This window comes from Solidesulfovibrio alcoholivorans DSM 5433 (assembly GCF_000702665.1).
GTDB lineage: Bacteria > Desulfobacterota > Desulfovibrionia > Desulfovibrionales > Desulfovibrionaceae > Solidesulfovibrio > Solidesulfovibrio alcoholivorans.
Genome location: NZ_JNJA01000007.1, coordinates 115,343 through 173,013 on the forward strand (window position 1 = coordinate 115,343; position 57,671 = coordinate 173,013).

A 57,671-nucleotide genomic window follows, 5' to 3' on the forward strand; every position below is an offset into this window, starting at 1 on the left:
GGATTCGAGCTTCTGTGCGATCGCCAACTGGCGCTCCAGGGCCTTGCGGTCGCTTATGTCGAAGACGATCTCGAACAGGAGCAGTTCGCCGCGCCGTTTGGCCGAGATCACGGTCTTGATGATGGGCACGATGCGCCCGTCCGAACGCATCAGGCGCATCTCCTCGTTGACCATGTTGCGCTCGGCCAGGATACAGTTCGAAAACTCCCGGCCGTCGGGATAACGCCAGCCGATCTCCTTGCAGGTGCGGCCGATGAGATCGTCCCGCGAGCGGCCGCACAACTCCTCGGCCACGGGGTTGACGTCCTTGATGCGCATGGTCCTCGGCTCGATGACGAAGATGCCGGCCCGGATGCCCGCGAGAATGCGCCGCAGCACGTCCTGTTCGTCGCGCAGGGCCTTTTCCACGAGCTTGCTGTCGGTCATATCCGTGGCCACGCCCACGATGCCCTGCGGCCTGCCGTCGGCGTCGTCGAAACGGGCGCGGTGGAAAACCAGGTGGCGCTCCCGGCCCGACGCGTCCTCCAGGGCCACTTCGAAGCGCTGCACCCCGCCCGACTCCAGGATCTCCCGGTCCTTGTCGGCCAGCAGCTCCCCGGTCTCCTCGGAAAAGATCTCCCGCGCCGTGAGCCCCAGGGCACCCTGGACGGACACGCCGAGAAAGGTCTCGAACGCCCGGTTGAGGCTCACGTAATGGCCCTGCGGGTCCTGGACGTAGATCGGGTTGACGGCGGCGTCCATGAGACTGCGCTGGAAGGAAAGCTGGTTGACGAGCTCCACTTCGGCCCGGCGGCGGTCGGTGATGTCCTCGGCGATGGCCAGCAGGCACTCGACCTTGCCCGAGGCGTCGCGCACGGCCGTGAGGTTGAGGCGGCACCAGACCACCGTAGCGTCCGGGCGCACGTAACGCTTCTCCCGGGCCACGGAGTCCTGGTTGCCGGCGAGCAGTTCTCCGAGCGCCCCGTCCTGGTCCTCGCGGTCGTCGGGATGGGTGATCTCTGAAAACGAGCGGCCCACGAGTTCCATGGGCTTGCGCCCCACCATGCGGGCGAAGCGCTCGTTGACCTCGAGGAACCGGCCTTCGGGCGTCTGCCTGGTGACTCCGACCCCGGCCTGTTCGAACACGGCCCGGAAACGCCGTTCGCTTTCGGTCAGTTCCTGGTAGCGCCGGGTGAGCGTCTCCTCGACCTGCAGCCGCTGGGCCGTTTCCAGGGCCACGGCCAGCAGATGCTGCTCCACGGGTTTGAGCAGCAACCCGCAGGGCTTGGCCTGGGCCGCCCGGAACATGACGCCGAGTTCCCGCTTGGAGGTGGTGAAGATGACGGGGATACTTCGGGCGGCCACGGCGCGCCCCAGGTCCAGGCCGGTGACGGCGTCGGGCGGCGACAGGTCGATGATGGCGATGTCCGGGGCGAGCCTGGCGACCATGTCCATGGCCGTCAGCGCATCCGCGGCCGGTCCCAGCGGCTGGTAGCCCTGGTTCGTGAGCAGCGCGCGCAACTGGTCGGCCGCAGCCAGGTCGGCCTCGGCGATCAGAACGCGTTTGCGTTCCCTTGTGCTCTCCGTGTCCGCCATGCCCCGCCCTTACGCATGCGTTTATACCAAACCTTGCGTACAGTAGGGCAAAACGCGGGCGGCGTTCAAGCACAATTCACGAACATCCGCCATTGCCCTTGCGGGGGGGCGTGCCGGCCCGGGCCACGAGGTCGGCCAGGGAGATGGCGTCCAGGGCCTTGTGCATGGCCCGGGAGGCCTCGGCCCAGACCTCGCGCGTGAGGCAGTCGGCCAGGCGCGGGCAGGTGCGGCCAGAATCGGCATCGCACTCGACCAGCGACAGCTCGCCCTCGAGCGTGCGCACGATGTCCCCCACCGTGACCGCCTCCAGGGGCATGGCCAGCTCGTGGCCGCCGCGCGGCCCGCGGCGGCTGCGCACGAACCCGGCCTGCTTGAGCTCGCGCACGAGTTTTTCCAAGTATTTGACGGACACGCCCTGGCGTTCGGCGATATCCTTGATGCGCACGGGGCCGTCCTGCCCGTGCAGGGCCATGTCGAGGATCATCCGGGTTCCGTAGCGGCTTCGCGTGGTGAGCTTCATGACCGCGGCCTCCTGGCTGGCAGGTGTGCGGCTGACGGCCGCCGCACGGGGATGGCATCCCTACGAAGAAGGTAGAAAAATCGGATGGCGGCGTCAACGCGTCGCTCCTGCCCCGTTTGCGGGGGCGAAACACCGGGCGCGGTCCTGCCGGGGGGGCGCACCGCGCCAGGCCGCCCCCCCCATGGAGGAGATTTTACCCTTGCTTCACGGCATGTTGCGTCATCGTTGTGCCATCCCGTCACAAATCCGCCCCGGCTTCTTGACAGGGACGCGGGCCGGGCCTAAAGAAAAACCGACTGAGTACTCAGTCGATTTGTGCGGGACTTCACATGACGCGAAAAGAAGCCATACGCTACGCCGCCACCGTGCTCTTCGCCCACAAGGGGTTCCAGGAGACCACCATGCAGGACATCTGCAAGGTCACCGGAACGGCCGAAGGCACGATCTTTTATCACTTCAAGAGCAAGGAAGGCCTGCTCATCGCCATCCTCGAGCACGCCAAGACGCAGATCCTCACCGAGTACGACGCAGCCTTCACCGGGCGCACGTTCGCCTCGGGCCTGGAGATGATGGAAGAGGCGGTCGCGCATTATTTTCACCTGGCAGGCGTCATGGAGCACGAGTTCACCCTGCTCCAGCGACAGTTCCCGCACCAGCTGGCCGAGGACAACCCCGAATGCCGGTCCCACCTGGCGGCCATCTACAGCTGCCTGACCGACATCTTCGAGCGGGTGGTCCGGGCCGGCCAGGCGGACGGATCCATGGGCGCGTTTCCGCCCCGGGAGACGGCCATGATCCTGTTCGCCATGGTGGACGGCCTGTTGCGCCTGAAAACCTGCAACCTCTACGACGCCGGGGCGCTCTACGACGAGCTGATCGCATCCTGCCGCAGGATGCTGGCCAAACCATGTGACGGGAGTCGCTGATGCTGCTACGAATCTTCCCCTTCCTCGGCTGGTTTTCGGGCTACGACATGGCCAAGCTGCGCGCCGACGCCATCGCCGGCCTGACCGTGGCCCTCGTGCTCATCCCCCAATCCATGGCCTACGCCCAGTTGGCCGGCATGCCGCCGTACTACGGCCTGTACGCGTCGTTTCTGCCGCCGCTGGTGGCCGCGCTGTTCGGTTCGAGCAGGCAGCTCGCAACCGGCCCCGTGGCCGTGGTGTCGCTCATGACCTCGGCGTCGCTGGCCCCCCTGGCCACGGCCGGGTCGGAGGGCTACATCGCCTACGCCATCCTGCTCGCGCTGCTCGTCGGCGTCTTCCAGTTCCTGCTCGGCGTCCTGCGCCTGGGGCTCGTGGTCAACTTCCTGTCCCACCCCGTGGTCAACGGCTTCACCAACGCCGGCGCGCTGATCATCGCCTCCTCCCAGCTGTCCAAGATGTTCGGCGTGTCCGTGGACGACGCCGAACACTACTACGAAACCATCGCGCGCGTCGTGGCCGCGGCCTGGCATCACACGCACTGGCCGACCTTCATCATGGGCGCGGCGGCCTTCGCCATCATGTTCGGGCTCAAGAAGCTCAACCCCCGCATTCCCAACGTGCTCGTGGCGGTCGTGCTCACCACGCTCGTCTCCTGGGCCATCGGCTTCGAGCACAACGCCACCGTGAACCTTGCCGCCATCCGCTCGCCCCAGGTCGCGGCCGACGTCGAAGCCTTCAACAAGGCGGCGGCGGCCCTGCCGGAAATCGCGTCCAAGCGCGCGGCCCTGACTCCCCGCGAGGACGCGGCCAAGGCTTCGGGCGACCCCTCGGCCATCCTGGCCGTGGAACACGACCTGGCCCTGCTCGACCTGGATAAAAACGCAGCCAAACGGGAAGCCGGCCTCTACCGGGCCAAGCTGCGCGCCTATCTGCTCACGGGCGTGACCGGGGCCGACGGCAGCCTGGCCTTTTATGAAAAAAGCGCGGTGCCGGCCGACGCCAAGACCGACGGCCGCACCTGGATCATGCGCGTGGGCAACAACCCGCTCAAGACCGACAAGCTGCTGCTGATCGGCGGCGGCCAGGTCGTCGGCGTCGTGCCCTCGGGCCTGCCGGCGTTTACCATCCCCACGCTCGACATCAAGGCCATGCTCCGGCTTCTGCCCTTCGCGGCCATCATCTCGCTGCTGGGCTTCATGGAAGCCATCTCCATCGCCAAGGCCATGGCCGCCAAGACCGGCCAGCGCCTGGATCCCAACCAGGAACTCATCGGCCAGGGCCTGGCCAACATCCTGGGCGCGGTGGGCAAGAGCTACCCGGCCTCGGGCTCGTTCTCCCGCTCCGCCGTCAACCTGCAGGCCGGCGCGGTCACCGGTTTTTCCTCGGTGTTCACCAGCGCCACCGTGGTCATCGCCCTGTTCTTCTTCACGCCGCTGCTCTACAACCTGCCGCAAAGCGTGCTCGCCGCGGTCATCATGATGGCGGTCATCGGACTCTTAAACGCCACGGGCTTCATCCACGCCTGGAAGGCGCAGTGGTACGACGGGGCCATCTCCATCATCACCTTCATCGCCACGCTGGCCTTCGCCCCGCACCTGGACAAGGGCATCATGATCGGCGTGACGCTTTCGCTGCTGGTGTTCCTGTACAAGAGCATGCGTCCGCGCGTGGCCTCGCTGTCGCTCACCGAGGACAGCGCCTACCGCGACGCCTCGGTCTTCAAGCTCGCCGAGTGTCCGTTCGTGGCCGTGGTGCGCTTCGACGGCACGCTTTTCTTCGCCAACGCGAGCTTCCTCGAAGACCAGATCACCGAGCGCATGCAGACCGGCAAAAAGCTCAAGCACATCATCCTGGCCGCCGACGGCATCAACGACATGGACGCCTCGGGCGAGGAAGCGCTGTCCCTGCTCGTGGACCGCGTGCGCAGCGCCGGCCTTGACATCTCCCTTTGCGGCGTGAAGGAATCCGTCATGGACGTCATGAAGCGGACCCACCTTCTGGAGCATATCGGCGAGGACCATCTCTATCCGGATCTGGGCCAGGCGCTTTGCGCCGTGCATAAGGACTCCTGGCATAACCCGGGGGAAAGCTGCCCCCTGACCAGCGTCTGTCGCCTGCCCGGCGCGTAAGCACGATCACAAGGAGCGATCCATGTCCGTCATCTCCCTGTTTAGCGGCGCTTTTTGCAAGGAAGCCGCCGTCATCGCGGCCCTGGAAACGACCACGGGACTGCCTGTGGTCCGCGACGCCGACCTTACCGATCTGGCCGGCAAGCTCTCCGGGCTCGGCCCGGACAAAATCGGCAAGGCCTTCTCCGCCAAGACCTCGGTATTTAACAAGTTCACCCACGAGAAGCAGCGCGCCGTGGCCTGGCTGCGCCTGGCCCTGGCGACCCGGCTCGCCGAGGAGGAGCGCATGCTCCTCGCCGGCTATTGCGCCCTGCTCCCCCCGCGCGAAATCGCCCACGTGCTGCGCGTGTGCCTGATCGCCGACGCCGCCTTCCGCCGCGCCGCGGCCACAGAGGAGGCGGGGCTCGCCGACCGCGACGCCCAGCGCGCCCTGGAGCGCGCCGACGAGGACGCCTCCCTGTGGACGGCGCTCGCGGCCGGCTCCAAGGACCCCTGGGCGCCCTCGCTCTACGACATGGTCGTGCCCATGGACAAGACCGGCGTGGACGAGGCGGGCGTGCTCATCGCCAAACACTTGGCCGACCCCGCCGTGCGCGTCACCGACGCCTCGAAAGCCTGCGTCCGCGACTTCCTCCTGGCCGCCCGGGTCGAGACCGTGGTCACGGGCAAGGGCCACGACGTCGGCGTTTCCGCCAAGGACGGCGTGGTCTTCCTGACCATCAACAAAAAGGTGCTGCTCCTCGACCGCCTGGAAAACGAATTGCGCGGCATCGTCGGCAAGATCGAAGGCGTCTCCGACGTGGTCACCAAGGTGGGCAAGGGCTACTACCAGACCGACATCTACCGCCGCGCCGATTTCGAGATGCCGACCAAGGTCCTGCTCGTGGACGACGAGCGCGAATTCGTGCAGACCCTCTCCGAGCGTCTGTCCATGCGCGAGGTCGGCTCCCACGCGGTCTTCGACGGCGAATCCGCCCTGCGCATGATGGCCGACGACGAGCCCGAAGTCATGGTGCTCGACCTCAAGATGCCGGGCATCGACGGCCTGGAGGTGCTCAAGCGCACCAAGGCCGAACGCCCCGACGTCGAGGTCATCATCCTCACCGGCCACGGCTCCGAGGCGGACCAGGAAGAGTGCATGCGCCTGGGCGCGTTCGCCTACCTGCAAAAGCCCGTGGATATCGAAAAGCTGAGCGACACCCTCAAGCGGGCCAACGAGAAGGTCCGCGCCCGCAAGGCCACGGCCTGACGTCCGAGGGGAAGCGAGACGGCACGGCGCGGCGCGCAAGAGGCCGCGCCGCCGCGCGAGAAACGCAACGACGCCCTGGCGGCCGCCGGATGCCCGGTTCCGGCGGCCGCTCTCCGGCCGGCCACAAGGACTGCCGCCATGGGGATTATGGATCGCCTGCGACCGGAATTCTGGAACGGCGCCGCCGACGGCGAACCGTACCGCAGCCTGTTCAACTACAGGCGCGTCTGGCGGCTGTCCGTGCTGCTGCTCGCCGCCGTGACGCTCACGCCCCTTTGCATCATGACGGTCATCGACTTCAATGTCACCAAACAGGCCGTCACCCAGGAGAACCTCCACCGCACCACCATCACCACGTCCAACACGCGGCGCACCCTGTCCTATTTCCTCGACGAGCGCCTGGCCGCGCTCAATTTCGCCGCGCGTGAGGAGTCCGCGCGCCAGCTCGCCATCAAGGGCCGCCTGGGCGCGCTCCTGGCCGACCTCAAGGCCGCCTTCGGCGGCTTCATGGACCTCGGCGTCATCGACGCCACGGGCCGCCAGAGCGCCTACGACGGTCCCTACGACCTGCTCGGCATCGACTATTCCTCCCAGGAATGGTTCAAGAAGACCATGGCCTCGGGCTCCTACATCAGCGACGTGTTCCTGGGCTTTCGCAACGTGCCCCACATGATCATCGCCGTGCGCGGCGAAAACCCGGACGGCGGGGCCTTCGTGCTGCGCGCCTCGGTCGACACCCAGCGCATCAACGACATCCTGGCCGGCCTCGACCTCTCCGGCGGCGGCGACGCCTTCCTCGTCAACCGCGACGGCATCCTCCAGACCGTGTCCCGCTCCCACGGTTCGGTGTTCGAACACCTGGACATCCCCGTGCCGGAAGACGCCGACCGCACCGAAGTCCGCGAGATCCCCGACGACGGAGGGCTCATCGTCGGCTACGCCTCCATCGAACGCACGCCGCTGGTCCTCATGGTGGTCAAGCGGCAAGCCGAGCTCATGCGCCCCTGGTACGCCATGCGCGTCAACCTCCTCGGCTTCCTCGGCGCGAGCATCCTGGTCATCCTCGTGGTCATCCTTGGCGTGGCCACCTACATGGTGGAGAAGATCTTCCACGCCGACCAGACCCGGGCCAAGACCATGCACCAGATGGAGCACACCAACCGCATGGCCTCCATCGGCCGCCTGGCCGCGGGCGTGGCCCACGAGATCAACAACCCCCTGGCCATCATCAACGAGAAGGCCGGGCTCATGCAGGACCTCATCCGCTTCTCCAAGGAGCCGCCCCCCACGGAGCGCATCTCCGGGCTCGTGGACTCCATCCTGGCTTCGGTGGAGCGCGCCGGCACCATCACCAAGCGCCTGCTCTCCTTCGCCCGCCACCTGGAAGTGCACGTCGAGGCCGTCAACCTGTGCAAGATCGCCGAGGAAGTCTTAAGCTTCCTCACCAAGGAGGCGGAATACCGCCGCATCGCCGTGGAGGTCGCGGCCGACCCGGCCGTGCCGGACATCGAGTCCGACCGGGGCAAGCTGCAACAGATCCTGCTCAACCTCGTCAACAACGCCTTCCAGGCCATGGACGACGGCGGCAGCCTGCGCGTGCGCGTGTTCTCGCCGGACGCGCAGCACGTGGCCGTGTCCGTGTCCGACAACGGCTGCGGCATCCCGGCCGCGGATGTCAAACGGATCTTCGAACCGTTTTTTTCCACCAAAAAAAAGAAAGGGGGCACGGGACTGGGCCTGTCCATCACCTACGGGCTGGTCCAGGAACTCGGCGGCACGCTCGGCGTGGAAAGCGAGCTCGGCCACGGTTCCACCTTTACCGTGACCTTCCCCCTGGCCAAAGGAGTCGACGGTGCGCCTGTTGCTCGTGGATGACGAAGCGGAACTGGTTTCAGCCCTGGCCGAACGCCTGTCCCTGCGCGGCATCGAGGCCGACTACGCCACGGACGGCGACGCGGCCGCGGACAAGGTCCGCGCCAGCGCCTACGACCTGGCCGTGCTCGACATGAAGATGCCGGGCTTAAGCGGCCTGGACCTCAAAAAGAAGCTCCAGCGCCTGCGCCCGGGCATGCGCTTCATCTTCATGACCGGCCACGGCTCCGAGGAGGATTTCCGGGCCGGCTCGGCCGAAGCCGCCGGCTACCTGGTCAAACCCGTGCGCATCGAGGCGCTCATCGCCGCGGTGGAAACGGCCCTGGCCGCCGGACGCGGCTAGACGCCTCGCCCACGAAAAAGGAACGCATTGCACCCAAGGGAGGCCGCCATGCCCGGTTCCGATGCCCTGGCCTTTTTCGGCGGCGTCTGCGCCGCCATGTCCCACGAGCTCAAAAACGTCCTGGCCGTCATCAACGAACAGGCCGGGCTGCTCGGCGACCTGTCCTGCATGGCCGCCCGGGGCATGCCGCTCGACCCCGACCGCCTCGCCGCCGTGGCCGCCTGCCTGCAAAAGCAGGTCTGCCGCGGCGACGCCATCCTCACGGACGTGAGCCGCTTCGCCCATACCGCCGATCCCGCCCCCCGCCCCCTGCCCCTGGGCGAGGCCGCCTGCCTGGCCGTTTCCCTCTGCCAGCGCCGCGCCGCCATGCGCCAGGTGGCCCTCAGCGCGACGCCCGGCAGCGACGCCCTGGCCCCGGGCGGCGCCTTCGCTCTCGTCCGCCTCGTCGCACTGTGCCTGGAACGGGCCATGGACACCCCGGACGCGGCCAAGGCCGTCACCGCCGCAGCGTCGGACGCCCCGGACGGCCCGACGCTCACCATCTCCGGCATGGCCGCCGACGCCGCCCTGGGCGACGACGACCCGCTGCGCGAACTCGCCGCCGCCCAGGGCGCGCGTTTGGACGTCGTCCCGGGAGGGCTGACGCTGACGTGGTGACGAGAGGGTGAGGCGAGAGAGGGAGAGGGGAAAGGATAAGAGATGCCTCCGGCGGCCAGGAGGGGGGCACCCCCTCCTGGACCTCCCGAAAAGGGCTGTTCTGTTGCGCGCGGGGATGGACACGCAAGGCAACGACCTGATTAAATTTCCTGACTATAATTATAACTGCAACAGCCTGTCGGCCTCGAAAACCGCCACCGCGCCTTTCGGCGGGGGCGCGACGAGTCCTGGCCGGCGCGCCCCCGGGTCTTGGCCTGCAACCTCGCTTACTTTATTGTAAGGCGATTGCCGCAACGGCCCAAGACCCATCTCGCGCGGCGCGTTTCCGGCGTCGCGCCCAAAGGAGCGCACCCCCATGCCAAGGACCCTGCCCCGGGCGTTTCTCGCCAACCTGCTCGGCGCTTCGCCCGACTGGTACAAACTGACCATCGCCGCCTTTCTCGTCGCCAATCCGCTGCTGCTGACCCTGGCCGGCCCCTTCGTCACGGGCTGGGCGCTCATTGCCGAATTCATCTTCACCCTGGCCATGGCCCTGTCCTGCTATCCCCTGCCGGCCGGCGGCCTGCTCGCCCTGGAGGCGGTGCTGCTCGGCATGACCAGCCCCGAAACCCTCTATGCCGAGGCCGAGCACAACTTTCCGGTCATTTTGCTGCTGATCTTCATGGTCGCCGGCATCTATTTCATGAAGGACATGCTGCAATACACCTTCACGAAGATCCTCATGAAAGTGCGCTCCAAGATCGCGCTGTCCCTGCTCTTTTGCTTCGCCGGGGCGTTTTTGTCCGCCTTCCTCGACGCCCTGACCGTGACTGCGGTCATCATCGCCGTGGCCTACGGCTTTTACGAAGTCTACCACCGCTACGTCTCGTCCGGGAAATGCCGCCTGGGCGACGAAACCGCCCTCACGGACGACTGCCGCAAGGACCTCAAGGAATTCCGCGGATTCTTGCGCAACCTCATGATGCACGGCGCGGTGGGCACGGCCCTTGGCGGCGTGTGCACGCTGGTCGGCGAACCGCAGAACCTGCTCGTGGCCCACGAGATGGGCTGGCATTTCGGGGAATTCTTCCTCAAGGTCGCCCCGGTCTCCATGCCGGTCCTGGTCCTCGGGCTGCTCACGACCGTCGTGGTCGAACGCTTCGGGCTGTACGGCTACGGCCACGCCCTGCCCCCCGCCGTGCGCGAAGTGCTGGCCGCCAACGACGCCAAGCGCCAGGCCGAGATGACCAAGCGGACCAAGGCCGCGCTCATCGTCCAGGCCGTGGCCGCCGTCTACCTCGTCGTGGCCCTGGCCCTGCATCTGGCCGAGGTCGGCATCATCGGCCTCTCCATCATCATTTTGCTCACGGCCCTTTGCGGCAAGACCGAAGAGCACCAGATCGGCAACGCCTTCACCGAGGCCCTGCCCTTCACCGCCCTGCTCGTGGTCTTTTTCGCCATCGTCGCCGTCATCCACGACCAGCACCTGTTCGCCCCCATCACCGGGTTCGTGCTCTCGCTTTCCGGCAAGGACCAGACCGCCGCCTATTACCTGGCCAACGGCCTGCTCTCAATGATCAGCGACAACGTGTTCGTCGCCACGGTCTACATCACCGAAACCAAGGCCCATTTCGTGAAGCTCTTCGCGTCCATGCCGGATCTCGGCATGGACGGGGCCGACCTTCTGGCCAAGCTCACCGACGCCAAGCTCTCCCGGGCCGACGTCCTGGCCGGCCTGCCGGCCGCGGCCCTGCCCAAGGTCACCGAGGCCATGGCGCAGTTCGACCGCCTGGCCGTGGCCATCAACACCGGCACCAACATCCCGAGCGTGGCCACGCCCAACGGCCAGGCCGCCTTCCTGTTCCTGCTGACCTCGGCGCTGGCCCCGCTGATCCGCCTGTCCTACGGCCAGATGGTACGTCTGGCCCTGCCCTACACCATCGTGATGTCCCTCACGGGACTGGCCGCCTGCTGGTTCTTGCTGTAGGAGCCTTGCGCGGGCTTGCGGCCCCGCCGGGAATCGTCCCGGCGGGGCCGCAAGCGAGGCTTTGCAAGGAGGGACTCCATGGCGGCGACTCCCCGGGAGGGAAGCGATTACCGGTTGCGGGCGCGGGAAATTCCCGTGGGCGCCCAAATGCTGTTCGTGGCCTTCGGCGCCCTGGTGCTGGTGCCGCTTTTAACGGGCCTCAACCCCAATGTGGCGCTTTTTTGCGCCGGCTGCGGCACCCTGCTCTACCAGCTGCTGACCAAGGGGCGCATCCCGATCTTCCTGGGCTCGTCCTTCGCCTTCATCGCGCCCATCATGTTCTGCGTCAAAACCTACGGCATCCCGGCCACGACCGGGGCGCTGGCCGCGGTCGGCGTGGTCTACGCCGCAGTGGCGCTCGTCATCCATCTGCGCGGACCGGCGTTTCTGACCAGGCTCCTGCCGACCATCGTCACCGGCCCGGTCATCATGGTCATCGGGCTCATCCTCGCCCCGGTCGGCGTGGCCATGGCCATGGGCAAGACCGGCGACGGCGCGGCCGCGCTCTTCCCCGAGCGGACCGCCATGCTCGTGTCCTTTTTCTCCCTGGCCGTGACCGTCACCGTGGCCATCTACGGCCGGGGCATGCTGCGCCTGGTGCCGATCCTGTGCGGCATCGGCGCGGGCTACCTGCTGAGCCTGTGCCTTGGCATGGTGGATTTCTCCGCCGTGGCCGCCGCGCCCTGGTTCGCCGTGCCCTCCTTCACCGCGCCCTCGTTTTCCTTAGACGCCATGGTCGTCATCGTGCCCGTGGCCATCGCGCCCATCATCGAGCATTTCGGCGGCATCCTGGCCATCGGCCAGGTGACGGGGCGCAACTACCTGGAAAACCCGGGCGTGGACCGCTCGCTCCTGGGCGACGGCGTGGCCACGGCGCTGGCGGGGTTTCTGGGCGGGCCGCCGCTGACCACCTACGCCGAGGTCACCGGGGCCGTGGCCCTGACCAAGATCTACAATCCCGCGCTCATGACCTGGGCGGCGCTCACCGCCCTGTGCCTGGCCTTTGTCGGCAAGCTCGGCGCGCTGCTCCAGAGCATCCCCACGCCGGTCATGGGCGGCATCATGCTGCTGCTCTTCGGCGCGATCATGGTCGTCGGGCTCAATTCCCTGGTGCTTGCGGGCGCGGACCTCATGGAGCCGCGCAACATGGTCATCGTGGCGCTCATCATCGTGTTCGGCATGGGGCGGATGACGTTCTCCCTGGGCGGCCTGCGCCTGGAAGGCATCGGCCTTGCCGGCGTGGCCGGCGTGCTGCTCAACCTGCTGCTGCCGCTGCCGCGCAAAAAGGAATAAACTGGCACGCAGGATGCAAGAACATAGGGCAAGCGGAGGTTATCCCTATGTTCATGCAAAAAATTCTCATTGTTTTCATGGTGGTTGCATCCTGCTACGCCCTCTCCTGCCTGGCCGACATGGTTATCAAAACCAAACGGGCAGACTAACGAAATAAAAAAGTTACCCTCCTCGCCGCGCCCGACCGGAAGGGACCCCGGCCGGGCGCGGGCCTACCCGCCCATCGAACAATCGCCCTTTCCCCTGTCCCCTTGCCTCAACGCAATATCCCGGATACGACTGGCTACAATTATGGTATCCGCCAATGCAGTGCTTCGCCGACGTCGGGAGGGAGTCTTGTTTCGTCTGCCGTTTCTGACCGCACTGGCCATCGTCCTCAATTTCACCACCCCGGCCGCAGCCTCAACCTTTTATGTCGATGCGGCTTCCGCGGGCGGCAATGGCTCTTCCTGGGCGACGGCTTGCAAGACTGTGACCCAGGGGCTCTCCGCAGCCGGCTCCGGCGATACCGTTGAAATCGCGGGCGGCACGTACAGCGGGGAAACCCTCACGGCCAGCGTCGCCGGCGTCACCGTGACCGGCAGCACCGCAAGCGGCAAGAACGGCACGGTCACCATCCGGGGCGTCGAAGGCCAGCCCGTGCTCACCGTCAGCGCGCAGACCACGTGGCGGCGCATTGTGTTCGACGGCACGGGAAACACGGACCAATACACGGTGGTCGTCAGCATCACCGGTGGCGCGCCGACCTTCGAGCAGTGCACCCTCGGCCCAGGCATGCAGCTGCTGTCCGTCGGTGCCGGCGGGGCGACCTTTTCCCGCTGCACCATCACCGGCGTACGCCGTGGTACGGAATACGGCCAAGCCATTTCCATCGCCTCAACCACATCCCCTGTGACATTCAACTACTGCCTGTTCTCGGACATGCAGTTCAACTACATCCAACCCCACACGGCCTCCCGGATCGATTTCAACAACTGCCTGCTGGCCGGCTTTTCCGGATATGTGCTTTACGCGGGATCGAGCGCCTCCGTCACGGACGGCGTGCATTTCAAAAACTGCTTGCTCATGGCCAACGGCTTCAACTCCCCCTCCCTCATCCAAAGCCTGTCGGCCGCCGCTCCCGTGACCCTGACCCACTGCCTGACCCAGCCCCGGTCCCCGGTGAACATCACGCAAAGCACCCAGCTCGGCAGCAACGTGACCGAGGACTCCCCCCTCGTCCCCGGCTCGCCCGGCCTCACCCACGGCCGCCGGCAGGCGCTTGTCAACCTCGGCATCGACGACGCCATACACCTTGACATGTGGAGCCAGATGTCGGCCGTGGCCAACGCCTACGGCATCCGCACCACGCTGGCCCTGAACGCGACGGAGGACATCGGCAGCACGGACTGGGGCATCATGCAGGGGTTGGTCAACGCCGGGAACGAGGTGGCCGCCCACACCGCCCACCATGTCTATCTGCCCGAAAAAAACCTCTTGAACGTGACCGCCGAAAATGCCGACGCCACCCTGACCGTGACAAGCACCGACGCAGCCGCCCAAACCCTGACGCTGGCCGTGGGCGGTTCGACCGTCGCCTCCTTCGACCTCGCCGCCACGGGCTACGACACCATCGGCGGACTGAGCAGCGCCATCAACGCCCTGGACGGCTTTGCCGCCAGCGCGATCGCCATTTCCGGCACGAGCTACACCACCGCCCCGGTTCTTTCCCGGGACCTCAACGCCACAAGCGTGACCCTTACGCCGAACGTACAAGTGTCCCTGGCGCGAAACGACACGCAGTTTTTCGCCGACGAGATCACCGCGCCCAAGGATACCATCCAAAGCCAGCTCACCCAGCCGAACTCGAGCACCCCCTACGTCTGCAACAGCTTCGTCTACCCCTTCCTCGGCGCGGACAATGACACCATCGCCGCAACCGGCGCGGCCGGGTTCACCGCGGCGCGCGGCGGCTATTACGGCTCCTACGCCATGGGCGGCTTCTGGACGTCCAGCACGAGCCCGGGCGGCTACGACACGCTCAACATCTGGTCCATCGAGCCGGGGCAGGCCTTCGGCAAGGGCCTGGACGCCGCCACCCTGGCCCGGCGCGTCTCGGCCTTGCTGGAGTGGGCCAAATTCACCGGTGCGGCCATCTCCCTCTACAGCCATGGCGAAGACGAATACAGCCTGAGCGACTGGACGGCGCTGATCGACGTCCTGCGCGCCGACACCGAAGTGACCTTCGCCACGCTCCAGAACATCCGCGAATACGTGGCCACGAACGGCCAGCTTTCCTCCGGCGCCACCTACGTACGCACGGAGCCCTGGCCCGACGTGGCCGATTACACGCCGACGGCCGACTCGGCCCTGCTGCGGGCCGGTGCCGTCTACACCACGGCCATGACCGACTTCGGCGGCCATACCGTGCCGGCAGGCACCATCCCGGCCGTGGGTCTGTACCAGTGGCCGGGCAATGCCGTCCCGACGCCGACCCCTGGGTTGCTGCTTCTGCTGCTTCATTAAGCGCCTCCCCTCTCTGCCCGGCTTCCTCTTTTTTCCCTGCCTCCTTGCTATTTCGGAGAATCACTCTCCCTGGCATCACCCTTGCTTTCTCTCCCGTGGCCTCTTTTAAAACGATACCCGCTCCTGGACCCCAAGGGCAGGCCTACCATGTGTGCATCGGAAAGAGATAAACGATCTCAGAAAGATGATTCCGGGTTGTTGCAACAGGTCACGACGATTCCCGAAAAGAAGCGCCGCCCCGTCCGCCCGATACGGCAACAAAAGCGGATCAGTTTTTCATAATGTGAAACAAAACGGCCGACACTCGGATGCGGGCGGCAGCCCCACAGGCCAGCCTGCGGCCGCAACCTCCAGGGAGCCACGACGATCATGGAAGTCTTTCCCCGAGAAAAACCCGACCGCCGCTTCCTGCCGGACATCCCTTCCAAGGGAGCCACACGCCGCACCTATGACACCCGCTACTTTTCCGAAGGCAAGGCGGACGTCTATTCCGAAGACGGCAAGTACCGCGACTGCTCGGGCAACGTGGTCAACCTGTCCCAGGGCGGCATGTTGCTTTCGCCGGACAAGAAACTGCGCGTAGGACAAAAGGCCATGCTGCGTTTCTTCCTGAACGCCGGCACCATGCCCGAAGGCTACGAATCCTACCTCAAGCTGCCCGCCACCGTCGTACGCGTGGATTCCGCCACAGGCCACGCGGCCTTCCAATTTGAACGGACCATCACCGAGAGCCTGCGCCGTCGGCGCTGGCGCTATTTCGAGGCGGCGGCCCTGCTCGGCATCATGCTGGCGCTCATCGGCGTCTGGTTCATCAAAAAGGAAAGCATCTTCTACTTCTGGTTCGACGTGCCGGTCTTCCTCTACGGCCTGTGCGCCCTGTTCTACCTGCTGTCGCGGTTCTTCTTCGCCGCCCTGTACCGGCCCTATCCGGCGGACGTGAACTTCACCCCGAGCGTGAGCATCATCGTTCCCTGCTTCAACGAAGAGAAATGGATCGAGCGCACCGTGCGCGGCTGCCTCAACCAGCACTATCCCGAGGAACTCCTGGAAGTGATCGTGGTGGACGACGGCAGCACCGACGGTTCCGTGGCCGCGCTCAAGGCCGTGCGGGACAAAGTCTATGACGAAGTGGGCGAACGGCTCATCATCCACGTCTTCCCCGAGAACCGGGGCAAACGCCACGCCATGGCCGCCGGGGCGCGCCGGGCCAAGGGCGACGTCATCGTGTTCGTGGATTCCGACAGCTTCCTCCAGCCCGATTCCGTGCTCCAGGTGGTGCAGCCGCTCAAGGACCAGCGCGTGGGCGCGGCCACGGGCCGGTGCGAGGTGGAAAACAAGTGGACCAACATGCTCACGCGCATGCAGGCCGTGCGCTACTTCGTGGGCTTTCGCATCTTCAAGGCGGCCGAGAGCATCTTCGACGTGGTGACCTGCCTCTCCGGCCCCCTGGCCTCCTACCGCCGCGACGTGCTCATGCGCTACCTCGACACCTGGGAACACCAGACCTACCTCGGCCAGCCCGCCACCTTCGGCGACGACCGCAGCCTCACCAACTACGTCCTCGGCAGCCATTACGCCGTGTACCAGCACACGGCCGTGACCCACACCATCGTCCCCTCGACCTACAGCAAGTTCTTCAGCCAGCAGATGCGCTGGAAACGGTCCTGGCTGCGGGAGAGCCTGCGGGCCTGCCTTTTCATGTGGAAAAAAGAGCCCTTCATGGCCATCTCCTTCTACCTGGGCTTCCTGCTGCCGGTCCTGGCCCCGGTGGTGGTGCTGCGGGCCTTCGTCTTCATGCCGTGGGCCTATGGCATCTGGCCGGTCACGTACATCGCTGGCGTGTTTTTCATGAGCATGCTCATGTGCACGTCCTACCTCTTCCTCAAACGCTCAAATCTCTGGTTCTACGGCGTGCCCTTCTGCTTCTTCTACCTGTTCGTCCTGTTGTGGCAGATCGTCTGGGCCGTGTTGACATTCTGGAAGTCTTCATGGGGCACCAGGCCCTCGCACTTTGATTCCGAAGCGCATTAGACAGGGCAACCGGCAGACAGGAACGCAGCTAACAAACCCCAAGCCCCAGGGGCGACGCCATGAAAAAAACCATTCGCTACATCTTCCAATACGCCATCCTGGGCCTAGCGGCCTACCTGATCTATCAAACAGCCTTTACGCGCGGCACGCCGCCCGTCTTCGACCGGGCCAATTGGAGCCAGCGCGACGGTTTCGTGGCCCTGTCCGTGGGCGGCCTCACCGTCAGGGACGACGTGCCGGCGCTGATGACCAAGACCCGGCTGCGCGAGCACCTGCAGGCCCTGGCCAAGGCCGGCTACCGCACCATCACCTCCGATGACGTGCGCGCCTTCTACGACGAGGGCAAGCCCCTGCCGGAAAAGGCGCTCTACCTCATGTTCGAGGGTGGCCGCAAAGACTCCGTGCTCTTCAGCCAGCCCGCCCTTCAGGCAACCGGCTACCACGCCTCCCTCTACCTCTACGGGGGCCACCTCAAGGGCTGGAACCGCTTCTTCGTCCGCGACAGCGAGGTCCGGAAAGTGGCGGAGAACCCCTTCTGGGACGTCAATTCCATGGGCTACAATTGGAATCTCATCAACGTCACACCCCAGGGCGGCTACTCCCATTACCTGACCGCGCTCATCGACGGCCCGAACGGCAACCCCGTGGAAACCCAGGAACAGTTCGACGCCCGCGCTGCCGAGGATTTCCGCCTGGCCGCCAGCTCCATCAAGGAGGCCACAGGCATCGCCCCGGTGGGCTACCTGTTCACCCCGGCCAACACCCTGGGCGTGAGCATGCCGGAAGCCCTCGCCCGCCCGGTGGAACAAGACCTCGAAAAGCATTTCCCCATTGCCTTCACCCGGGTCGGCGAGAGCTACAACGACCGCGAAAAAAAACCCCGGGAGCTCACCCGGATGCAGATCGGCCCGGACTGGACCCCCGAACGCCTGCTCCTCGAGATCGAATCGCGCATGCCCCGCTCGCGCTACCTCGACTTCGCCGATTCCGTGCGCCAGGGCCTGTGGCAGGTCACGACCGGCGGCATCGCCGCCGACGGAGCGCGCCTGATGCTGAGCCAGGCCGGTGGCAAGGCCCCCTTCGCCCGGCTGCGCGGCTCGGAAGGGTTCGAGAACTTCCTGTGCCAGGTCAAAGTCTACCCCACGGACGAAGGCGCGAGCCTCGTGTACCTGCGCTACCGCGACCCGGGTTCCTTCGTGCGCGTCCAGACCACCACGGACCGGGTGCTCGTCCAGGAAAAAAACGGCACCTCGCTCAACACCATCTTCCAGTACGTCCTGCCCCTGGATCACAAGGGCCCGGTGACGCTCGAGTGCTGCGTGAAGTCCAACCGCCTGCTGCTGCGTGTGGACGGCACGGTGGCGAGCACCTACCCCATCCCCCTGACAGCGGACACCAGCCGGGGCAGCTTCGCCCTTGGCTCGCTCGGCGAAAATATGCGTCAGCCGGCCCTGTTCGGGGACCTGCGCCTGACCGCCTTTCCGCCGCGCTGGGTCCAGACGGCGCGCGTGGCCAACGTGAACCTCGACGATTCCCTCACGCTCACGGCCATGGTGTTGCCGGCCGACACCCTGACCCGCGACCCGGTCGGCGACGCCGCCGCCATGGTGGCCGTGTCGTCCAAGGGCGTGAACGCCTATCTCGACATGACCGGCGCGGATGCGGCCCGGATCACGGAAACCGTGCGCTTCGTCAAGGACGCCCCGGCCTCCCTGGTCTTCGCCAAGCTGTTGCGCGGATTCGTGCTGTCCCTGGACGCCTTCCCCGAGCTGCGGGATCTTGCCGCGCTTCTGGACACGCTGCACGCCCAGGGCTTTTCCGCCGCCGTGCGCCTGACCGCCGCTGCGGCGGCCCGGCTGACCGCGAGCAACGTCGCCCTGGCGGCGGACTGGCTGCTCTTCGACGCGCCGCCGAGCGCGGAGGACGCCGAGGAAATGACCGCGCTCAAGAACCGGTTCGACAGGGCTCGCATGCTGTACCGCGAACCCGGCCCCGACGACGCCGCAATCTTCTATCAGGGAAAGAGGTAGCCGCGCCATGATCAAGAAACTTCTCCTGCTCGTGGCGCTCGTCCTGGTCGCCCCGTCCGCCTCCTTCGGAGCGGATGCCTCGGTGGTCACGCTCCTGCGCCAGTCCCAGCAGGCCGAGGCCCGGGGTCAAACCGACCAGGCCCTGGAGATGATCAACCAGGCCCTGAGCCAGGACCCGGCCTACCCTCCCCTGTGGCGGCAAAAGGCCAGCATCCAGATCACCGCCAAGGATTATGCCGGCGCCCTCGATACCCTGGCCGTGGTCCTCAAGGCCGAACCCGACGACCTCGAGACCAACGTGCTGGAAGTCAGGGCCCTGCTGAGCCTTGGCGACCAGGGCACGTCCCGGCTCGACCAGTACGTCTCCGGCATCAAGGAGGGCATGGCCGATTCCCTGATCGCGGATCTGCTGCCGCGCCATCAGGCCAAGGCCAACCTGGCGCGGTTCATGGCCGCGTGGAAACCCGCCTCGACCGAGGGCCAGACCGTGAAGCGTCTGGCCCTCGGCTACGCGCAAGACGATGCCGGGGCCCTGCGCGAACTGGCCGACGCCCCGAGCCCGGCCTCGCAGAAAAACGCCTTCGCCGCGCTCCAGTTCTTCGCTGGCAAGGAAGCCCTGACCGGAAAGCGCCTGGAACTGGCCCAGAAGCTGCTCGACAAGGCCATGGCCAACGGCTACGACCCGGTGGCCGTGACCGGCGAACTCGGCTGGGTGCGCTACAACCAGGGCCAGCCCACCGCCGCCGCCGACCTGTGGGAATCCAAATGGCGCGATGCCCCGGACGTGGGCCTCTGGGCCGGCTGGATCGCCGACGCCCGCCTCACGGCCAAGGACTACTCCCGCGCCGCCGATTTTCTTGAAAAAACCCTGCAATTCTCCCCCAAGAACTCCCTCTATCAAGGCCAATACCTCTTTGCCCTGCGGGCATCCGGGCAAAACGACAAGGCGGACGCCTTCGAGGCAAGGCTGCGCGCCGATTCCGATCAGGACGGCCTGCACTTCGGCCTGGCCATGACCGCTTGGAGCCGGGGCGACGACGCCGGCGCGGCCGAGGAATTCCGCCAGATCAAGAATCGCCGTCCCTTCCGCGACCGCATCATCGAACTGGCCGACGCCATGGTCGGCAGCATCGGCGCCAAGGGCGATCCGACCAAGGCCATCGCCTCCATCGAAAACCTGATCGAGGGCCTCGACGTGCGCGGGAACATCCTGCGCGACATCGGCTGGCGGTTGTGGGCGGCCAAGCGCCCGGACATGGCCCTGTCCTTCTGGCGGCAGTCCCTCAAGGAAGGACTGCCCGCCGGCGATCCGCTGGTGGCCCGCGTGGTGCCGCTTCTGATCGAGACCGGCCGCACCGGCGAGGCCATGACGCTGCTTAAGGCCAACGCGCCCGAGGTCACGCCCCTGGGGCTGGCCTGGAGCCTTGCCGTGGCCAACCGCTGGGACCTCGTGGGCAAGGTGCTGCCCGCCGTCCCGGCCGGCCCCTACCCGGATCTGTTCGGGGCCATGGCCGCCCTGCAAGGCGGGCAGCCCCAGGTCGCCCTGGACAAGATGCGCGTCGTGTCCACCCTGCCGGCCGGCGGTTTCGGCCAAGTGGCGGTGGTCGGCTTTTCCCCGGAAGGCCAGGTCGTGCGCGGTTCGCTGTCCCCGGCACTGGCCGACGAGGTCTACCTGCGCATCGCCCGCACCCTGGTCGAATACCAGATGGCGCAGGGCTTTTTCTTCCTGACGCCGCCTGCCTGGGCCGCCGGGGTTTCGCCCCGGGCCATGGCCCCGGTCTGGGCCCAAGCGGGCCGGGTATTGTGGACTTCCGGTCAGTACGACCAGGCGGCCGTGTTCCTGGAAAACGCCCTGGCCGCCGATCCCGGCCAGACCCAGGCCATGCTCTATCTGGCCCTTTACGCCAAGCGCCAGGGCGACAACGCCAAGGCGCAAGGCCTGCTCGACCGGGCCCTGGCCAAGGCCACGCCCTTCGACCGCAGCTACGCCCTGGGCGAATTCGCCCTGCTCGACGGCAATGCCCAAACCGCCCTGACCCATTTCCAGGAAGCCGTGTCCCTGGCCCCGAACGACACCGCCCTGCGCCTTCGCGTGATCGGGCTGCTCGCGGCCGCTCGCCGCTACGACGAAGCCCGCCGGATGGCCGGCTGGTTCGACGCCATGGTCGCCAAGGGCGACCGTGCCGTCTTCAGCGCGGCGGCCGCCGCCAAGCTCGAGCTTGGCGACGCCAAGGGGGCCGAAGCCCTGTACCGAACCCTGCTCGCCACCCGGCCCGCTTCCTTGGACTACCTTTCGGGCCTGGGCCTCGCATTGAACCGCCAGAGCCGCTACGCCGAGACTGTGGCCGCCCTGTCCCGCACCTACGCCGACACGGCCTCGCCCTTGCTCGGCGGCGTGCTGTGCGAGGCGCTGCTCTCCCTTGGCGAATACCAGGAAGCCCTGAACCAGGCCGAAATCGGGCTGGCCAAGCACCCCGAGAACAAGGAACTGCTGCGTCAGGCCGCCGAGGCAACCGAGTTCGCCAAGGACCCGGCCCTGTGCGAGGCCTATGCCAGGCGCTACCTGGAACTCGACCCCGACTCGTCCATCGTGCAGAACATGTTCGCCCAGGCCCTGCTCGACCAGAAAAAGTACGACGAGGCCCAGGCCCATTACACGGCCCTGCTTAAGAACAACCCGGCCTACCTCCCGGCTGTGCGCGGCAACTTCAACATCTACCAATACACCGGCAAGGCGGCCAAGGCCTACAAGGCGGCCCAGGAACTCATGAAACTGGCCCCGGACAACGCCACGCTGCGTCTGCAGTACGCCGTGGCCGCCGCCGCGGACCAGGACTTCCGCCCCGCCTACCCGGCGCTGCACACCATCCGGGACTTCGGCCCGGGCAGCCCGGTGTTGTGCCTGTATTACGCCGACGTGCGCGACGCCGAAACGCCCGGCAAGGTGCGCCTGTCGCAGATGGCCGACCACCTGCGGGCCATCGCCGCCGCCGGCGGCAGCTTCCTTGGTGCGGACGACCTGGCCAACCGGCCGGCCGGCGACGCCGCCCTGCAAAAACGCGACACCAACCTCGCGCCCCAGGTCTTCCTCATCGTGGACCGCACCGACGCGGCCGTGCTCAAGAAGATCGACGCGCTGCTGGCCGAGGTCGGAGGCAAGGCCATGCTGGTCGTCGGCGGCGAATCACTGACCGCCGGCACGCCCTATCTGCCGGATCTGGCCATGGTCCGCGCCCTGGCCGGCAACGGCCGCTGGTCCCTGGCCCTGACCGACCACAACCCGCCCCGCGCGGACGGCCAGACGCCCGGCGCCCTGAACCTGTGGAACACCTGCGGCGCACAGGCCTGTCCGCCCGACGAAACGCCGGGTTCGCGGCTGGCCGCACGGCTGCATGACCTGGACCCCCAGGGCGTGATCTTCGGCGACGCCCGCCCGGTCTTCTTCTACCCCGGCGGCGACGCGCCCCAGGACATCCTGGGCGCAACCGACGCCGGCCGGGAAGCCTACCGGAAACTTGTGGCGGACACCTTCCCCATGGCCTTCGAACTCAACAGCGAAGGCTACTGGACCCCGTTGTCCGATCCCCACCGCATCGCGGCCAAGGCCGTGGCCCCGTCCCTGGACACGGCCGGGCTCACCCGCTACCTGGAGCAGGTCAACCCCATGCGCCAGGTCTCCCTGGAACTGGCCAAGGTCTACTCCTGGCAGGAACAGCTCGGACAGGCGGAGAACTATTTCAAGGAAGCCGACGAGCTCAAGGCCAATCCTGCCGACCTGACCTACCACAAGGCCGTCAACGCCTACTACATGTACGACGACCCCGTGGCCGTGACCCGGGCCCAAAAGGCCGTGGCCGTCGATCCCGATGCCGAACGCACCCATATCCAGCTGGGCCGGGCCGAACTGCGCACCAGGCCCAAGGCAGAAGCCAGCATCAACACCTGGTGGGACAGCGACAACCGCCGCTACTGGTGGTACGGCCTGCGCGGCGAAGTCCACGTCCTCGACAGCCTCGTGGTTTTCGCCAAGGGCGGCCGGGTGGAATGGTCCATCGACAGCTACCAGCGGCGCGGCTACATGCTGCGGGCCGTCTCCAACACCATTGCGAACGGCTACCTGAGCGCCTCCGACGTCTACAACGTGCTCAATTCCCGCCGCACCCAGTACCTGGACGGCGAAGACCTCGTGGTCGGGGCGCGCTGGTTCTTCCATCCGGAGTTCTGGCTGGAAGCGCAAGGCCAGCTGACCAACACCGACGGCGGCCCCAGCACCTGGCTCAACGGTCAGGCCACCCTGCACGGTCCGTTCGCGCCCAAGGGCGTGCCCATCGACGGCACCTGGGACGTCCAGGCCGCCCACGAGCGCATCGACACCGTGGAGGCCATCTCGGAACAGATCATGGCCAACCGGTTGAGCCTTTTTACCCACAACCGGATTTTCAACTACTACGACCTGTTCCTGAACCTGCACGGCATCTCGCGCAGCGACGGCAACAACTCCGGATTCGTCGACGGCCGCCTCCTGGCGCGGCTGTTCGAATACCCGCTGTTTTCCGTGGGCTACGCCTTCCAGTTCGCCAACAGCGACCGCAATCCGACCCAGTACTGGGCGCCCCTGGACCTGGCTACCCACCTGGCCTACGCCACCGTCGGCTACGCCCCGACGCGCTGGTTCAACATCAACGGCAGCGTGGGCTACGGCCCCTCGCGCGACCGCAGCAACGACTGGCGCAACATCTGGCGCGTCAACGCAGGCATGGACATCACCCTCAAAGAGCGGTTAAAGTTCTCGGTGAAGTACTCCTATTTCAGTTCCCCCACCTACAACCTCAACGAAGCATGGGCAGGCATAAACTACACGTTCTAGGCAGACCACGGGCCGTCCGCCAGGGGATTACCCTCCTGGCGGCGGCCCTTGCGTGCGCGTTCGTGCTTCTGTCTTTTTTCCCGGCGCGGGCCTGGGCCCTCACCGCCTGGATCGCCGACTGGGATCTCGCCCGGGGGCTGGCCGAGTTCCGGTCCCATCCGGGCCTTTTTGATTCCATCCGGGTCTTTTCCGCCAATTTCGACGAAAAGGACCGGCCGTCCCTGGCCCCGGACTGGGCCAGAATCCTCGGCCGGGACGCCTCGGGCGTGTTCGGGGCCACGCCCGTCTTCCTGACCGTGGTCAACGACGTGGTCGCGGCCTCGGGCAAGGGCCTGAAACTCAAGGACCCGCCCCTGGTGTCGCGCCTGACGGCCACGCCCGAAGCCCGGGCCCGGCATATCGACGCCCTGGTGGAGCTGGCCAAGCGCCATCATTTCCAAGGCATCGAAATCGATTATGAAAATGTGGCCGAAGCGGATTGGCCCAATTTCCTGACTTTCGTGGCCGCGCTGCAGGCGCGCACCGCATCCGAGGGATTGGCCCTGGCCGTGTTGCTCCAGCCCCAGCGCCGCTACCTGGCCACGCCCCTGCCGCCCGGGCCGCAGTATGTGCTCATGGGCTACAACCTGTTCGGCTTCCATTCGGGCCCCGGCCCCAAGGCCACGCCGGAGTTCCTGGCGGCCCAGGCCGCGGCGTTGCGCGCCATCGGGGCGCTCGGTGCCACCACGCTGGCCCTGGCCACGGGCGGCTTCGACTGGACCGGCTCGCAAAAGGCCAGCCAGTTGACGGAATCCGAGGCCCGGACCCTGCTCGCCAAGACCCGCGCCACGCCCACGCGCTCGCCCGGCAACGGCTATCTTGTGAGCCACTACCGCGACGACGCCGGCAAGGACCACGAGGTCTGGCACGCCGACGGACAGACGATGGACTTGTTGTGGCAGGCCGCGCAGGCGGCGGGATTCAGCAAGCTCGCCATCTGGCGGCTCGGCGGCAACTCGCCATCCCTCTTCACCTTCTTGTCCGGGCTCAAACGCTAGCGCCGGCATTGTCTTCCCGCATGGCGTTGCTATCTTAAGGAAACGTCGCGTGCGCACGGTCACGCTTTCAAAGACGAAAGCGACCCGAATGGGACCGTCATGCGCCGGATGTAAAGGCGAAATGAACCCTCGGCACTTCCCGGGGGCTGACCATGAGAGGAAATATGATGCGCATCCGTTCCTTCGCAATCCTGAGCCGCTTCGCGCTGGCCTGCCTGCTCCTGGCGGCATCGGCCGCCCCTGCGCCGGCGCAAGGCCTCTCCGCCGCGACCAAGGGCGTGCCCCTGCCCGGCAAAGGTCCGCGAGCCTACCTCGCCGTTATCATAGACGATCTCGCCAACCTGCAGCTGTGGTCGCAGCTGGCCGACGACGCCGACGCCTACGGCATCAAGACCACCCTGGCGCTCAACACGGCCAAGGCCACCCCCGCCGACTACGCGCTCATGTCCCGGCACATCGCCGCCGGCCACGAAGTGGCCAACCACACCCGCGACCACGTGCCCGTGGCCCCGGGGGCGGCCATCCGCCTGCGCTACGCCAACCCGGCGGCAAAGTCCGCCTACGCCGCCGTGGATGAGGAAAAGCAGACCCTGAAAATCTTCGTCAACCAGAACCCCGAACCCGTGGCGAGCCTCGACCTGTCCGAAGAAGGGCGCACCCCGAGCCTCAAGCAGCTCGTGGACGCCCTGAACGACGTGCGCGGCGTGACCGCGGAACTCGGCGACCCCTACAACGCCAATCTCCGGTCGCGCTACCTGGCCACCGACGCCAAGACGGACATCTTCTTCAAAAACGGCTTCGCGCCGCTGTTCATGGACACGGCCAAGAGCTCCCGCTACGAGATGGCCGGAGCGCTCGAGGACATCAAGGCCGGCATGCCCGACCATCCGGCCACGTCCATGATCTATCCGTTCCTGGTGAACGATTCCGTCACGCGCGCCGTCACCGTCGATCTCGGCATGACCTGCGGCCGTGTGGGCACGGCCGGCACTGCCGCCCTGGGATCGCCCGACGGCTACGACCTCTACCGGATTTACGCGGTGAAACCCCGCGACGCCTTCGGCACGGACGTCGCCAGCCCGGACTTCGCCGCGAAGGTCGCGGCGTTCCTCAAGAAGATCAAGGAAGTCGGCGGCGTGCTCAGCCTGTATTCCCACGGGCCGGACGAGTTCACCAACGAACAGTGGAAAGTGCTGCTGCCGATGCTGGCCAAGGACAAGGAGGTGGCCTACGTCACCCTGCACGGCCTGGAAGAGGCGGTAAAAAAGCTCGCCGTGCCGCGCGACGGCAAATACTACCTGCCCCAGGGCAAGTAGCCGAACGCATCGCGCCAGATCGCGCCAAGTCGCCACAAATCAAGAACCGCGCCCGGAGCCTTATGGCAGGCCCCGGGCGCGGTTTTCGTTGCGCGGCCCAGGTTTCGTGGGCGCGTCCCCCCTTCCCGGGAGGTCCAGGAGGGGCCGTCGCCCCTCCTGGCCGCCGGAGGCCTCTCTCCCCCGGCATTGCGCATCAGCCGATCTGGGAGCAGATGTATTTGATCTCCAGGTACTCTTCCATGCCGTACTTGGAGCCTTCGCGGCCGATGCCGGACTGCTTGACGCCGCCGAACGGCGCGACTTCGTTGGAAACAAGGCCCGTGTTGTGGCCGATGAGGCCGTATTCCAGGGCCTCGGCCACGCGCCAGGCGCGGCGGACGTTCTCGGTGTAGAAGTAGGCGGCCAAGCCGTACTCGGTGTCATTGGCCGCGGCGACCACTTCCTCTTCCGTGTCGAAGCGGAAGATCGGGGCCAGAGGGCCGAAGGTCTCTTCCTTGGCCACGCGCATGGCCTGCGTCACGCCGGAGAGGATGGTGGGCTCGAAAAACGAACCGCCCAGGGCATGGCGCTTGCCGCCGAGCAGGAGCTTCGCGCCCTTGCCCAGGGCGTCGGCGATGTGGCTTTCCACCTTTTCCACGGCCTTGGCGTCTATCATCGGGCCGATCAGCACGCCGGGCGCGTCGCCGCGCCCGATGGGCATCTGCGCCACGGCCTCGGCGAGGCGGGCGGCGAAGGCGTCGTGGATGCCGGACTGCACGTAGAGGCGGTTGGCGCAGACGCACGTCTGGCCGGCGTTGCGGTACTTCGAGGCGATGGCCCCGGCGACGGCGGCGTCGAGGTCGGCGTCGTCGAAGACAATAAACGGCGCGTTGCCGCCGAGTTCGAGCGAAATGCGCTTGATGGTCGGCGCGCACTGGGCCATGAGCTGGCGGCCGACCTCGGTCGAGCCGGTAAACGAGAGCTTGCGCACGGTGTCGCTCGCCGTCAGCACCGCGCCGATCTCCCGCGACTTGCCGGTGACAACCTGGAACACGCCGGCCGGCACGCCCGCCTCCACGGCCAGTTCCCCGAGGGCCAGGGCGGTAAACGGCGTCTGGGCGGCCGGGCGCACGATCATGGCGCAGCCGGCGGCCAGCGCCGGGCCGGCCTTGCGCGTGATCATCGCCGCCGGAAAGTTCCAGGGCGTGATCGCCGCGCACACACCCACGGGCTGCTTGATGACGAGGAGGCGCTTGTCGGCCGTGGGCGCGGGAATCACATCGCCGTAGACGCGCCGCGCTTCTTCGGAAAACCACTTGAGAAACGACGCGGCGTAGAGGATCTCGCCCTTGGCCTCGGCCAGGGGTTTGCCTTGCTCGGTGGTGAGGATGCGCGCCAGGTCGTCGGCGCTGGCCACGACCAGATCGTACCATTTTTCAAGGATCTTGGCCCGCTCGGACGCGGCCCTGGCCGCCCAGGGCCTGTAGGCCGCATGCGCCGCCGCGATGGCCGCTTCGATCTCCTGCCCGGACAGCTGGGGCACGCGCCCGACCGGGCTGCCGTCCGCGGGATTGTGCACGGCCATGGTCTCGCCGCTTGCCGCGATCGCCCATGCGCCGCCGACGAGGCAGGCTTCGCGGAAGAGCTTGGGATTGGAAAGCTGCAACATGATTTCCCCCTGTGCTGGCGTTGACGAAATTCCCGACCGGGAATGCCTTGCGCTGCGGGCGCGCCGTCACCGTCGTAATAAATTTTTTAAAAACAGTGCGTTACAAATATACGCAACAGGTTGGAGACGGCGCGCAACAGGCCCGGGGCCCATTGGGTCCAGGCCTATAAGCCCGGACGCGTCCCCTGCGCAAGGTCCGCGACGGCTTTCCGGCTCGGCGGGGAAAGGCTTCGCCAGACGCGCGCGGTTGCCTCCGACCGGGCTTCCATGCCACTTTGCGGCGAAGGGAACGGACCCCGGTCCGCTCCCTGGAATTTTTTGCGGAGCCCCCATGCCAGCCCCCTTCAGCGACGCCGACATCCTGCGCGCACTTCCCGCGCCCATCCTGGCCGTGGACGCCGACGGCCGGGTCGTCGCGGCCAACGAAGCGGCCGTTGCCCTTTTCGGCGAACAGGCGGCCGCGCCCGGAGCCGCGCTGCCCCTTGCGCGCCCCGCGCTCTGGCAGGCCGTGTCGGCCATCCTCGCGACAGGCAGGCCCGGCAACATCCGCCTGAGCGAGGGCGGCCGGGCGCTCGGAGCCCGGGTCACGCCCATCGTGCGCGAAGGGCGCACGGTCGGGGCGACGCTGCTGTGCGCCCAGGGCGGCGAAGGCTGCGGCGAACTCGTGGGCGCGCGGCTGCGCACGATCCTCGATTCCGTGTCCGACGGCATCTGGATCTGTTCGGGCGAGGGCGTGATCCTGGAGATCAACGCCGCCTCGGAGCGGCTCAACTCCATCGAGGCCGCGGACTACGTGGGCAAGGACGTGGCCTGCATCGTGGCCGACGGCATGGTGGACCGCTCGGCCACCCTGGAGGTGCTGGCCACGAAGAAGCAGGCCAGCATGATCCAGCACATCACGCGCACGGGCAAGCAACTGCTGGTCACGGCCTCGCCCGTGCCCGACCCGGGCGGCGGCATCGCCATGGTCGTGGTCAACGAACGCGACGTGACCGAGCTCAACAACCTGCGCGAGGGCCTGCAACACGCCCGCAAGGTGGAGGAGCGCTACCGCAGCGAGCTGGCCGAACTGTCGCTTTTCGAACTGTCGCAAAAGGACATCGTGGCGCAAAGCCCGCAGATGCAGCGCACGCTGCGCACGCTGCTGAAGCTTGCGCAGATGGACGTCTCGCGCATCCTGCTGCTCGGCGAATCCGGCACGGGCAAGGGCCTGCTCGCCAAGTTCCTGCATCAGGTGAGCCCACGCGTGGAAAAGCCCTTCATCCAGATCAACTGTCCGGCCGTGCCGGAAAACCTCTTCGAGGCGGAACTGTTCGGCTACGAGAAGGGGGCGTTCACCGGCGCGCGGGAGAGCGGCAAGGCAGGCCTGATCGAGCTGGCCATGGGCGGCACGCTCTTCCTCGACGAGGTGGGCGACATCCCGCTCGCGGCCCAGGCCAAGCTGCTCAAGTACCTCGACGACCACGAGCTGCGCCGCCTGGGCGCGAGCATGTCCCGGCAGGTGGAATGCCGCGTGGTCGCGGCCACCAACTGCGACATGGAAGATCTGGTGGAGCGGCGGCTTTTCCGCAAGGACCTCTACTACCGGCTCAACACGTTTCTCGTGCGCATCCTGCCGCTGCGCGAGCGCCGCGACGACATCTTCGGCCTGGCCGAATTCTACCTGGCCCAGCAGAACGCCCGCCACGGCAAGGCCAAGCGGCTTTCCCCCCGGGCCATGCGCCTGCTCGAGGCCCACGACTTTCCGGGCAACGTGCGGGAACTCGTAAGCCTGATCCAGAAGGCCTTCGTCATGAGCGAGGACGACGACCTGACCGACGCCCTGGAGGAGGCCCTGGCCGGGGATACGGGCGGCGAGGCGTCCGGCGGCGCGCCGCGCACCCTGGCCGAATCCACGGACCAGGCCAACCAGCGCCGGCTGCGCGAGGCCATGGCCGCCTGCCGCACCACGCGGGAGATGGCTGCCTATCTTGGCGTGAGTCAGGCGACCGTGGTACGCAAGCTCAAACGGTATGCCCTGACCCGGGATTGATTCACTTCTGAATCAGCATTTCCCCGTCGCCGCGTCCGCGACGGGTCCGCTTTCCCCCTCCCTGCTGCGGGCGCATTGCGCCAACTCCCTTTGCTCCTTCCCTGTTTCCGATTTGTCCCGGTTTTTTTGTGCGTGCGGCGGTCCCTGCCGTGCCGGGTCGAGTCCGGAGGCGTGCTGTTGCTGAATCGAAAAAGAATCAGTGCCAGCACTCTTTCGTTATTGATTTTTTACAAATTTGCTGATTCTGTTCTGAATCAGGGCACGCGCCAAAAGGCGCAAAGGAATTTTCAACATACTAAAATAACAGGACATTAATTCATATCGCTCCTGGCGTGGTTTTTGCTGCGAAGTCAAGCTGACGTTTCGGTTGCCATATTTCCAGGGCGTATTCGCCCTCAACCGCCAACTTCGAGGAAGCTCCGTGAACACCACTGACAAGGCGAGCCAACTGCAAGCGCTGCGTGAACGCTATGTTCCCAAGGGCCATCCCAACGCCACGCCCTTTTTCGTCGAATCCGCCCAGGGCGCCTTGCTGCGGGACGTCGCCGGCCGCGAATTCATCGATTTCGTCGGCGGCATCGGCGTGCTCAACGTCGGCCACTGCCACCCGCGCGTCGTGGCCGCCATCAAGGACCAGGCCGACAAGTACCTCCACACCTGCTCCATGATCACGATGTACGAGCCTTACGTGGAACTGGCCAAACGCGTGTGCGAGGCCGCCGCCGGCCCCACGCCGAAAAAGGCGCTTTTCGTCAACAGCGGTTCCGAAGCCGTGGAGAACACGGTCAAGATCGCCCGCTGCCACACCGGCCGCGCCGGCGTCGTGTCCATGAAGAACTCCTTCCACGGCCGCACGCTCCTGGCCATGACGCTCACCAGCAAGGTCAAGCCCTACAAGTTCGCGTTCGGCCCCATGGCCCCGGAAGTCTACCAGTACCCCTACTACGCCTACTGTTACCGCTGCCCCCTGGGGCTCTCCTACCCGGACTGCGGCGCGGCCTGCGCGGACAAGATGCGCGAATTCTTCATCGGTACCGCCGCCGCCGAACAGATCGCCTGCATCGTGGCCGAGCCCGTCCAGGGCGAAGGCGGCTTCGTCGTGCCGCCGGTGGAATTTTTCACCAAGCTCAAGGCCATCTGCGAGGAGTTCGGCATCGTCTTCGTCGCCGACGAGGTCCAATCCGGCTTCGGCCGCACCTCGAAGATGTTCGCCATGGAGCACTTCGGCATCGAGCCCGACCTCATGAGCGTGGCCAAGAGCATGGGCGGCGGCCTGCCGCTGGCCGGCGTCATCGGCAAGGCCGACATCATGGATTCCGTCCACGTCGGCGGCATCGGCGGCACCTACGGCGGCAACCCCCTGGCCTGCCGCGCCGGCATCGCCGTCATGGACGCCTTCGAGCAGGACGGCCTCCTCGACGCGGCCGTGCGCCTGGGCGACACCCTCCAATCCCGTTTCGCGGCCTGGAAGGACGCATTCCCGCTGATCGGCGACGCGCGCGGCCTCGGGGCCATGCGCGCCCTGGAATTCGTCTCCGACCGCACGACCAAGGCCCCCTGCCCCGAAGCGGCCAAGGGCGTGGTCAAGTACTGCCAGGACCACGGCCTGCTCGTGCTCTCCTGCGGCAACTTCGGCAACTGCATCCGCGTGCTCATGCCGCTGGTCACGACCGACGAGCAGCTTTCGCGCGGCCTGGACATCATGGAACAAGGCATTCGCGAGGTTTCCAAAAGCCTCGGCAAATAGGCGTTGGCCCGACCGACAGCAACCGTCAACCAAGGGGAAAGCCATGAAAACGCATGACAAGGGATCGCTGCTGACGTGCTGCCTGGCCGCGGCGCTGGGCCTGGTCCTCGCCGCCTCGCCGGCCCTGGCCGCCGACAAGGCGGTCAAGATCGGCAACGTCGAGCCGCTCTCCGGCCCGTCGGCCTCGGTCGGCGTCCAGGGCAAGCAGGCCCGGGAAATGGCCGTGGAGGAGATCAACGCCGCCGGCGGCATCAAGTCCCTCGGCGGGGCCAAGCTCGAGCTGATCTACGCCGACAGCAAGTCCGACCCCACCGTCGGCGTGACCGAGACCGAACGGCTCATCAACACCGAAAAGGTCAACCTCATGACCGGTTGCTGGAACTCCGCCGTGACCTACCCGGCGACGCAAGTGGCCGAGCGCTACGGCATCCCCTTCGTGGTGCCGGTCGCCGTGCGCGACACCATCACCGAGCGCGGCTTCAAGAACATCTTCCGCGTGGCCGCCAAGGACTCCTGGTGGGTGCGCGACCAGTTCCGCTTCCTCAAGGACATGCAGGAGGAAACCGGCACCAAGCTCAAGACCATCGCCTTTGTCTTCGAAAATGGCGACTGGGGCACGGGCTTTGCCGAGAAATGGCGTGAACTGGCGAAAAAGGACGGCTACGAGGTCGTTCTCGACGAGCCTTATCCCAGCACCGCCACGGACCTGACCCCGGTCGTGACCAAGCTCAAATCCGCCAACCCCGACATCGTCATGCTCGTCTCCAACGCCGCCGACGCCATCCTTTTGACCAACACCATGGCCGAAATGCAGGTCAAGCCGAAAGTCGTGCTGGCCAGCGGCGGCGGCCACGCCGATCCCAAGTTCCTGGAGAACACCGGCGACACCGCCTACGGCATCTTCGACGAGGTCGAGTGGAACACCGACGTCAACAAGCCCGGCGCCAAGGAAACCAACGCCAAGTTCAAGAAAAAGTACGGCTACGACCTGACCGGCGAATCCGTGGACGCCTACGCCTCCATGTACGTCATCGCCGACGCCCTGGAGCGCGCCGGCTCCACCGACCCGGCCAAGGTCCGCGAAGCCCTGGCTTCGACCAAGCTGAGCACCGGCCCGGCCATGATCGTCTCCTACGACGGCGTGGAATTCGACAAGGACGGCCAGAACAAGAACGCCGGCATCGTCATCGTGCAGGTGGCCAAGATCGACGGCAAGCCCCAGCGCGTGACCGTGTGGCCCAAGTCCGCCCGCCGCGCCGGCTACACCCCGGTCTTTCCGGCCAACAAGTAACCCGAACGCTTCCCCATAAACGCCCCGGGCGGCCTGGCTGGCCGCCCGGGGCAAACGTCCTGGAGTTGGCCTCATGACCGCGGTGATTCAGGCGACACTCAACGGCATCATGATGGGCTCCATGTACGGGCTGACCGCCTTGGGCCTCACCCTGATCTTCGGGGTGATGAAGGTGATCAACTTCGCGCACGGCTCCCTGCTCATGGTCGGCATGTTCAGCGCCTACTGGCTGATCAAATTGACGGGCATCCACCCGTATTTGGCCCTTCTGATCGTTCCCCCCGTCCTCTATGTCTTCGGCTACTATCTCCAGGATGTGGTGATCAAACCCGTGTTCAAGGCCGAACGGCAGACCCGCGAGCCGGCGACGGTCATCATCGTGACCACCGGCGTCTGGTACGTCCTCGACAACCTCTCGCTCATGCTCTTCGGCGCCGAGTACCGCACCGTGCGCACGGCCATCTCCAACAAGTCCATGGCGCTTGGCCCGTACATCCTTTCCATCCCCAAATTTTCCGGCTTCGTGATCGCCGTGCTGGCCACGATCGGGCTGGCCCTTTTCATGCGCAAGACCAAGATCGGCATGGCACTGCGGGCCACGGCCCTGGACCGCGAGGCCGCCAACCTCATGGGCATCGACCAGTACAAGGTCTACAATATCGCCTTCGGCCTCGGCACCGCCATCGCCGGCATCGCCGGCTGCGTGCTGATTCCCTTTTACTATGTCTACCCGTCCGTGGGCGTGGTCTTCGACATCCGGGCGTTCATCATCGTGGTGCTCGGGGGCCTCGGCAGCATTCCCGGCGCGCTCCTCGGCGGTCTGGTCATCGGCCTGATCGAATCCGTCTTTTCGCAGTTCATGGCCTCGACCTGGACCGAAGCCATCATCTACGCAATTTTCCTCATCATCTTGTTCGTGAAACCCTCGGGTTTTTTCGGCAACAAACAGGACTGGTAGGAGGCGCAACCGTGAGCCGAAAACAACTCGACACCTCGCTGCTCGGCCTGGCCGCCCTGATCGCCTTCGGGCTGCCCCTGGTGGTGACATCCCCCACCTACCTGCAAATCCTCATCCTGCTCTTTTTCTACGCCTACCTGACCACCTCGTGGAACCTGGTCGGCGGCTTCGCCGGCGTGCTGCCGCTCGGGCACTCGGTTTTCGTCGGCATCGGGGCCTACACCTCGACCATCCTCACCCTCCAGTACGGCGTCTCGCCCTGGATCGGCATGCTGGTCGGCGGGCTGCTCGCCGCCCTGGTCGGCGTCATCATCGGGCTGCCCACATTCCGCCTGCGCGGGGCCTACTTCTGCCTGTGCACCATCGCCTTCGCCGAAGGCATCCGGGTCATGGTGGAAAACATCGACTCCCTCGGGCCGCTTAAGATCAACGGCCCCCGCGGCCTGCTCATTCCACTCAAGGAGCCCTCGTTCTGGCACTACCAGTTCATGTCCAAGCTGCCGTACTACTACATCATCCTGACGCTGCTGATCCTTGTGCTGGCGCTGACCTGGTTCATCTCCCGCTCCAAGATCGGCTACTACCTGGCCGCCGGCGGCGAGGAGCCCGAGGCCGCGACGGCGCTCGGCGTCAACGTCGCCAACTGCAAGCTGCTGGCCATGGCCCTGTCCTGCTTCTTCACGGCGCTGGCCGGCACGTTCTACGCCCAACTCATGCTCTACTTCTATCCCAAGGGCCTCATGGGCCTCGACCTCTCCTTCGAGATCGCGTTCATCGCGCTGATCGGCGGCCGGGGCACCATCGCCGGCCCGGTCATCGGCGCGCTGGTGCTGCGGCCGCTTAACGAGTTCACACGCATCTACCTCAGCGACATGTTGCCCGGCCTGCATCTCGTCATCTTCGGCCTCATCCTCATCATGGTCATGCTCTACAAGCCGCAGGGGCTCACCGCCCCCCTGGCCGCGGCCTACGACAAGCTGGCCCGCAAGATCACGCGCGAGCCAAACGCCAAGGGAGCCGCCGCATGAGCGCCAACATCCTCGAAATCACGGCCCTGACCAAGCACTTCGGGGGCCTCACCGCCGTCAGCGCCCTGGACCTGCACATCGCCAAGGGCGAGATCATGGCGCTTATCGGCCCCAACGGCGCGGGCAAGTCCACGGTGTTCAACCTCGTGGCCGGCGTCTACCCGCCCTCCGACGGCGTCATCCGCTTCAAGGGCGAGGTGATAAACGGCCGCAAGCCCTGGAACCTGTGCAAGCTGGGCCTGGCCCGCACCTTCCAGATCGTCAAGCCCTTCGCCAGCAAGACCGTCCTTTATAATGTCATGGTCGGCGCGTTCCTCCACACCAATTCCACCGTCAAGGCACGGGAGCGGGCCGAAGAGGTCATGGCCGTGCTCGGCCTGGACGGCCTGCGCGATCGCCTGGCCGGCAGCCTCACCATCGCCGACCGCAAGCGCCTGGAGATCGGCAAGGCCCTGGCCACCGGCCCCGAACTGCTGCTCCTCGACGAAGTCATGGCCGGCCTGCGCCCCACGGAAGTGGACGACATGATCACCGTCATCAAGGGCCTGCGCGACCGCGGCGTCACGGTCTTCGTCATCGAGCACATCATGCGCGCGGTCATGGCCCTGTCCGACCGCGTGGCGGTCATCCACTTCGGCCAGAAGATCGCCGAGGGCACGCCCGAGGCCGTGACCAAGGACGAAAACGTCATCAAGGCCTACCTTGGGGGGGACTATGACGCTGCTTAGCGTGGAACACATCGACGTGGCCTACGGCGACGTCCAGGTCATCAACGACTTGTCGCTGACCGTGGAGGAAGGCGAGGTCGTGAGCATCATCGGCGGCAACGGCGCGGGCAAGTCCACCCTGCTCAAGACCATCTCCGGGCTCATGGCCCCGAGCGCGGGCGCCATCTTCTTCAGGGGCGAGCCCATCCACAACCTGCCGCCCGAGCGCATCGTCGAGCGCGGCATCGTGCATGTGCCCGAGGGCCGGCGGCTCTTTTCGCTCATGACCGTGGCCGAGAACCTCCTGATCGGCGCGTACACGCCCCGGGCCCACAAGGAGCGGGGCAACACCCTGCGCCAGGTCCATGCGCTCCTGCCGCGCCTGCTCGAGCGCGAAGGCCAGATGGCCATGACGCTTTCCGGCGGCGAGCAGCAAATGGTGGCCATCGGCCGGGGACTCATGGCGCTGCCCGGCCTGCTCATGCTCGACGAGCCGTCGCTCGGGCTCGCGCCGATCCTGGTCAAATCCATTTTCGATACCCTGCGCAAGATCGCCGACACCGGCACCACGGTGCTTCTGGTCGAACAGGACGTGAACCATTCCCTGCGCCTGTCCGACCGGGGCTACGTGCTGGAGCACGGCCGCGTGGCCCTGGCCGGCGAAGCGGCGCAGCTGCTCGAAAACCCGCACATCAAGTCGGCCTACCTCGGCATCTGAGGCCGAAAGCCGGCACCCCATGGCGGACCGCGCGGATGCGGCCCGGTCCGCCCCACCTTTAGCGCAAGGAGCCACAGCATGCTCGTCGGGGATTGGATGTCGCGAAACGTCGTCACCGCGACCGAGGACATGTCCATGATCAAGGCCGGCCGGATGCTGCGCGAACGCAAGATCCGCCGCCTGCCCGTGGTGGACAGGGAAGGCAGGCTCGTCGGCATCGTGTCCGAGCGCGACCTCAAGGCAGCCTCGCCCTCGGGGGCGACCACGCTCGACATGTACGAGATGACCTACCTGCTCTCGGAGATGAAGCTCAAAGGCATCATGACCAAGTCCCCGCGCAGCATCCGCCCGGGCGACACCGTGGAGCGGGCGGCGCTCGTCATGCGCGACCTCAAGATCGGCAGCCTGCCCGTGGTGGATGCGGACAACAAGGTGGTCGGCATCATCACGGACACGGACATCTTCCGCCTGTTCGTCTCCATCACCGGCATCGACCAGGACGGCATCCAGATCGGCCTGCGCCTGGGCACGAGCGAAGGGAGCCTCAAACCCGTGCTCGACGCCCTGCGCGGCCACGAGGCCCGCATCATCAGCATCCTCTCGTCCTACGACCGCACGGACGCCACGCGCCGCGACGTCTCCATCCGCATCCAGGGCCTGCCCGAGACACGGGAACGCGAACTGCGCGCGGTGCTGGAAAAGACCTGCCAGGTGCTTTCCTGGACGCGCGACTAGAACGCATACCAATCCACTCTCATGAAGCAACGGGGCCGGTCGCATGACCGGCCCCGCTTCTTTTACGCCGCTATGAAGCGGAATCACCACTCGGGCAATTGATTTCCTCTCTCGCCCACCTTATGTTGCAGCACCAAGCCGCCACACAAGGAGATCTGGTATGCAAGCGCTGTTCCATGCTATAATGGCGACAATCACCATCATATTGACACTGACATCTTCACATGCCCACGCCGACACGATACCATACAACAGCGACTACAATGCGATAAAAGAACAGCTCTCGACACCGCAAGCCGCTGCCGCATACATGGCCGCCTACTTTACCTACGATACGAATCGCCCTGGATACATGCCCTATTCTCCGGCCACGTTGAACACCTTGAAAACAGGTGATTGCAAGGATTATGCGACATTTTTCGCTTCCATCCTGGTCTCGCACGGCTATGCGATCAAGAAGTACGCGTTCCGTTACAACACTTCAAACAACTACGGGCATATCGTCACCCTCTTTACGGATACGGACGGCAAGCAATACGTCGCGAGCAACCACGGAAATGCGCAGGAAATCTTCGGCCCGGTCACGAGCCTCGATGAGGCGGGGAGCTTCCTCCTGGCGGGCGGCGTCCTTCCTTCCGGCTCCGTCGCGGACGACTGGCTGGAATACCCGCCGGAATTCACCGGCTACCTGCAACACTCGAACGGCTTTCTCTACAATGCCGACTACCAGACGGCCAAAAGCCAGCTCCAGTATTTCCAGCACCCGGCCAGCTACATGACGGCGTTTTTCACGGCGCAAACGCACCCCGGGGCCAATGCCTACGCTCCGGCGGAACTCAACAGCCGCAAGACCGGCGACGCCAAGGACTTTGCCGTGTTCAACGCCCAAAACGTCTATGGCTCCTCGATCCACTCGTTCCGATGCAACCAGCGCACCAACGCCGGCCACGTCATTTCCTCGAACACGTACAATTCGAAATACTACGTGCAAAGCAACCAGTACTTTTTCGGTCCCCTCGACGCGCTTACGGACGTCATCCCCCTGCTCAAGGAAAACGGGCACATCCCCGCCGACTGCACGGCCGACAACTGGCAATCGTATTCGAGCACCTATACCGGGCCCTTTCCCGTCGCTACGGTCCCTTCGCCCCCGGCTGCCTCGCTGTTGCTGCTCGAGCAATAGCCACACCGGGTCGCGGCCCGGTCAGCTGCCGTGGCGGATGTTGTACACGCCGCGGCCCTCGGCCACGTGTTCGTCCGGACTGCCGTCGGACCACAGCACGACCTGGGCGTTGCCCACGCGGTTGCCGAGCAGGCGCACGGTCGCCTCGGCGTAAAGGTCGTGGGCCGTGGCCGGGCGCAGGTAGTCCACGCGCAGGTCGATGGTGGCGATGCGGTCGTTGAGCTCGCAGCGGGTCCAGACGGCGAAGCCGGCGCAGACGTCGGCCAGGGTGGAGATGACGCCGCCGTGAATCGCCGGGCGGCGCGCATCGCCGATCAGGTCCTCGCGAAAGGGGATGAAAAGCCGCACACGCCCCTCTTCCACCGCCGCCACGCGGATGCCGAGCATCTTCTGGAAGGGCAACCCGTTCTCGATCAGATCAGCCAACACCTTGAAATCCATGTTTTCCCTCCGCGCCTTGTCGTGTCCCGTGTTCCCGTCGGGACCGGTGGCCGGGCATAGCGGCGACATGCCCTTTTGTCCAACCCCGCCTGAGCCGGATGCGGCCGTTGCGCACATCGCTGCCGCCGGAAACGGTTCCGGCGGCAGCGATGCGTTTTTTTCGAGGCAGGACGGCGCACGCATGTAAAACACTTGCAATGCCCAGCGAAAATGCGTAATTTTTATTCTTGGAAATATGTTTTCCCGTTGGCGCAAGCATTGTCCTACAAAAACGAAATGCATCCGCGTGCAACGCAATTGCGCATCAGCTCCAACCTATCGACAATATTACGATAAATATATAATTGCAGCCGAATAAATACACACATCCTCTTGCGGTGCATGAGCATCCTTTAAATTTTTAAAACCACAATTCCGGGCAGGATGTGCCGCATGAGAATAAAAACATTGAATATTCTTTCTTCCATCGTATTCGCTCTCTCCATCATGTGCATACCTCTCCCGGCAAAAGCACAGACGCCGTTCGTCTTCGACCTGCCCTGGGACCACAGTGCCGCGAAAACGTACATCCAATTTCTCGGCGTCGGCGCGATCACCATCGGCTATTACTACGACAGCAGCGGCGCACAACAAACAATCTCCTCCAACACGCCCTATTGCTTGGCGAACCTGATCAGCCCCACCCCCATCGCCACGAGCGTTCCCACCGGCAAGCCGGCGATCATGATCACCAACGCGCCAGCCGCGCGCCTCTACATCAACTACGGCACAAGCGGCCTCACCATTCCCAACGCCAGCTACACGCCGGACGCGGCCGGCGCCTTCGTCGACGGCTCACCCACCGACCCGAACTACACCGCCCGGTATCAATATACCGAAATCACGGCTTCCTCGGGCACGCAGACATGGCTTGACCTAAGCTACATCGACTTCGTCTCCATTCCGCTGACCATCGCGGTGAAAAACGGCCCGACCCTCGCCAACAACCCGCAGACCACCTCGGTGACGGCCAGGGTCCTGGCCCTGGCGGCGGCGGGATCGAGCAGCCCGACCAACGCCAACGTCATCCCCGCGGGCAGCCTGCCCTCGGGCACGAACGCCTGGAACGCCTCCTTCGCCCGGGTGCTCGGCACGAACCTCGCGGCCAAGGCCGGCTTCACCTATTACCACGACTGGTCGGCCTACCTCGCCGGCCTGGCCACGACGAGCACCACGGCTACCCTGGACGACTGCTTCGTGGGCGTCGGCGCAAGCGACGACCCCCTCCAGCAGCAGCAAACCTACAGTTATACCGCGGACTTCCTGAGCACCTGCGACAACCCCTCGGACACCTCGTCCGGATGCGTCAGCCTGACGGCAAACAGCGGCTCCGGATACGCGGGAGCGGTGAACTTCTGCGTCGGCAACGGCAACACGGGAACAGGCGTCGGCGACAGCAATAAAGTCTGGATCATGTATTCCGATCTGCAAAGCAACACCGTGGGTGTCTATTCCAACAACACCCCGTATTATTACCAGATCGGCTCCGGAGCCGTCGTCCACGAAACCGCCATCGTCAACGATTATTTCGGACGGGTCGTGGGCGACATTCTTGGCGGCCTGAGCTTCGGCGTCTTCGGCAGCACCACCCAGTATGTCAAGACCGGCAGCGGTGACCCCATTCCGGCCCAGGCCATCGGCCAGATCCCAAGCCTCTATTGGTGGGCCGGCAAAAATGCGACGTATGCCACCCCGCCCGCGCAGTCGATCCTCGGCCAGGGCTACATCTTCGGCAAGCTCCAGACGAACGGCAACAACTACGACGATTACGCCGCCAGCTTCAGCACCCTGACCACCGGCTACGGCATTCCCTTCGGGGACCGACTGGGCCTCAATACGATAGAAATGAATTACCCGCTGCTGACCGGCGAATACGTCCTGATCACCATCGGGCCGGACACGCCGCCGCCGCCGACCGCACCGGTGGACCTGCTGCTGCTCGGAAACAATTGACCCTAAGGGGTTACGCGGGGCGGGGCGCGGTCTTGCCCCGCCCCGCCCCCCGGCGCTATGGGGATTCCAACGGGCGCGGCCCTTGACTGCGGGGAGCTTCCTCCCGGCCTTTCAGACGTGGCCAAAGGCGCCGCACGAAGCCTGCGCCCGCAAGGAGTCCGCCATGTCCCAGGATCGCTACATCTGCCTGCGCTGCGGCTATACCTACGACCCCAAACGCGGCGATGCCAAGGCCGGCATCAGCCCCGGCACGCCCGGCGACAAGCTGCCCGGGGACTGGCACTGCCCGGCTTGCGGGGCCGCGCAGCGCGATTTCGCCAAACGAGACGACTAGGCGCGCGTATGCCAACAAGCAGGCCGACGTGCCCGTCATGCAGCTTTCCATGCAGCCGGGCACGACGGCGCGGGAGCACCTTGCCATAGGCAGCGCCAGCCTCGTCCACGACTCGTTTTGCCTGGGCGTGCTTTCCATGGCGGCGTTTGTGTGGGAGGATTAAGGGGAGTCGCAAAGCAGACAGGAGGCGACCGCCATGCCGGGCAAGGACATCCGCGACCGCGCGCGCGGCGCGCTCATGGGCGCGCTGATCGGCGACGCGCTGGGGCTCGGGCCGCACTGGTACTACGACCTGGACGCGCTGCGCCGGGACTACGGCGACTGGATCAGCGGCTACACCGACCCGCAACCGGGCCGCTACCACGACGGCTGCAAGGCCGGCCAGCTTTCCCAGGCCGGATTCATCCTCACGCTCACCATGCGCTCCCTGGTCGCGCGGGGCGGCTACGACCGGCAGGATTTCTGCCGCCGCCTGGACGAGGACCTGTTTCCGCTGCTTGACGGCACACCCGTCAGCGGCCCGGGCCACTACACCAGCCAGTCCATCCGCGAGGCCTGGCGGCGGCGCGTCGAGCAGCACCTCTCCTTTGAAGAAACCGGCGGCCCGGCCGACACCACCGAGGCCATCGAACGCGCCCTGGCCATTGCCGTGCGCTACGCGAAATCGCCCGCCGCGATCGCCGCGCATGTGGTCGACAACACCGTGATCACCCAGTCCGACCCGCTCGTCGTGTCCATGAGCACGGCCTACTGCGTCGTGCTCGGCATGCTTGTGGTCGGGCACAAACTGGACGCGGCCCTGTCGGATACGCTCATGCACTTGGTCCATACGGGCGAGCTGCCCTTTCACGCGGTGACCCAGGACAACCTGCAACCGCCCCGCCCGGGCGATCCCGACCCGCCCCGCGCCGGACGCTTCGCTTCGCCGGACGCACTGCTCTCCCCTTCGTTCATGGCACGCGCGGCGGCCGATCCGGACATCCGCATCGAGCCGGCCTGGAAGGTTTCGCTGGTCTACGGCATGCCCTGCGCCATCTACCACCAGCTCCCGGCGGCCTATTACCTGGCCGCGCGATTCGCCGACGACTTCGAGGCGGCGGTGCTCCATGCCGTCAACGGCGGCGGCCAGAACCAGGCGCGCACGATCCTGACCGGCGCGCTGGTCGGCGCGCAGACCGGGCTTTCGGGCATCCCGCAACGGTTCGTGGACGGACTCGAGGAGAAAAAGGAACTGCTGGAGCTGGCCGGGGCGCTCGCCGCCACGCTCGAATGAGCGCGGGGCCGCGCGCTTACAGGTCTTCGTAGTAGTTTTTGAGCAACAGGGCGTCGTGCTCGAGCTGCGGGTCTTCGCAGATGACGCAGCCTTTGACGCCATGTTCGCGCAGGGCCGTGAGGCAGGCCTTGTAATTAAAATCGCTTTCGAGAAGCGGCAGGTGGTGCTTTTCGCCCTTGGGGCCGTAGGCGATGCCGCTTAGGTGGATGTGCATGTCGTCAAGCGCCTGCGGCCCGAGCTCCCGGGCGATGGCGTCCAGGATGCGCGAAAAATCGGCCTGTGTCCGCAGCCCGCCGTTGTCCCGGGCGTGCAGGTGGGAGAAATCGATGCACGGCTTGCAGGTGTCGATTTCCTTGCACAGGCGCAGGAGCTCGGCAAGGTCGCCGAACTGCGTGCCCTTGCCCGTGGTCTCCAGGCGGTAATCGACGCCCAGGCGCGGCAGGGCGCGCAGGTTGTCGGCGATGACGCGGTAGGCCTCTTCCTTGGGATTACCGAGATAAAACCCCGGATGAAAGACCACACTGCGCCCGCCGACGCTGGCGAGCGCCTCCGCGGCCTTGACGATGCGCGCGCGGGACTCGTCGCGCTTTTGCGGCTCCGCGGCGTTGAGGTTGATGTAGTACGAGGCGTGGGCGGAGAGATAGAAGTCGTTTTCCGCCTTGGCGCGCGCGATGGCGTCGCGGTTCTTGGCCGTGACATTGACGGAACGCACGAAGGGCAGCTCCATGGCGTCGAGGCCGAGCCCCCGCAAATAGGCGATGCCCGAGGCGTAATCGAACTTCCGGCCGTCGCCCTTGGGCAGGCCGGAGATGCCGAAGAGGAGCTTGTCCAACCGTCGGCCCGCTTAGAGTTCCACGCGCACGAAGGAGGCGGCGCGGATGGCCTTTTCCTTTGCCTCTTCCACGTCGCGGCCGAGGGCCAGGGCCACGCCCATGCGCCGGGTGCCGTGCACCTCGGGCTTGCCGAAAAGGCGCAGGGCCGTGTCCGGCTCGGCCAGGGCCTGCGGGTCGATCACGTAGCGCGGGGCGGTCGAATCGCCCTCGGCCAGGACAACCCGGGAGGCCGCCGGGCCGTAGCTGCGGATGGCCGGCACGGGCAGGCCCAGGATGGCGCGCACGTGCAGGGCGAATTCGGACAGGTCCTGGGAAATGAGCGTCACCATGCCCGTGTCGTGGGGCCGGGGCGAGACTTCGGAGAAAAGCACCGTGTCGCCCTTGACGAAAAGCTCCACGCCGAAGATGCCGCGCCCGCCGAGGGCCGCGGTCACGGTCCCGGCCATCTCCTGCGCCTTGGCCAGGGCGGCCTCGCTCATGGGATGGGGCTGCCAGGATTCGCGGTAGTCGCCCTTTTCCTGGCGGTGGCCGATGGGCGCGCAGTATGTCGTCCCCCCGGCGTGGCGAACGGTCAAGAGCGTAATCTCGTAGTCGAAGGCGACGAACCCCTCGACGATGACCCGCCCGGCCCCGGCGCGGCCGGCGCTTTGGGCGTAGTCCCAGGACGCGGCGGCCGATGCGGCGTCGCGGGCCACGCTCTGGCCCTTGCCCGAAGAGGACATGACCGGCTTGACCACGCAGGGGAAGCCGATCGCCTCGCAGGCGGCCAGGAATTCCTCTTTGCTGTCGGCGAAGCGGTAGGGCGAGGTGGCGAGTCCGAGCTCCTCGGCGGCCAGGCGGCGGATGCCTTCGCGGTTCATGGTCAGGCGCGCGGCCCGGGCCGTGGGGATGACCGTGACGCCCTTGGCCTCCAGGGCAAGGAGCTCGTCCGTGGCGATGGCCTCGATTTCCGGCACCACGAAATCGGGCTTTTCTTCCTTGATGATGCGGCGCAGGGCCGCGGCGTCGAGCATGCTCACGACATGGCAGCGGTGGGCGACCTGCATGGCCGGCGCATTGGGGTAGCGGTCCACGGCCACGACCTCGACGCCCAGGCGCTGGGCTTCGATGGCCACTTCCTTGCCGAGCTCGCCCGAGCCAAGCAGCAAAATTTTGGTAGCGGAGGCGGTCAGCGGCGTGCCGAGGGTGGTCATGGCGTTCTCCTTGCGGGGCAATGTCGTGCGGCCCCGGAACCTACAGCCAACGGCCCACCGAAACAAGAGCCTGCCCCATCTCCCCCCATCAAGGGGGGCCGGGGGGGATTATCCCCCCCGGCCGCCGGAGGCACTCCCCTCTCTTCCTCTCCTCACTCCCCCTTCACGAATTGTCCGCAAACGCCAGACGCACGCCGAGCAGGATGAAAAGCGCGCCCACGCCCTTGGTGCAAAGCGCGCGCGCCCGCACAGCGCGGCCGACGCCGGCGGCCATGCGCGCTGCGCCCCAGGCGTAGAGCATGTTGCAGGCCGTGCCCGTGCACGTGAGAATGAGTCCGAGGCAGACGAAGGCCCAGGCCTTGTCCGGCGACGCCTGGTCGATAAACTGCGGCACGAAGGCCAGAAAGAACAACGCGACCTTGGGGTTGAGCGCGTTGGTGAAAAAGCCCTGCACGTAGATGCCCCGCCCGCTGGCGGCGGCCGTGCGGGGAGCGCTTGCGGTTGCGTCTTTTTTCCTGAATGATAGTATCATGGCCAACCCGGAATAGACGAGGTAGGCCGCGCCCACGAGCTTGACCACGGTGAAGGCCGTGGCCGACGCCGCGAGCAGGGCGGTCAGGCCGATGGCCGCGGCCGCGATGTGCACGAAGCAGCCCGTGCCGATGCCGAGCGCCGCGACGACGCCGCCGCGCGCGCCGTGCCCGGCGCTGCGGCTGACCACGTAGAGCACGTCCGGCCCGGGGGCCAGGTTAAACAGGATGCCCGAGAACACGAAAAGGGTCAGGTCGTGGATGCCGAACATACGGGAGATCTCCGCGTTTGTTGTGGATTTGACGCGCGGCGCGGCATGCGTTTCCCGCCCGTATCGTATTTTCGCAATACATCCACCTGCATTCAGACGCAAATATATTGGAAACGTAACTCCTGACTGCCAATCAGAAAAAAGGGAGAAAGCCGCACGTGCTAGTTCGCCAGCAATAATTGAACAGAAGGTTGGATGTCTGACCCGATAGAGTCGAGTAAATCTTTTTGGAGTAAATTAAATACGGGCTCATAGCGCAGGGGGTTTATGTTTGCCGTATCGCCCAAGGATAATCTGTGAAGGCAGGTGTACATTGTTCCTGCGTAGGATTTGAAATATGTAGATGAATTGAAGGCTGTGTCACTTGTTGTCTCAGAGTCTAGCACAAAGCTTGCTGAGACATATTTGTCCCAAACGCCTTTATCGCCCTTGTAGCAACCGTTTGCTATTTTTTCATGGTCATAATCAACAAATAATCTATATGGCAATTTGTAAGGGTGTTCTGATCCTGTCGATATTATGTACTGAGTTTCGTTTGAAGAGTTGGATAATATTTTTATCGAAGGATTGACATGGCTCAATAGGCCCACGTTGGTAAAATCAAAAGTATAGCTTGGCATAAAAAAATACTTGAATAAATAATCGTCGTCGAAACTGCAAAAGTAAGCACTTCCTGTCGGTTCCGCACCTCCGCTTAAATATCCCATTTCGGAAATCGATGCATTTGAAACATCGAAGACTCCATTTCCTATCGAGTCAGGTATGTTGTTGTGAATGTTGTGCATTCCTGCAACATAAAGGATATATTTGTTTGAATATTTTAAATAGTTTTTGGAGAATTTGACATTAAGCCATCGGAGCCAAGGATTTTTCGTATGGTGCTTATCAATTTCACTCGCCCCAACCAAATTGAGCAGCCTCTCCCAATATTCTGCATCAAAGTCTTTGGTGTTGATGTATGTCCACCGCCTACTCGTGTTGTTTTCGTCTATATCCTGGTCCGTATCAAATTTGTCGACATTGTCCCAATTCAAATCCGCAGCACCTTGGGTCCCAAGATCTTTCACCAGCCTAGAGAGGCCTTCGTCATCCGAAGCGGGACTCCCATGATGCGGAGTATCCAATGTAATGAGTTTCCTATAATTATTAAAACCCTGCTCTTCAATCAAATCCCGTGCAAGTAGGCCACCCATAGAGTGGGCGAGGAATATAAGTTTGCTCGACGATAAGCCATAAGATAGGTCTTCGTTTGCTTTAGATGTGTTTATAAGCAGGTTTTTCAACACTAAAGCATTGAAACAAATATGTTTATAAGTCGGATAATGATATAAATATATATGGAATTTATCATACAACTTCGAACTCGATAGATAGAAATCCAAAAAATGCTGCCAATAATTGAGCTCTGAGTTTTCCCATAACAGTAATGCAGACTGCTGGCGATCTTTCAATCCTGTATTGTCGCCTTGCCATCCATGAATTAACAAAATAGGAATTCGATGTTTGGTATAGCTATGTATTTTTGTTGCATATTCAGTTTGTTGCCATTGGGAATTGATATTTTTATTAATTATTCTGTCAAAATCAATGATGCGATGTGTAGTGGCAGTGCCTACCTGTAGGCGTAATCTGTCAAGGTAATTGTTGATGTTTCCTAAATATTCTTGGTTTTCAAAATAATTGTACATGTTGTTCCGAATATTATTTGAATCAATCTTCGTATCATTAAGTGTTGCGGATGAAACAATAGACTCAGGAGCCAGTGCTTGAATTTGATCGTAGGCAGCATTGACCCCTGCCAGTTTGTTATCGCCGTCAATAAAAGTCGCAAAAAAAACAGAAATCTCCTTATTAAGATACGCATCAGTAAGAGGAAACTCAAATCTTGAGATTTGGGTTCCTCCGGAATAGGAGCCGGAATCGATGCGTTCAGTTCCGACGTAGACATCGTATGAGAGCTGTTTGTCAAACTCTGTATTCTCTTTAAAATTTACAACCATCTTTTTGCCGTCATAATCTATACCGCTTGTGTTCAGGTTCACAGACAGCAAAAGTGGATCCGCCCCATTTTCCCACTCGCAAATATAGTATAGCTCTCTCGCGCAGGGCAGGTCATTCCATTGTCCAGATTTTGTAAAATAGGCCTGCAGGCAGTCTTCGTTATTCCCCTGGTAGCTATTCGGTTCTCCTGGATACCAATTGGTGTAACTCCATGATTCGCCAGTTAGCCATTGCCATGTTCCTTCATTCTCTGCATCAGAAGCGCCTATCCATATGTTGTCTGACAAGGTAGAAAGATTGTTTATTAAGAAATTATTCTCACTATCCGATGTTATTGTCGCAAGATGCCCGCCTTGTGACTCGCAATCTGTTTTGGCATCTGTCCATGTTTTTACTGTTGTGAATATCTTGTATTGGTGTCCATTCTCTTCATTTAATATAACACTGTCGGCAAAGCATGGCGAGCTAAGAGTGGTGATAAAATAGAGTGCAAAACATGCACAATTTTTAATCCACGGCAGATTCAAGGCATTATTTGTATGGAAAATTTTGTTTCCGTATTCGTGACGCAAAACTTTTCTCATAGCCATCTCCATTTTGTATCGAATCAACGGAAATCGCATGCCAAACATGCGCCACCCTGTCAATATTGAAAATGGCCGTCCCTCAATAACTGCAAGGATGGCACCGAATGCACGACCTTGATAAATACGTCTGTTTCCCGAGCATGACCCGTGAGAAAGCCGCAATACCCCGCCGTTCGCGGTCGGGCAGCGCCTGACCCGCCTCGTTAATGGGACAAAATGGTAAAGCATCGAGGCGCATTGCCGCCCCTGCCGCTTCGGCCGGGCGCTGGGGTCCCGGCCGAAGCGGCGCAACGCGAAAGATGGCAATCCGGCTTTGACAGGATGACGATTGCGCGGTATCAGCCTCCATCTGGACCCGCTGTTCCGCCAGGCGGAACGGACGTTGCAAAAATCAGTCCCCCAGGATGGCTTTGTGGACAAAAAAGGCAAAATCTCGGACCCTCTCGCCCGCGGACTTGCCATCCTGGAACTGCTCGGCGTCGAGGACACCGGCTACACCCTCAAGGAAATCGCCGCCCGGGTCGGCATGAGCAAGACCTCGGCCCACCGCTACGGCAGCATGCTGTGCGACCAGGGCTACCTGGCCCGCGACCCGCGCTCGGGGCTCTACCGCCTGGGCGTGCGCACGCTGTCCTTGGCTCTGGCCATCATCGAACACAACGACCTCGTGCGCCTGGTGCAACCGCTGGTGGACGAGGCGGCCGCGCGCCACGGCGTGCATATCGACGTGGGCATCCTGGCCAACGACGCCATCTACCTGATCTACCGCCGCGATTCGCCGGACACCCGGGCCTACCGCTCCTTCAGCTATTCCTCGGCCCTGCATTATCTGGCGGCCGGCAAGGCGGCCATGGCGTTTCTCGAGCCCGAGGCCCTGCGCGAACTCGTCGGCCGCCTCGACCTTGTGGCCCAGACCGCACGCACCATCACCGACCCCGAGGCGCTGCTTGCCGACCTGGAACAGGTGCGACGGCAGGGGTTCTCCCGCAACAACGAGGAATCGCTGCCCGGGCTCATCGCCATCGGCGCGCCGCTTTTTTCGTTGCGCACAAACGCCGTCATCGGGGCCATCAGCTTCGATTCGGCCACCGCGACCTATTCCATGCAGGAGTTCGAAGACCGTTTCGCGGGCTATCTCGTGGAGCTGGCCAAGAAATTGTCGGCCGTGGTTTCGCTGTGAGCGATCCGGCGAGGGGAACAACACCAACGTGGAGGGACTGTCATGCGTAAACTGCTTTTCATCTGCCTGGCCCTGGTACTGGGCCTGGCCAACGTGGCCTACTGCGCCGACGACACCGTCAAAATAGGCGTGTTCCTGCCGCTGACCGGCCAGAACGCCTTCGGCGGCCAGCTCGAGCTCGAAGGCGTGCAGATGGCCCACAAGGAGAACCCCACCATCCTCGGCAAGAAGATCGAGCTGTTCGTGGTGGACAACAAGTCCGACAAGGTCGAGGCCGCCAACGCGGTGCAGCGCCTGATCGAGAAGGAAAAAGTCCAGGCCATCATCGGCACCTACGGCTCCTCCCTGGCCATGGCCGGCGGCGAGGTTTCGGAAAAGGCCCACATTCCCCAGGTCGGCACCAGCTGCACCAACCCGCTGGTCACCCAGGGCAAGAAATACATCTTCCGCGTCTGCTTCATCGACCCCTACCAGGGCGCCGGCGCGGCCACCTACGCCTACAAGACCCTGGGCCTCAAGAAGGCCGCCATGCTCGTGGACGTCGCCAGCGACTACTCCGTGGGCCTGGCCAAGTACTTCGAGCGCTCCTTCACCAAGCTCGGCGGCAAGATGGTCGGCACCCTCAACTACCAGTCCGGCGACCAGGACTTCACCGCCCAGCTGACCAAGATCATTTCCGAGAAGCCCGACGTCCTTTTTATCCCCTCCTACTTCGCCGAGGGCGCCATCATCATGAAGCAGGCCGCGGAACTCGGCGCGACCTTCAAGATCATGGGCGGCGACGCCATGGACAACCCCAAGATCACCGACATCGGCGGCAAGGCGGTCGAGGGCTTCACCCACACCACCTTCCCCTATGACCCGTCCATGAAGAACATGAGCGCCATGGCCAAGAAGTTCACCGACGGCTGGCGCACCATGTACCCGGGCAAGGAGCCCAACGTGAACTCCGCCCTGGGCTACGACGCCTACATGATCATCCTCGACGCCATCAAGCGCGCCGGCAAGGCCGATCCCGAAGCCATCACCAAGGCCCTGGCCGAGACCAAGGCCTTCGAGGGCGTCACCGGCAAGACCGCTATCAACGCCACCCACGACGCCGAAAAGCCCGTGGGCCTGGTCGTGATCAAGGACGGCAAGAAGCTCTACGAGGGCGAGATCGTCCCGGAACTCTAAACCGTTCGCCAAGCCCCGCCGCGCGGCCGGATTTTCGCCCGGCCGCGCGACGCGCAAGGGGCGGCGCTCCCGGATGCCAACCCGCGACAAGGACTTCCCATGAACCTGGCCACCTTTATCCAGAATATCCTAAACAGCCTCACGCTCGGCAGCCTCTATGCCCTGGTGGCCATCGGCTACACCATGGTCTACGGCATCCTGCGCCTGATCAACTTCGCGCACAGCGAAATTTTCATGCTCGGGGCCTACTTCGTCTTCTGGGGCATCACCCTCGTCCACCTGCCCTGGCCCGTGGCCATGGTGCTCGCCATCCTCGTCACCGCAAGCCTCGGCGTGCTGGTGGACCAGGTGGCCTACAGGCCCCTGCGCGACGCCCCGCGCATCTCGGCGCTGATCAGTTCCATCGGCGTCTCCTTTTTCCTGCAAAACGTGGCCATCGTCTTTTTCCAGGCCATCCCCCGCGAGGTCTACCGGCCGCAGTGGCTGGAAGACCCCATCCTCTTCCACGGGGTGCGCGTGCTGCCGCTGACGCTCTTCGTGCCCCTGCTCTCCCTCGTCCTCATGCTGCTGCTCATCTACATCGTCTACCGCACCAAGACCGGGCTTGGCATGCGGGCCATCAGCAAGGACATCGAGACGAGCTACCTGATGGGCGTGCCCGTCAACCGCGTCATCGCCATCACCTTCGGCATCGGCTCGGCCCTGGCCGCGGCCAGCGGCATCATGTGGGCGCTGCGCTATCCGCAGCTCCAGCCCATCATGGGCACCATCCCCGGCTTCAAGGCCTTCATCGCCGCCGTGTTCGGCGGCATCGGCTCCATCCAGGGCGCGGTCATCGGCGGCCTCACCCTGGGGTTCATCGAAATCATGACCGTGGCCTTCTTCCCGGATCTGGCCGGTTATCGGGACGCCTTCGCCTTCGTGCTGCTCATCCTCGTCCTGATGGTCAAACCGACCGGACTGCTCGGCGAAAGACCGGAGGATAAAGTCTGATGCGACGCGGCCGCACCATCCTGCTCAACGTCCTGGCCATCGGGGTCCTCGGCCTGCTGCTCTCCCTCGCCGAGGCCTATTGCAACGGCTATCAGACCCAGATCCTGAACCTGATCGCCATCAACATCATCCTGGCCCTGTCCCTGAACCTCATCTACGGCTTCACCGGGCTCTTCAGCCTGGGCCACGCCGGGTTCATGGCCATCGGGGCCTACGTCTGCTCCATCCTCATCATGACGCCGGACCAGAAGGACATGCTTTTCCTGCTCCAGCCAGCCTACGACTGGGTGGAAAACGCCCAGGCCCCGTTTTTCGCGGCCGTGCTGGCCGGCGGCGCGGTGGCGGCGATCTTCGGGGCCATCGTCGGCATTCCGCTCCTGCGCCTGGGCGACGACTACCTCGGCATCGCCACCCTGGGGTTCGCCGAGATCATCCGGGTCGTTGCCAACAACATCCCGCGCCTGACCAACGGGGCGCTCGGGTTCAAGGGCATCCCGGCCTACGCCGACCTGTGGTGGAACTTCGGCTGGGCCCTCGTCACCCTCTACGTCATCGTGCGCCTGCTCCAGAGCAACACCGGCAATGTCCTCAAGGCCATCCGCGACAACGAGATCGCGGCCAAGGCCATGGGCGTCAACGTGTTCCGCTACAAGCTGCTCTCCTTCACCGTGGGCTCGTTTTTCGCGGGCATCGGCGGCGCGCTGCTGGCAAGCCTGCTCACGACCATCGACCCCAAGATGTTCCTGTTCACGCTGACCTTCAACGTGCTCATGATCGTGGTCGCCGGGGGCCTTGGCTCGCTCACCGGCTCGGTGCTGGCCGGAATCGGCATCACCGTGCTGCTCGAATGGCTGCGCGTCGTGGAAAACCCGGTGGACCTCCTGGGCTTTTCCCTGCCGGGCATCCCGGGCATGCGCATGGTGGTCTTTTCCCTGGCGCTCATCGTCATCATCCTCTTTCGCCGCGAAGGGCTCATGGGCATGCGCGAGCTGACCTGGCGCTCCCTGGCCGGCGTCTTTTCCCGGGAGAAGGCCTGATGCAACCCACGCCACAAGACGTGATCCTCGAAACCCGCGACCTGAACATGCGCTTCGGCGGCCTGCTCGCCGTGTCCGACTTCTCGGCCGTCTTCCCCCGGGGCAGCATCACGGGGCTGATCGGCCCGAACGGCGCGGGCAAGACCACCTGCTTCAACATGATCACGGGCTTTTACAAGCCGACTTCCGGGCAGGTCGTCTTCCATGGCGAGGAAGTGCAGGGCCGGCCGCCCTATGCGCTCTGCCGCGCCGGCATCGCCCGCACCTTCCAGAACATTCGCCTGTTCAACAACGAGACGGTGCTCGAAAACGTCATGATCGGCCGCCACCTGCGCCAGAAGACCAGCTGGCTGCAAACGCTCGTCTTCACGCCGGCCTCCCGGCGCGAGGAAAAGGAAATCCGCGCCCGCTGCATGGAGCTCCTCGACGTGGTCGGTCTGGCGGACCTGGCCGGGGAAAAAGCCGCCAGTCTCCCCTACGGCGCGCAACGCCGCCTGGAGATCGCCCGCGCCCTGGCCACGGAACCGTCGTTCCTGCTCCTCGACGAGCCCGCCGCCGGCATGAACCCGCAGGAATCCGAAGACCTCATGGGCTTCGTGCGCACCATCCGCGAAGCCTTCGGCCTCACCATCCTGCTCATCGAGCACGACATGAAGGTGGTCATGGGCGTCTGCGAACACCTCTGGGTCCTGGACTACGGCCAGACCATCGCCTCCGGCCCGCCCGAGGCCATCCGGTCCGACCCCAAGGTCATCACCGCCTACCTCGGCGAGGAGCAGCCCCATGCTTGAGATCCGCGACCTCCACGTCGCCTACGGCGGCATCCAGGCCGTCAAGGGCATCTCCATCGACGTCCCGACCGGCCAGATCGTCACCCTCATCGGGGCCAACGGCGCCGGCAAGACCAGCACCCTGCGCGCCATTTCCGGCCTTTGCAAAAACCGCAAGGGCACCATCTCCTGGAACGGCAAGGACATCACGGGCAGCGACCCCGTCGCCATCGTCAAGGCCGGCATCGTCATGTCCCCCGAAGGCCGGCGCATCTTCCCGCACCTGACCGTCCTCGAAAACCTCCAGCTCGGGGCTTACAGCCGCAGCGACAAGGACGGCATCGCCAGCGACATGACCTGGGTCTTCGACCTGTTCCCGCGCTTAAGCGAACGCCGCGCCCAGAAAGGCGGCACCCTCTCCGGCGGCGAACAGCAGATGCTCGCCGTGGGCCGCGCGCTCATGAGCAAACCCGCCCTGGTCATGCTCGACGAGCCGAGCCTCGGACTTGCGCCGCTGCTCGTGCGCGAAGTCTTCGACATCATCCGGGAGATCAACGACAAGGGCATGACCGTGCTGCTCGTCGAACAAAACGCCCACGCCGCCCTCAAAATCGCCCACAAGGCCTACGTCCTCGAAACCGGACGCGTCACCCTCTCCGGCACCGGCGAGGAACTCATCGCCGACGAACGCGTCCGCGCGGCGTACTTGGGTGGATAGGAGAGGGGAGAGAGAAGAGGAAGATGCCTCCGGCGGCCAGGAGGGGATGATCCCCTCCTGGACCTCCCCGACGGGGGATCGGCAAGCGGGTGGAGGTTTGGTCGTTGGCGTGCGTCGGGCATGTGTTCGCGGAATTTCGGGCAACCCGCAGGCCGCAAAGCCGGCCAGCACGTTGCCCGAAATTCCGCGAACACGGGCGCCAGCGGCGAAGCGCCGCATTTGAAGAAAAATACTTTTCCAAGGAATCCCCCCGTCAAGGGGGGCCGGGGGGGATCACCCCCCCGGCCGCCGGAGGCATCTTCCCTATGCAATTAGCGATATTCACCATGGGCGGGACCATCGACAAGGTCTACTTCGACGATTTGTCCGACTACACCGTGGGCGAGGCGCAGGTCCGTCCGATCCTGGACGGGGCCAACGTGGACATGGAGTACGAGATCCTCGAGGTGACGCGCAAGGACAGCCTGTACGTCACCGACGAGGAGCGCAAAGCGCTGCACGACCGCATCGTCGCCGATCCCAGGCGGCATGTGCTGGTCACCCACGGCACGGACACCATGACCGAGACGGCCAAGGTTCTCGCCGATATCCCGGACAAGGTCATCGTCCTGACCGGGGCCATGGCCCCGGCCCGTTTCGCCGCCACGGACGCGGTCTTCAACGTGGGCTGCGCCGTGGGCGCGGTCCAGTGCCTGCCGCCCGGGGTCTACATCGCCATGAACGGCCGGGTGTTTCCGGCCGGGACCGTGCGCAAGAACCGTGAAAAAGGCCGTTTCGAGCCCCTGTCCTGATTATTCCCCAAGAGGCATGTCCATGATCGAAATCGAAGATGTCCGTGCCGCCGCCGCGCGGCTGGCGCCCCGCCTGCGCCTTACGCCGTTTCTGCAATCCCACGTGCTTTCCGAGATGACCGGCGCGCAGGTCATGGTCAAGTTCGAGAACCACCAGTTCACGGCCTCGTTCAAGGAACGCGGCGCGCTCAACAAGCTGCTGACCTTAAGCGACGCGCAGCGCGCCCGGGGCGTATGCGCCATGTCCGCCGGCAACCATGCCCAGGGCGTGGCCTACCACGCCAAGCTGCTCGGCGTGCCGGCCACCATCGTCATGCCGGCGGGCACGCCCACGGTGAAGGTGGAGCACACCCGGGCCCACGGGGCCACGGTGGTCCTGGCCGGGGAGACCCTGGCCGAGGCCAACGCCGAAGCCCTGCGCATCACCGAGGAACGCGGGCTGGTCTTCATCCACCCCTTCGACGACCCCGACGTCATGGCCGGCCAGGGCACGGTGGCCCTGGAGATGCTCGACGCCGTGCCGGACCTCGACGCCATCGTCGTGCCCATCGGCGGCGGCGGGCTCATTTCCGGCGTGGCCACGGCAGCCAAGGGCGTAAGCCCCGGCATCGAGGTCGTGGGCGTCCAGGCGGCCTGCTACCCGTCCATGCTCTGCGCGCTGCGCGACGAGCCGCTCCAGGGCGGCGGCAACACCATCGCCGAGGGCATCGCGGTCAAATACCCCGGCAAGCTCACCACCGAAGTGATCCGCGCCCGTGTGGACGAGGTGCTGCTCGTCGAGGAACCCCAGCTCGAAGCGGCCGTGGCCCTGTACCTGTTCGTGGAAAAGACCGTGGCCGAGGGGGCCGGAGCCGCGCCCCTGGCCGCGCTGCTCGCCCGGCCCGGGAAATTCCGGGGCCGCAAGGTCGGGCTCATCTTAAGCGGCGGCAACATCGACCCGCGCCTCCTCGCCCAGGTCATCACCCGCCAGCTCATCCGCGAGGGCCGCATCGTCACCCTGCGCATTCCGCTCAACGACCGCCCGGGCGGCCTGGCCAAGGTGACGGCGGTGCTGCGCGATTTCGGGGCCAACATCATCGAGATCCAGCACCACCGCACGCTGCTCGCCCTGCCGGCCAAGGAGGCCAGCATCGAAATCACCTTCGAGACCCGCGAGCGCGAGCACGCCCACACCATCGTGGACGCCCTGCGCGCCGCCGGCTTCCTGCCGGTCATCGTCTAAACGGCCCCGCAGAATGTTCGTCCGACGGCGGCATCGGCGCACTTGCGCCTGTGCCGCCGTTCGTTTTTTCCGAACGCCCCGTTCGAAGCAATTCGTTTGTTATTGCGGCATAAATCGCGCTAGGGTCGCTGCAAGACGGCAACGGCGGCGCATACCGTTTCGCGTCGCCAAACACCCTGCGAGGCACGCCATGAACGAACGTCTTGCAACACTCTCCCGCGAGCGCAAAATCGCCCACAAACGCCTGCTCGACCTGCATTCGCCCGTGTACGCGGCCTTTTGCGACATGGAACGCGCCGCCTACGGCGACGGGGCCCTGGCCAAGATGGAAAAGGAACTCATCGCCGTGGGCATTTCCGTGGTCATCGACTGTCATTCCTGCATGCAGTGGCACATCGAGCAGGCGGCCGCGTCCGGGGCCGGCGTGCGCCAGGTGCTCGAGGCGGTGGAGGTCGGCATCGAGATGGGCGGCGGCCCGGCCACGGTTTCGGCCCGGTTCGCCCTGGAGGTCATGGAAGACGTCTTCGGCGCGGACGCCCTGCGCGAGGCGGGCCGGGAGGCCGGCGCGTGAGGCAGGGTGGCAGGTCGAAAATGCCGCAGAAAGGGCCAGTGACCGACATTTTGTAATACACGTGAGAGTAGATCGTGCAGCCAAAAACACTATCAGCCTGGAATTGAAGATGAAATAATTACAACTGTCCGGTTGTCTCCCCTTTTCGGCCCGGCGTATCCTTACGGCTTGTGCGCCGTAGCCGCAATTGTGGGGACAACCGGACCGCCTGGCCCGGCCTGCGACGGACGGCGCGGAATTGTGAAACGCCCTACGCCAGAAGGAGACCGGTCATGCGCTTTCGTTTCCTCACCCGTTCCACGCTGCTCCCGGCCCTTGTACTGGCCCTGGCCTGCTGCGCCTTCGGGCAGGCGCTGGCGGCGACGTTCACGGACGCCTCCGGCGCGACCGTCGCCGTGCCCGATGCGCCCAGACGCGTGTACGCCCTGTCCCCGCCGGATGCGCTCCTCGTCTTCGCCATCGATCCCTGCCGGCTGGTCGGCTGGAATATGCCCCAGACGCCCGTGGCCAAGCAGTGGTATCCGCCGTGCGCCCGCGACCTGCCGGTCCTCGGCGGCTTTTTCGGCCAGGGCATGACGCCCAACAAGGAAGCCCTGCTCAAGGCCGCGCCGGACCTCGTCATAAGCGGCACCATGGCCAAGTCCAACAAGGAGTTCGACAGCTTCTTCACCAGCCTCGGCATTCCGGTCGTGCACATCGAAAGCGGCACCGTGGCCGACTATCCCAAGGCCCTGCGCCAGCTCGGAACGCTCCTTGGCGACAAGGAACGCGGCGAGAAGCTCGCCGCGTATGCCGGCGAAACCCTGGAGGCGATCCGCAAGGGCGTGGCCTCCATCCCCGAGGCCAAGCGCGTGCGCGTCTACTACGCCGAAGGCGAGGACGGGCTTGCCACCGACGGCCAGGGTTCGTTCCACACGCAGGTGCTGGAGATGGCCGGCGGCGTCAACGTGCACAAGACCCCGCAAACCCAGCGCTACGGCATGGACAAGGTCACCATGGAAACGGTGATCGGCTACGCGCCGCAAGTGATCCTGGCGCAAACGCCCAAAGTCCGCGCCGCCATCCTCGCCTCACCCACCTGGAAGGTGGTGCCCGCGGTGCGTGACGGCAGGGTGCTCGGCCTGCCCGACACGCCCGTCAACTGGTTCGACCGGCCGCCGTCGTTCATGCGCCTGCTCGCGCTCAAGTGGATGGCCCACGCCCTGTACCCGGACGTTTTTCCCTACGACATGGCCAGGGAGACGCAGGCCTTCTTCAAGCTCTTCTGGAACAAGGACCTGGACGAGGCGCAGGCGCGCGCCCTGCTGTCACCGGCCGGGGCCGCCAAGCCATGACCCCGGACCGGGACGTTACCG

The 57,671-nt window shown here is 64.8% G+C and carries 46 protein-coding genes (2 of these 46 running past the window's edge); 38 read left to right on the top strand and 8 right to left on the bottom strand.

Annotated elements, in window-relative coordinates; all coding sequences use genetic code 11:
* Positions 1-1,575: the 5' portion of a PAS domain S-box protein gene (locus tag Q368_RS0113650; protein WP_029459614.1), read on the bottom strand. The gene continues 828 nt to the left of window position 1, outside the view; 1,575 of the gene's 2,403 nt are visible here — the first part of the coding sequence; its start codon is at positions 1,573-1,575; the stop codon falls past the left edge of the window.
* Between the two features lie 76 nt (positions 1,576-1,651).
* Positions 1,652-2,095 carry an RrF2 family transcriptional regulator gene (locus Q368_RS0113655; RefSeq protein WP_029459615.1) on the bottom strand — a complete coding sequence of 148 codons (444 nt, stop codon included), beginning with the start codon at positions 2,093-2,095 and terminating at the stop codon, positions 1,652-1,654.
* Positions 2,096-2,424: 329 nt separating this feature from the next.
* Here Q368_RS0113655 and Q368_RS0113660 point away from each other — a divergent pair, with 329 nt between their 5' ends.
* From Q368_RS0113660 to Q368_RS0113730, 14 genes are all read left to right on the top strand, one after another.
* The gene (locus Q368_RS0113660; protein WP_029459616.1) at positions 2,425-3,021 is read left to right on the top strand and encodes a TetR/AcrR family transcriptional regulator; all 597 of its coding nucleotides are present in this window, start codon (positions 2,425-2,427) and stop codon (positions 3,019-3,021) included.
* The gene (locus Q368_RS0113665; RefSeq protein WP_029459617.1) at positions 3,021-5,150 is read left to right on the top strand and encodes a SulP family inorganic anion transporter; all 2,130 of its coding nucleotides are present in this window, start codon (positions 3,021-3,023) and stop codon (positions 5,148-5,150) included. The genes Q368_RS0113660 and Q368_RS0113665 overlap by 1 nt, the downstream gene beginning before the upstream one ends.
* 22 nt (positions 5,151-5,172) lie before the next feature.
* The gene (locus Q368_RS0113670) at positions 5,173-6,399 is read left to right on the top strand and encodes a response regulator (RefSeq protein WP_029459618.1); all 1,227 of its coding nucleotides are present in this window, start codon (positions 5,173-5,175) and stop codon (positions 6,397-6,399) included.
* 138 nt (positions 6,400-6,537) lie between these two features.
* Entirely contained in the window at positions 6,538-8,274 is a 1,737-nt protein-coding gene (locus Q368_RS0113675) for a sensor histidine kinase (protein WP_029459619.1), read from the top strand.
* Positions 8,252-8,614: a response regulator gene (locus Q368_RS0113680; RefSeq protein ID WP_029459620.1), complete on the top strand. Its 363-nt coding sequence runs from the start codon at positions 8,252-8,254 to the stop codon at positions 8,612-8,614. The genes Q368_RS0113675 and Q368_RS0113680 overlap by 23 nt, the downstream gene beginning before the upstream one ends.
* 48 nt (positions 8,615-8,662) lie before the next feature.
* On the top strand, positions 8,663-9,271 hold the full coding sequence (locus Q368_RS0113685) for a sensor histidine kinase (protein ID WP_029459621.1): 609 nt from the start codon (positions 8,663-8,665) through the stop codon (positions 9,269-9,271).
* Positions 9,272-9,626: 355 nt separating this feature from the next.
* Positions 9,627-11,237: a sodium/proton antiporter NhaB gene (gene nhaB, locus Q368_RS0113690; protein WP_029459622.1), complete on the top strand. Its 1,611-nt coding sequence runs from the start codon at positions 9,627-9,629 to the stop codon at positions 11,235-11,237.
* 78 nt (positions 11,238-11,315) lie between these two features.
* On the top strand, positions 11,316-12,569 hold the full coding sequence (locus Q368_RS0113695) for a uracil-xanthine permease family protein (RefSeq protein WP_029459623.1): 1,254 nt from the start codon (positions 11,316-11,318) through the stop codon (positions 12,567-12,569).
* A 336-nt stretch (positions 12,570-12,905) separates the two neighbouring features.
* On the top strand, positions 12,906-15,074 hold the full coding sequence (locus Q368_RS0113705; RefSeq protein ID WP_156955734.1) for a polysaccharide deacetylase family protein: 2,169 nt from the start codon (positions 12,906-12,908) through the stop codon (positions 15,072-15,074).
* 369 nt (positions 15,075-15,443) lie between these two features.
* Complete coding sequence (locus Q368_RS0113710; RefSeq protein WP_029459625.1) at positions 15,444-17,105, top strand: glycosyltransferase; 1,662 nt, start codon at positions 15,444-15,446, stop codon at positions 17,103-17,105.
* A gap of 59 nt (positions 17,106-17,164) precedes the next feature.
* Positions 17,165-19,135: a polysaccharide deacetylase family protein gene (locus Q368_RS0113715; RefSeq protein ID WP_029459626.1), complete on the top strand. Its 1,971-nt coding sequence runs from the start codon at positions 17,165-17,167 to the stop codon at positions 19,133-19,135.
* 7 nt (positions 19,136-19,142) lie between these two features.
* Entirely contained in the window at positions 19,143-24,002 is a 4,860-nt protein-coding gene (locus Q368_RS0113720) for a tetratricopeptide repeat protein (RefSeq protein WP_029459627.1), read from the top strand.
* Between the two features lie 62 nt (positions 24,003-24,064).
* The gene (locus tag Q368_RS0113725) at positions 24,065-25,039 is read left to right on the top strand and encodes a glycoside hydrolase family 18 protein (protein WP_245611348.1); all 975 of its coding nucleotides are present in this window, start codon (positions 24,065-24,067) and stop codon (positions 25,037-25,039) included.
* A gap of 167 nt (positions 25,040-25,206) precedes the next feature.
* Complete coding sequence (locus Q368_RS0113730) at positions 25,207-26,355, top strand: polysaccharide deacetylase family protein (RefSeq protein WP_029459629.1); 1,149 nt, start codon at positions 25,207-25,209, stop codon at positions 26,353-26,355.
* Between the two features lie 193 nt (positions 26,356-26,548).
* Here the strand turns inward: Q368_RS0113730 and Q368_RS0113735 are convergent, their stop codons facing one another.
* Complete coding sequence (locus tag Q368_RS0113735) at positions 26,549-28,003, bottom strand: NAD-dependent succinate-semialdehyde dehydrogenase (protein ID WP_029459630.1); 1,455 nt, start codon at positions 28,001-28,003, stop codon at positions 26,549-26,551.
* A 331-nt stretch (positions 28,004-28,334) separates the two neighbouring features.
* Between Q368_RS0113735 and Q368_RS0113740 the strand changes: the two genes are divergently transcribed.
* From Q368_RS0113740 to Q368_RS0113780, 9 genes are all read left to right on the top strand, one after another.
* Positions 28,335-30,035 (top strand): sigma-54 interaction domain-containing protein, encoded by a 1,701-nt coding sequence (locus Q368_RS0113740; RefSeq protein WP_029459631.1) that lies wholly within the window; start codon positions 28,335-28,337, stop codon positions 30,033-30,035.
* A 421-nt stretch (positions 30,036-30,456) separates the two neighbouring features.
* A complete protein-coding gene (gabT, locus tag Q368_RS0113745) occupies positions 30,457-31,782 on the top strand; it encodes a 4-aminobutyrate--2-oxoglutarate transaminase (RefSeq protein ID WP_029459632.1) in 1,326 nt (441 codons plus the stop codon).
* Between the two features lie 43 nt (positions 31,783-31,825).
* Complete coding sequence (locus Q368_RS0113750) at positions 31,826-33,073, top strand: ABC transporter substrate-binding protein (protein WP_029459633.1); 1,248 nt, start codon at positions 31,826-31,828, stop codon at positions 33,071-33,073.
* Positions 33,074-33,146: 73 nt separating this feature from the next.
* Positions 33,147-34,031: a branched-chain amino acid ABC transporter permease gene (locus Q368_RS0113755; protein WP_029459634.1), complete on the top strand. Its 885-nt coding sequence runs from the start codon at positions 33,147-33,149 to the stop codon at positions 34,029-34,031.
* An 11-nt stretch (positions 34,032-34,042) separates the two neighbouring features.
* The gene (locus Q368_RS0113760) at positions 34,043-35,059 is read left to right on the top strand and encodes a branched-chain amino acid ABC transporter permease (RefSeq protein ID WP_029459635.1); all 1,017 of its coding nucleotides are present in this window, start codon (positions 34,043-34,045) and stop codon (positions 35,057-35,059) included.
* Positions 35,056-35,787: an ABC transporter ATP-binding protein gene (locus Q368_RS0113765; RefSeq protein ID WP_029459636.1), complete on the top strand. Its 732-nt coding sequence runs from the start codon at positions 35,056-35,058 to the stop codon at positions 35,785-35,787. Before Q368_RS0113760 ends, Q368_RS0113765 begins: the two co-directional genes overlap by 4 nt.
* The gene (locus tag Q368_RS0113770) at positions 35,774-36,484 is read left to right on the top strand and encodes an ABC transporter ATP-binding protein (RefSeq protein WP_043785986.1); all 711 of its coding nucleotides are present in this window, start codon (positions 35,774-35,776) and stop codon (positions 36,482-36,484) included. The genes Q368_RS0113765 and Q368_RS0113770 overlap by 14 nt, the downstream gene beginning before the upstream one ends.
* A gap of 78 nt (positions 36,485-36,562) precedes the next feature.
* Positions 36,563-37,219, top strand: coding sequence for a CBS and ACT domain-containing protein (locus tag Q368_RS0113775; RefSeq protein WP_029459638.1), 657 nt, complete (start codon positions 36,563-36,565; stop codon positions 37,217-37,219).
* Positions 37,220-37,379: 160 nt separating this feature from the next.
* Entirely contained in the window at positions 37,380-38,402 is a 1,023-nt protein-coding gene (locus Q368_RS0113780; protein ID WP_156955735.1) for a hypothetical protein, read from the top strand.
* Between the two features lie 21 nt (positions 38,403-38,423).
* On the opposite strand, the gene Q368_RS0113785 is transcribed toward Q368_RS0113780, so the two are convergent.
* On the bottom strand, positions 38,424-38,843 hold the full coding sequence (locus tag Q368_RS0113785; RefSeq protein ID WP_029459640.1) for a PaaI family thioesterase: 420 nt from the start codon (positions 38,841-38,843) through the stop codon (positions 38,424-38,426).
* A 486-nt stretch (positions 38,844-39,329) separates the two neighbouring features.
* Here Q368_RS0113785 and Q368_RS0113790 point away from each other — a divergent pair, with 486 nt between their 5' ends.
* From Q368_RS0113790 to Q368_RS0113805, 4 genes are all read left to right on the top strand, one after another.
* Positions 39,330-40,835, top strand: a complete 1,506-nt coding sequence (locus Q368_RS0113790; RefSeq protein WP_162179645.1) for a beta-1,3-glucanase family protein — start codon at positions 39,330-39,332, stop codon at positions 40,833-40,835.
* A 163-nt stretch (positions 40,836-40,998) separates the two neighbouring features.
* Positions 40,999-41,169, top strand: coding sequence for a rubredoxin (locus Q368_RS0113795; RefSeq protein ID WP_029459642.1), 171 nt, complete (start codon positions 40,999-41,001; stop codon positions 41,167-41,169).
* 28 nt (positions 41,170-41,197) lie between these two features.
* The gene (locus Q368_RS27295) at positions 41,198-41,332 is read left to right on the top strand and encodes a hypothetical protein (protein ID WP_281174635.1); all 135 of its coding nucleotides are present in this window, start codon (positions 41,198-41,200) and stop codon (positions 41,330-41,332) included.
* A 33-nt stretch (positions 41,333-41,365) separates the two neighbouring features.
* Positions 41,366-42,442 (top strand): ADP-ribosylglycohydrolase family protein, encoded by a 1,077-nt coding sequence (locus Q368_RS0113805; protein WP_029459643.1) that lies wholly within the window; start codon positions 41,366-41,368, stop codon positions 42,440-42,442.
* A gap of 16 nt (positions 42,443-42,458) precedes the next feature.
* On the opposite strand, the gene Q368_RS0113810 is transcribed toward Q368_RS0113805, so the two are convergent.
* The 4 genes from Q368_RS0113810 to Q368_RS25765 all read right to left on the bottom strand — a co-directional run bounded on the left by Q368_RS0113810 (position 42,459) and on the right by Q368_RS25765 (position 47,855).
* Complete coding sequence (locus Q368_RS0113810) at positions 42,459-43,274, bottom strand: TIM barrel protein (RefSeq protein WP_029459644.1); 816 nt, start codon at positions 43,272-43,274, stop codon at positions 42,459-42,461.
* Positions 43,275-43,286: 12 nt separating this feature from the next.
* Complete coding sequence (purT, locus tag Q368_RS0113815; protein ID WP_029459645.1) at positions 43,287-44,468, bottom strand: formate-dependent phosphoribosylglycinamide formyltransferase; 1,182 nt, start codon at positions 44,466-44,468, stop codon at positions 43,287-43,289.
* Between the two features lie 163 nt (positions 44,469-44,631).
* Positions 44,632-45,270, bottom strand: a complete 639-nt coding sequence (locus tag Q368_RS0113820) for a LysE family translocator (protein WP_029459646.1) — start codon at positions 45,268-45,270, stop codon at positions 44,632-44,634.
* A gap of 161 nt (positions 45,271-45,431) precedes the next feature.
* Positions 45,432-47,855: a lectin-like protein gene (locus Q368_RS25765; RefSeq protein ID WP_162179646.1), complete on the bottom strand. Its 2,424-nt coding sequence runs from the start codon at positions 47,853-47,855 to the stop codon at positions 45,432-45,434.
* A gap of 415 nt (positions 47,856-48,270) precedes the next feature.
* On the opposite strand from Q368_RS25765, the gene Q368_RS0113830 reads away from it, so the two are divergent.
* The 11 genes from Q368_RS0113830 to Q368_RS0113880 form a co-directional block, all read left to right on the top strand.
* A complete protein-coding gene (locus Q368_RS0113830; protein ID WP_029459648.1) occupies positions 48,271-49,038 on the top strand; it encodes an IclR family transcriptional regulator in 768 nt (255 codons plus the stop codon).
* Positions 49,039-49,080: 42 nt separating this feature from the next.
* Positions 49,081-50,214 carry an ABC transporter substrate-binding protein gene (locus Q368_RS0113835; protein WP_029459649.1) on the top strand — a complete coding sequence of 378 codons (1,134 nt, stop codon included), beginning with the start codon at positions 49,081-49,083 and terminating at the stop codon, positions 50,212-50,214.
* Between the two features lie 99 nt (positions 50,215-50,313).
* Positions 50,314-51,207, top strand: coding sequence for a branched-chain amino acid ABC transporter permease (locus tag Q368_RS0113840; RefSeq protein WP_029459650.1), 894 nt, complete (start codon positions 50,314-50,316; stop codon positions 51,205-51,207).
* Positions 51,207-52,244, top strand: a complete 1,038-nt coding sequence (locus tag Q368_RS0113845) for a branched-chain amino acid ABC transporter permease (RefSeq protein WP_029459651.1) — start codon at positions 51,207-51,209, stop codon at positions 52,242-52,244. The genes Q368_RS0113840 and Q368_RS0113845 overlap by 1 nt, the downstream gene beginning before the upstream one ends.
* Entirely contained in the window at positions 52,244-53,035 is a 792-nt protein-coding gene (locus tag Q368_RS0113850; RefSeq protein ID WP_029459652.1) for an ABC transporter ATP-binding protein, read from the top strand. The genes Q368_RS0113845 and Q368_RS0113850 overlap by 1 nt, the downstream gene beginning before the upstream one ends.
* Positions 53,028-53,732, top strand: coding sequence for an ABC transporter ATP-binding protein (locus Q368_RS0113855; RefSeq protein ID WP_029459653.1), 705 nt, complete (start codon positions 53,028-53,030; stop codon positions 53,730-53,732). The genes Q368_RS0113850 and Q368_RS0113855 overlap by 8 nt, the downstream gene beginning before the upstream one ends.
* A 305-nt stretch (positions 53,733-54,037) precedes the next feature.
* Positions 54,038-54,523: an asparaginase domain-containing protein gene (locus tag Q368_RS0113860; RefSeq protein ID WP_029459654.1), complete on the top strand. Its 486-nt coding sequence runs from the start codon at positions 54,038-54,040 to the stop codon at positions 54,521-54,523.
* A gap of 22 nt (positions 54,524-54,545) precedes the next feature.
* Entirely contained in the window at positions 54,546-55,745 is a 1,200-nt protein-coding gene (locus tag Q368_RS0113865) for a threonine ammonia-lyase (RefSeq protein ID WP_029459655.1), read from the top strand.
* A 190-nt stretch (positions 55,746-55,935) separates the two neighbouring features.
* Positions 55,936-56,316, top strand: coding sequence for a carboxymuconolactone decarboxylase family protein (locus Q368_RS0113870; protein ID WP_029459656.1), 381 nt, complete (start codon positions 55,936-55,938; stop codon positions 56,314-56,316).
* A 272-nt stretch (positions 56,317-56,588) separates the two neighbouring features.
* Positions 56,589-57,650: an ABC transporter substrate-binding protein gene (locus tag Q368_RS0113875; protein ID WP_029459657.1), complete on the top strand. Its 1,062-nt coding sequence runs from the start codon at positions 56,589-56,591 to the stop codon at positions 57,648-57,650.
* Positions 57,647-57,671: the beginning of a FecCD family ABC transporter permease gene (locus Q368_RS0113880; RefSeq protein ID WP_084158800.1), read on the top strand. 1,025 nt of this gene lie beyond the right edge of the window; the window shows 25 of its 1,050 coding nt (coding positions 1-25); it begins with the start codon at positions 57,647-57,649; its stop codon lies off the right edge, out of view. The genes Q368_RS0113875 and Q368_RS0113880 overlap by 4 nt, the downstream gene beginning before the upstream one ends.

What these genes read in the sequence shown, in the direction of transcription:
- Q368_RS0113655 (WP_029459615.1), bottom strand. Translation starts at nt 2,095, where the DNA reads ATGAAGCTCACCACGCGAAGCCGCTACGGAACCCGGATGATCCTCGAC.
- Q368_RS0113660 (WP_029459616.1), top strand. Translation starts at nt 2,425, where the DNA reads ATGACGCGAAAAGAAGCCATACGCTACGCCGCCACCGTGCTCTTCGCC.
- Q368_RS0113665 (WP_029459617.1), top strand. Translation starts at nt 3,021, where the DNA reads ATGCTGCTACGAATCTTCCCCTTCCTCGGCTGGTTTTCGGGCTACGAC.
- Q368_RS0113670 (WP_029459618.1), top strand. Translation starts at nt 5,173, where the DNA reads ATGTCCGTCATCTCCCTGTTTAGCGGCGCTTTTTGCAAGGAAGCCGCC.
- Q368_RS0113675 (WP_029459619.1), top strand. Translation starts at nt 6,538, where the DNA reads ATGGGGATTATGGATCGCCTGCGACCGGAATTCTGGAACGGCGCCGCC.
- Q368_RS0113685 (WP_029459621.1), top strand. Translation starts at nt 8,663, where the DNA reads ATGCCCGGTTCCGATGCCCTGGCCTTTTTCGGCGGCGTCTGCGCCGCC.
- nhaB (WP_029459622.1), top strand. Translation starts at nt 9,627, where the DNA reads ATGCCAAGGACCCTGCCCCGGGCGTTTCTCGCCAACCTGCTCGGCGCT.
- Q368_RS0113695 (WP_029459623.1), top strand. Translation starts at nt 11,316, where the DNA reads ATGGCGGCGACTCCCCGGGAGGGAAGCGATTACCGGTTGCGGGCGCGG.
- Q368_RS0113710 (WP_029459625.1), top strand. Translation starts at nt 15,444, where the DNA reads ATGGAAGTCTTTCCCCGAGAAAAACCCGACCGCCGCTTCCTGCCGGAC.
- Q368_RS0113715 (WP_029459626.1), top strand. Translation starts at nt 17,165, where the DNA reads ATGAAAAAAACCATTCGCTACATCTTCCAATACGCCATCCTGGGCCTA.
- Q368_RS0113720 (WP_029459627.1), top strand. Translation starts at nt 19,143, where the DNA reads ATGATCAAGAAACTTCTCCTGCTCGTGGCGCTCGTCCTGGTCGCCCCG.
- Q368_RS0113730 (WP_029459629.1), top strand. Translation starts at nt 25,207, where the DNA reads ATGCGCATCCGTTCCTTCGCAATCCTGAGCCGCTTCGCGCTGGCCTGC.
- Q368_RS0113735 (WP_029459630.1), bottom strand. Translation starts at nt 28,003, where the DNA reads ATGTTGCAGCTTTCCAATCCCAAGCTCTTCCGCGAAGCCTGCCTCGTC.
- Q368_RS0113740 (WP_029459631.1), top strand. Translation starts at nt 28,335, where the DNA reads ATGCCAGCCCCCTTCAGCGACGCCGACATCCTGCGCGCACTTCCCGCG.
- Q368_RS0113750 (WP_029459633.1), top strand. Translation starts at nt 31,826, where the DNA reads ATGAAAACGCATGACAAGGGATCGCTGCTGACGTGCTGCCTGGCCGCG.
- Q368_RS0113755 (WP_029459634.1), top strand. Translation starts at nt 33,147, where the DNA reads ATGACCGCGGTGATTCAGGCGACACTCAACGGCATCATGATGGGCTCC.
- Q368_RS0113765 (WP_029459636.1), top strand. Translation starts at nt 35,056, where the DNA reads ATGAGCGCCAACATCCTCGAAATCACGGCCCTGACCAAGCACTTCGGG.
- Q368_RS0113770 (WP_043785986.1), top strand. Translation starts at nt 35,774, where the DNA reads ATGACGCTGCTTAGCGTGGAACACATCGACGTGGCCTACGGCGACGTC.
- Q368_RS0113775 (WP_029459638.1), top strand. Translation starts at nt 36,563, where the DNA reads ATGCTCGTCGGGGATTGGATGTCGCGAAACGTCGTCACCGCGACCGAG.
- Q368_RS0113780 (WP_156955735.1), top strand. Translation starts at nt 37,380, where the DNA reads ATGCAAGCGCTGTTCCATGCTATAATGGCGACAATCACCATCATATTG.
- Q368_RS0113785 (WP_029459640.1), bottom strand. Translation starts at nt 38,843, where the DNA reads ATGGATTTCAAGGTGTTGGCTGATCTGATCGAGAACGGGTTGCCCTTC.
- Q368_RS0113790 (WP_162179645.1), top strand. Translation starts at nt 39,330, where the DNA reads ATGTGCATACCTCTCCCGGCAAAAGCACAGACGCCGTTCGTCTTCGAC.
- Q368_RS0113795 (WP_029459642.1), top strand. Translation starts at nt 40,999, where the DNA reads ATGTCCCAGGATCGCTACATCTGCCTGCGCTGCGGCTATACCTACGAC.
- Q368_RS0113805 (WP_029459643.1), top strand. Translation starts at nt 41,366, where the DNA reads ATGCCGGGCAAGGACATCCGCGACCGCGCGCGCGGCGCGCTCATGGGC.
- purT (WP_029459645.1), bottom strand. Translation starts at nt 44,468, where the DNA reads ATGACCACCCTCGGCACGCCGCTGACCGCCTCCGCTACCAAAATTTTG.
- Q368_RS0113820 (WP_029459646.1), bottom strand. Translation starts at nt 45,270, where the DNA reads ATGTTCGGCATCCACGACCTGACCCTTTTCGTGTTCTCGGGCATCCTG.
- Q368_RS25765 (WP_162179646.1), bottom strand. Translation starts at nt 47,855, where the DNA reads ATGAGAAAAGTTTTGCGTCACGAATACGGAAACAAAATTTTCCATACA.
- Q368_RS0113835 (WP_029459649.1), top strand. Translation starts at nt 49,081, where the DNA reads ATGCGTAAACTGCTTTTCATCTGCCTGGCCCTGGTACTGGGCCTGGCC.
- Q368_RS0113840 (WP_029459650.1), top strand. Translation starts at nt 50,314, where the DNA reads ATGAACCTGGCCACCTTTATCCAGAATATCCTAAACAGCCTCACGCTC.
- Q368_RS0113845 (WP_029459651.1), top strand. Translation starts at nt 51,207, where the DNA reads ATGCGACGCGGCCGCACCATCCTGCTCAACGTCCTGGCCATCGGGGTC.
- Q368_RS0113850 (WP_029459652.1), top strand. Translation starts at nt 52,244, where the DNA reads ATGCAACCCACGCCACAAGACGTGATCCTCGAAACCCGCGACCTGAAC.
- Q368_RS0113855 (WP_029459653.1), top strand. Translation starts at nt 53,028, where the DNA reads ATGCTTGAGATCCGCGACCTCCACGTCGCCTACGGCGGCATCCAGGCC.
- Q368_RS0113860 (WP_029459654.1), top strand. Translation starts at nt 54,038, where the DNA reads ATGCAATTAGCGATATTCACCATGGGCGGGACCATCGACAAGGTCTAC.
- Q368_RS0113865 (WP_029459655.1), top strand. Translation starts at nt 54,546, where the DNA reads ATGATCGAAATCGAAGATGTCCGTGCCGCCGCCGCGCGGCTGGCGCCC.
- Q368_RS0113870 (WP_029459656.1), top strand. Translation starts at nt 55,936, where the DNA reads ATGAACGAACGTCTTGCAACACTCTCCCGCGAGCGCAAAATCGCCCAC.
- Q368_RS0113875 (WP_029459657.1), top strand. Translation starts at nt 56,589, where the DNA reads ATGCGCTTTCGTTTCCTCACCCGTTCCACGCTGCTCCCGGCCCTTGTA.